At 56.2% G+C, this 57671-nt stretch carries 49 protein-coding genes (1 of these 49 running past the window's edge); 25 read left to right on the top strand and 24 right to left on the bottom strand.

The features are described 5' to 3' along the window. Together glgA and glgP are read left to right on the top strand one after the other, a co-directional pair. Nucleotides 1-905: the 3' portion of a glycogen synthase GlgA gene (gene glgA, locus AC2FAK_RS18180; RefSeq protein ID WP_013099109.1), read on the top strand. The gene continues 529 nt to the left of window position 1, outside the view; 905 of the gene's 1434 nt are visible here — the last part of the coding sequence; its start codon lies off the left edge, out of view; the stop codon is at nucleotides 903-905. 18 nt (nucleotides 906-923) lie between these two features. Next, a complete protein-coding gene (gene glgP / locus AC2FAK_RS18175) occupies nucleotides 924-3371 on the top strand; it encodes a glycogen phosphorylase (protein ID WP_095455463.1) in 2448 nt (815 codons plus the stop codon). A gap of 87 nt (nucleotides 3372-3458) precedes the next feature. Here glgP and glpD read toward each other — a convergent pair whose 3' ends face one another. After that, nucleotides 3459-4967, bottom strand: a complete 1509-nt coding sequence (gene glpD, locus AC2FAK_RS18170) for a glycerol-3-phosphate dehydrogenase (RefSeq protein WP_095455464.1) — start codon at nucleotides 4965-4967, stop codon at nucleotides 3459-3461. Between the two features lie 306 nt (nucleotides 4968-5273). On the opposite strand from glpD, the gene glpE reads away from it, so the two are divergent. From glpE to AC2FAK_RS18155, 3 genes are read left to right on the top strand one after another with little or no spacing between them, the layout of a single operon-like run. Further along, on the top strand, nucleotides 5274-5606 hold the full coding sequence (gene glpE / locus AC2FAK_RS18165) for a thiosulfate sulfurtransferase GlpE (protein WP_014833569.1): 333 nt from the start codon (nucleotides 5274-5276) through the stop codon (nucleotides 5604-5606). A gap of 47 nt (nucleotides 5607-5653) precedes the next feature. Further along, nucleotides 5654-6484: a rhomboid family intramembrane serine protease GlpG gene (gene glpG / locus AC2FAK_RS18160; protein ID WP_013099104.1), complete on the top strand. Its 831-nt coding sequence runs from the start codon at nucleotides 5654-5656 to the stop codon at nucleotides 6482-6484. 16 nt (nucleotides 6485-6500) lie between these two features. Next, entirely contained in the window at nucleotides 6501-7259 is a 759-nt protein-coding gene (locus AC2FAK_RS18155; RefSeq protein ID WP_057072379.1) for a DeoR/GlpR family transcriptional regulator, read from the top strand. Nucleotides 7260-7356: 97 nt separating this feature from the next. Here AC2FAK_RS18155 and malT read toward each other — a convergent pair whose 3' ends face one another. Further along, entirely contained in the window at nucleotides 7357-10062 is a 2706-nt protein-coding gene (gene malT / locus AC2FAK_RS18150; RefSeq protein ID WP_038420753.1) for an HTH-type transcriptional regulator MalT, read from the bottom strand. A gap of 585 nt (nucleotides 10063-10647) precedes the next feature. Between malT and malP the strand changes: the two genes are divergently transcribed. Both malP and malQ read left to right on the top strand, forming a co-directional pair. Then, a complete protein-coding gene (gene malP, locus AC2FAK_RS18145) occupies nucleotides 10648-13041 on the top strand; it encodes a maltodextrin phosphorylase (RefSeq protein ID WP_095455465.1) in 2394 nt (797 codons plus the stop codon). A gap of 9 nt (nucleotides 13042-13050) precedes the next feature. Beyond that, nucleotides 13051-15129, top strand: coding sequence for a 4-alpha-glucanotransferase (gene malQ, locus AC2FAK_RS18140; protein ID WP_023619865.1), 2079 nt, complete (start codon nucleotides 13051-13053; stop codon nucleotides 15127-15129). A gap of 111 nt (nucleotides 15130-15240) precedes the next feature. Here malQ and gntT read toward each other — a convergent pair whose 3' ends face one another. The 3 genes from gntT to gntX all read right to left on the bottom strand — a co-directional run bounded on the left by gntT (nucleotide 15241) and on the right by gntX (nucleotide 18266). Then, nucleotides 15241-16557, bottom strand: coding sequence for a gluconate transporter (gene gntT, locus AC2FAK_RS18135; RefSeq protein ID WP_013099097.1), 1317 nt, complete (start codon nucleotides 16555-16557; stop codon nucleotides 15241-15243). Between the two features lie 388 nt (nucleotides 16558-16945). Then, nucleotides 16946-17521: a Fe-S biogenesis protein NfuA gene (gene nfuA / locus AC2FAK_RS18130; protein WP_013099096.1), complete on the bottom strand. Its 576-nt coding sequence runs from the start codon at nucleotides 17519-17521 to the stop codon at nucleotides 16946-16948. A gap of 61 nt (nucleotides 17522-17582) precedes the next feature. After that, complete coding sequence (gene gntX, locus AC2FAK_RS18125; RefSeq protein ID WP_095455466.1) at nucleotides 17583-18266, bottom strand: DNA utilization protein GntX; 684 nt, start codon at nucleotides 18264-18266, stop codon at nucleotides 17583-17585. Nucleotides 18267-18302: 36 nt separating this feature from the next. On the opposite strand from gntX, the gene bioH reads away from it, so the two are divergent. Beyond that, nucleotides 18303-19085 carry a pimeloyl-ACP methyl ester esterase BioH gene (bioH, locus tag AC2FAK_RS18120; RefSeq protein WP_095455467.1) on the top strand — a complete coding sequence of 261 codons (783 nt, stop codon included), beginning with the start codon at nucleotides 18303-18305 and terminating at the stop codon, nucleotides 19083-19085. On the opposite strand, the gene feoC is transcribed toward bioH, so the two are convergent. From feoC to greB, 5 genes are all read right to left on the bottom strand, one after another. Then, the gene (feoC, locus tag AC2FAK_RS18115) at nucleotides 19057-19296 is read right to left on the bottom strand and encodes a [Fe-S]-dependent transcriptional repressor FeoC (RefSeq protein ID WP_013099093.1); all 240 of its coding nucleotides are present in this window, start codon (nucleotides 19294-19296) and stop codon (nucleotides 19057-19059) included. The genes bioH and feoC overlap by 29 nt on opposite strands. A gap of 8 nt (nucleotides 19297-19304) precedes the next feature. Continuing rightward, nucleotides 19305-21623, bottom strand: a complete 2319-nt coding sequence (feoB, locus tag AC2FAK_RS18110; RefSeq protein ID WP_095455468.1) for a Fe(2+) transporter permease subunit FeoB — start codon at nucleotides 21621-21623, stop codon at nucleotides 19305-19307. Between the two features lie 30 nt (nucleotides 21624-21653). Then, nucleotides 21654-21881 (bottom strand): ferrous iron transporter A, encoded by a 228-nt coding sequence (feoA, locus tag AC2FAK_RS18105; RefSeq protein WP_010436417.1) that lies wholly within the window; start codon nucleotides 21879-21881, stop codon nucleotides 21654-21656. Nucleotides 21882-22215: 334 nt separating this feature from the next. Next, complete coding sequence (locus AC2FAK_RS18100) at nucleotides 22216-24546, bottom strand: Tex family protein (protein WP_095455469.1); 2331 nt, start codon at nucleotides 24544-24546, stop codon at nucleotides 22216-22218. 86 nt (nucleotides 24547-24632) lie between these two features. Continuing rightward, entirely contained in the window at nucleotides 24633-25106 is a 474-nt protein-coding gene (greB, locus tag AC2FAK_RS18095) for a transcription elongation factor GreB (protein WP_013099090.1), read from the bottom strand. A gap of 232 nt (nucleotides 25107-25338) precedes the next feature. On the opposite strand from greB, the gene ompR reads away from it, so the two are divergent. Beyond that, nucleotides 25339-26058: an osmolarity response regulator transcription factor OmpR gene (gene ompR / locus AC2FAK_RS18090; protein WP_006177890.1), complete on the top strand. Its 720-nt coding sequence runs from the start codon at nucleotides 25339-25341 to the stop codon at nucleotides 26056-26058. Beyond that, entirely contained in the window at nucleotides 26055-27401 is a 1347-nt protein-coding gene (gene envZ, locus AC2FAK_RS18085) for a two-component system sensor histidine kinase EnvZ (RefSeq protein WP_029882169.1), read from the top strand. Before ompR ends, envZ begins: the two co-directional genes overlap by 4 nt. Nucleotides 27402-27497: 96 nt before the next feature. Here envZ and pckA read toward each other — a convergent pair whose 3' ends face one another. After that, nucleotides 27498-29117 (bottom strand): phosphoenolpyruvate carboxykinase (ATP), encoded by a 1620-nt coding sequence (gene pckA / locus AC2FAK_RS18080; protein ID WP_014833557.1) that lies wholly within the window; start codon nucleotides 29115-29117, stop codon nucleotides 27498-27500. A 335-nt stretch (nucleotides 29118-29452) separates the two neighbouring features. Here pckA and AC2FAK_RS18075 point away from each other — a divergent pair, with 335 nt between their 5' ends. After that, nucleotides 29453-31201 carry a DUF4153 domain-containing protein gene (locus AC2FAK_RS18075; protein ID WP_095455470.1) on the top strand — a complete coding sequence of 583 codons (1749 nt, stop codon included), beginning with the start codon at nucleotides 29453-29455 and terminating at the stop codon, nucleotides 31199-31201. A gap of 34 nt (nucleotides 31202-31235) precedes the next feature. On the opposite strand, the gene hslO is transcribed toward AC2FAK_RS18075, so the two are convergent. The 4 genes from hslO to AC2FAK_RS18055 all read right to left on the bottom strand — a co-directional run bounded on the left by hslO (nucleotide 31236) and on the right by AC2FAK_RS18055 (nucleotide 35421). Next, nucleotides 31236-32114: an Hsp33 family molecular chaperone HslO gene (hslO, locus tag AC2FAK_RS18070; RefSeq protein WP_013099084.1), complete on the bottom strand. Its 879-nt coding sequence runs from the start codon at nucleotides 32112-32114 to the stop codon at nucleotides 31236-31238. Between the two features lie 24 nt (nucleotides 32115-32138). After that, nucleotides 32139-32540 (bottom strand): ribosome-associated heat shock protein Hsp15, encoded by a 402-nt coding sequence (gene hslR / locus AC2FAK_RS18065; protein WP_013099083.1) that lies wholly within the window; start codon nucleotides 32538-32540, stop codon nucleotides 32139-32141. After that, nucleotides 32537-33220 carry a GMP/IMP nucleotidase gene (gene yrfG, locus AC2FAK_RS18060; RefSeq protein ID WP_095455471.1) on the bottom strand — a complete coding sequence of 228 codons (684 nt, stop codon included), beginning with the start codon at nucleotides 33218-33220 and terminating at the stop codon, nucleotides 32537-32539. Before yrfG ends, hslR begins: the two co-directional genes overlap by 4 nt. A gap of 62 nt (nucleotides 33221-33282) precedes the next feature. Next, a complete protein-coding gene (locus tag AC2FAK_RS18055) occupies nucleotides 33283-35421 on the bottom strand; it encodes an intracellular growth attenuator family protein (protein ID WP_013099081.1) in 2139 nt (712 codons plus the stop codon). Between the two features lie 325 nt (nucleotides 35422-35746). Here AC2FAK_RS18055 and nudE point away from each other — a divergent pair, with 325 nt between their 5' ends. After that, complete coding sequence (gene nudE, locus AC2FAK_RS18050; RefSeq protein WP_029882167.1) at nucleotides 35747-36307, top strand: ADP compounds hydrolase NudE; 561 nt, start codon at nucleotides 35747-35749, stop codon at nucleotides 36305-36307. A gap of 82 nt (nucleotides 36308-36389) precedes the next feature. Here the strand turns inward: nudE and mrcA are convergent, their stop codons facing one another. Continuing rightward, a complete protein-coding gene (gene mrcA, locus AC2FAK_RS18045; protein ID WP_013099079.1) occupies nucleotides 36390-38942 on the bottom strand; it encodes a peptidoglycan glycosyltransferase/peptidoglycan DD-transpeptidase MrcA in 2553 nt (850 codons plus the stop codon). 120 nt (nucleotides 38943-39062) lie between these two features. On the opposite strand from mrcA, the gene AC2FAK_RS18040 reads away from it, so the two are divergent. The 12 genes from AC2FAK_RS18040 (at nucleotide 39063) to trpS (ending at nucleotide 49019) form a co-directional block, all read left to right on the top strand. Beyond that, nucleotides 39063-39839 carry a type IV pilus biogenesis protein PilM gene (locus AC2FAK_RS18040; protein ID WP_095455472.1) on the top strand — a complete coding sequence of 259 codons (777 nt, stop codon included), beginning with the start codon at nucleotides 39063-39065 and terminating at the stop codon, nucleotides 39837-39839. Then, complete coding sequence (locus AC2FAK_RS18035; RefSeq protein ID WP_095455473.1) at nucleotides 39836-40324, top strand: PilN domain-containing protein; 489 nt, start codon at nucleotides 39836-39838, stop codon at nucleotides 40322-40324. Before AC2FAK_RS18040 ends, AC2FAK_RS18035 begins: the two co-directional genes overlap by 4 nt. Nucleotides 40325-40327: 3 nt before the next feature. Next, the gene (locus AC2FAK_RS18030) at nucleotides 40328-40789 is read left to right on the top strand and encodes a HofO family protein (RefSeq protein ID WP_047024184.1); all 462 of its coding nucleotides are present in this window, start codon (nucleotides 40328-40330) and stop codon (nucleotides 40787-40789) included. Further along, on the top strand, nucleotides 40779-41171 hold the full coding sequence (locus AC2FAK_RS18025) for a HofP DNA utilization family protein (protein WP_058660986.1): 393 nt from the start codon (nucleotides 40779-40781) through the stop codon (nucleotides 41169-41171). The genes AC2FAK_RS18030 and AC2FAK_RS18025 overlap by 11 nt, the downstream gene beginning before the upstream one ends. Further along, a complete protein-coding gene (gene hofQ, locus AC2FAK_RS18020; protein ID WP_095455474.1) occupies nucleotides 41086-42321 on the top strand; it encodes a DNA uptake porin HofQ in 1236 nt (411 codons plus the stop codon). The genes AC2FAK_RS18025 and hofQ overlap by 86 nt, the downstream gene beginning before the upstream one ends. A 286-nt stretch (nucleotides 42322-42607) precedes the next feature. Continuing rightward, nucleotides 42608-43129, top strand: coding sequence for a shikimate kinase AroK (gene aroK, locus AC2FAK_RS18015; RefSeq protein ID WP_003861630.1), 522 nt, complete (start codon nucleotides 42608-42610; stop codon nucleotides 43127-43129). A gap of 57 nt (nucleotides 43130-43186) precedes the next feature. Beyond that, nucleotides 43187-44275, top strand: a complete 1089-nt coding sequence (aroB, locus tag AC2FAK_RS18010; RefSeq protein ID WP_320736879.1) for a 3-dehydroquinate synthase — start codon at nucleotides 43187-43189, stop codon at nucleotides 44273-44275. Nucleotides 44276-44367: 92 nt separating this feature from the next. Next, nucleotides 44368-45669: a cell division protein DamX gene (damX, locus tag AC2FAK_RS18005; RefSeq protein ID WP_095455476.1), complete on the top strand. Its 1302-nt coding sequence runs from the start codon at nucleotides 44368-44370 to the stop codon at nucleotides 45667-45669. A 67-nt stretch (nucleotides 45670-45736) separates the two neighbouring features. Next, nucleotides 45737-46549 carry an adenine-specific DNA-methyltransferase gene (gene dam / locus AC2FAK_RS18000; RefSeq protein ID WP_095455477.1) on the top strand — a complete coding sequence of 271 codons (813 nt, stop codon included), beginning with the start codon at nucleotides 45737-45739 and terminating at the stop codon, nucleotides 46547-46549. Between the two features lie 41 nt (nucleotides 46550-46590). Further along, complete coding sequence (rpe, locus tag AC2FAK_RS17995) at nucleotides 46591-47268, top strand: ribulose-phosphate 3-epimerase (protein ID WP_008503032.1); 678 nt, start codon at nucleotides 46591-46593, stop codon at nucleotides 47266-47268. Further along, entirely contained in the window at nucleotides 47261-48022 is a 762-nt protein-coding gene (gph, locus tag AC2FAK_RS17990) for a phosphoglycolate phosphatase (RefSeq protein WP_095455478.1), read from the top strand. Before rpe ends, gph begins: the two co-directional genes overlap by 8 nt. Continuing rightward, entirely contained in the window at nucleotides 48015-49019 is a 1005-nt protein-coding gene (gene trpS, locus AC2FAK_RS17985; RefSeq protein ID WP_020687783.1) for a tryptophan--tRNA ligase, read from the top strand. The genes gph and trpS overlap by 8 nt, the downstream gene beginning before the upstream one ends. 145 nt (nucleotides 49020-49164) lie before the next feature. Here trpS and AC2FAK_RS17980 read toward each other — a convergent pair whose 3' ends face one another. The 4 genes from AC2FAK_RS17980 to nirB form a co-directional block, all read right to left on the bottom strand. Next, nucleotides 49165-49335 carry a YhfL family protein gene (locus AC2FAK_RS17980; RefSeq protein WP_008503029.1) on the bottom strand — a complete coding sequence of 57 codons (171 nt, stop codon included), beginning with the start codon at nucleotides 49333-49335 and terminating at the stop codon, nucleotides 49165-49167. A gap of 145 nt (nucleotides 49336-49480) precedes the next feature. Further along, nucleotides 49481-50854: a siroheme synthase CysG gene (cysG, locus tag AC2FAK_RS17975; protein WP_095455479.1), complete on the bottom strand. Its 1374-nt coding sequence runs from the start codon at nucleotides 50852-50854 to the stop codon at nucleotides 49481-49483. A 135-nt stretch (nucleotides 50855-50989) separates the two neighbouring features. After that, nucleotides 50990-51316, bottom strand: coding sequence for a nitrite reductase small subunit NirD (nirD, locus tag AC2FAK_RS17970; protein WP_013099065.1), 327 nt, complete (start codon nucleotides 51314-51316; stop codon nucleotides 50990-50992). After that, nucleotides 51313-53856, bottom strand: a complete 2544-nt coding sequence (nirB, locus tag AC2FAK_RS17965) for a nitrite reductase large subunit NirB (protein WP_045902141.1) — start codon at nucleotides 53854-53856, stop codon at nucleotides 51313-51315. The genes nirD and nirB overlap by 4 nt, the downstream gene beginning before the upstream one ends. A gap of 241 nt (nucleotides 53857-54097) precedes the next feature. Here nirB and AC2FAK_RS17960 point away from each other — a divergent pair, with 241 nt between their 5' ends. Continuing rightward, nucleotides 54098-55399 (top strand): cytosine deaminase, encoded by a 1302-nt coding sequence (locus tag AC2FAK_RS17960; protein ID WP_029882157.1) that lies wholly within the window; start codon nucleotides 54098-54100, stop codon nucleotides 55397-55399. Between the two features lie 18 nt (nucleotides 55400-55417). Here the strand turns inward: AC2FAK_RS17960 and AC2FAK_RS17955 are convergent, their stop codons facing one another. From AC2FAK_RS17955 to AC2FAK_RS17940, 4 genes are all read right to left on the bottom strand, one after another. Next, complete coding sequence (locus AC2FAK_RS17955; protein WP_095455480.1) at nucleotides 55418-55582, bottom strand: RHS domain-containing protein; 165 nt, start codon at nucleotides 55580-55582, stop codon at nucleotides 55418-55420. Then, on the bottom strand, nucleotides 55579-55935 hold the full coding sequence (locus tag AC2FAK_RS17950) for a hypothetical protein (protein WP_095455481.1): 357 nt from the start codon (nucleotides 55933-55935) through the stop codon (nucleotides 55579-55581). The genes AC2FAK_RS17955 and AC2FAK_RS17950 overlap by 4 nt, the downstream gene beginning before the upstream one ends. Nucleotides 55936-55975: 40 nt before the next feature. Continuing rightward, nucleotides 55976-56245 (bottom strand): hypothetical protein, encoded by a 270-nt coding sequence (locus AC2FAK_RS17945; RefSeq protein WP_095455482.1) that lies wholly within the window; start codon nucleotides 56243-56245, stop codon nucleotides 55976-55978. A gap of 1 nt (nucleotide 56246) precedes the next feature. Continuing rightward, a partial coding sequence (locus tag AC2FAK_RS17940) for an RHS repeat-associated core domain-containing protein (RefSeq protein WP_485453322.1) occupies nucleotides 56247-57671 on the bottom strand: 1425 nt, incomplete at its 5' end.

The raw sequence follows: 57671 nt of genomic DNA, 5'->3' as shown, positions 1-57671 counted from the left end.
TCGATCTGCCATGGTCGTTCTATAACATGCACGGGCTGGAGTTTAACGGGCAGATCTCGTTCCTGAAGGCCGGGCTTTACTATGCCGACCACATCACGGCCGTGAGCCCGACCTACGCCCGTGAAATTACGCAGCCGGAGTTCGGCTACGGCCTGGAAGGGTTGCTCCGTCAGCGCCATCGTGAAGGGCGTTTGTCGGGGATCCTTAACGGTGTCGATGAACAGATCTGGAACCCGGAGACCGACCTGCTGCTCGCGGCCCGCTATGGCCGTGATTCCGTGGAAGACAAAGCGGAAAACAAACGCCAGTTACAAATTGCGATGGGGCTGAAGGTCAACGACAAAGTGCCGCTGTTTGCGGTGGTGAGCCGTCTGACCAGCCAGAAAGGGCTGGACCTGGTGCTGGAGGCCCTGCCGGGTCTGCTGGAGCAGGGCGGACAGCTGGCGCTGCTCGGCGCGGGCGACCCGGTATTGCAGGAAGGATTCCTGGCGGCAGCGGCGGAACACCCGGGGCAGGTGGGCGTGCAGATTGGCTATCACGAAGCGTTCTCGCACCGGATCATGGGCGGCGCGGACGTCATTCTGGTGCCGAGCCGTTTCGAACCTTGCGGCCTGACGCAGCTCTACGGCCTGAAGTACGGCACCCTGCCGCTGGTGCGACGCACGGGCGGGCTGGCGGATACGGTATCTGACAGCTCACTGGAAAACCTGGCGGACGGTATCGCCAGCGGGTTTGTCTTTGAGGACAGTAATGCCTGGTCGCTGCTTCGGGCGATTCGGCGTGCTTTCGTCTTGTGGTCCCGTCCGTCGCTGTGGCGTTACGTTCAACGTCAGGCGATGTCCATGGACTTTAGCTGGCACGTTGCGGCGCAGTCATACCGCGATCTCTATCAACGCTTGATGTAACGAGGCGAAGTTACTGATATGAACGCTCCTTTTAGCTACTCTTCCCCCACGCTCAGCGTTGAGGCGTTGAAGCACTCTATCGCCTATAAGCTGATGTTTACCATCGGGAAAGATCCGGTCATCGCCAACAAACACGAGTGGCTCAACGCCACCCTGTTTGCGGTGCGTGACCGCATGGTTGAACGCTGGCTGCGCTCCAACCGCGCCCAGCTGTCGCAGGAAACACGTCAGGTTTACTACCTGTCGATGGAATTTTTGATTGGCCGCACCCTCTCTAACGCGCTGTTATCGCTCGGTATTTACGATGACGTTAAAACCGCGCTGGAAGAGATGGGGCTGGACTTAGAAGAGCTGATTGACGAAGAGAACGACCCGGGGCTCGGTAACGGTGGCCTGGGGCGACTTGCCGCCTGCTTCCTCGATTCGCTGGCGACGCTGGCCCTGCCGGGGCGTGGCTACGGCATTCGCTACGACTACGGGATGTTCAAGCAGAACATCGTGGACGGACGTCAGAAAGAGTCCCCGGACTACTGGCTGGAATACGGCAACCCGTGGGAGTTTAAACGACACAATACACGCTATAAGGTGCGGTTTGGCGGACGTATTCAGCAGGAAGGGAAAAAGTCCCGCTGGGTGGAAACCGAAGAGATCCTTGCCGTCGCCTATGACCAGATTGTCCCGGGCTACGACACCGATGCGACCAATACGCTGCGTCTGTGGAACGCGCAGGCCAGTAGCGAGATTAACCTGGGTAAATTTAACCAGGGCGACTACTTCGCGGCGGTGGAAGATAAAAACCACTCCGAGAACGTCTCCCGCGTGCTCTACCCGGACGACTCGACCTATTCCGGGCGCGAGCTGCGCCTGCGTCAGGAGTATTTCCTCGTCTCCGCGACGATTCAGGATATCCTCAGCCGTCACTATCAGCTGCACAAGACCTACGCCAATCTGGCGGAAAAAACCGCCATTCACCTCAACGATACCCATCCGGTGCTGTCGATCCCGGAGCTGATGCGTCTGCTTATCGACGAGCATAAGTTCAGCTGGGACGATGCGTTTGAGGTGACCTGTCAGGTCTTCTCTTACACTAACCACACGTTGATGAGCGAAGCGCTGGAAACCTGGCCGGTGGATATGCTCGGCAAAATTTTGCCGCGCCACCTGCAGATCATCTTTGAAATTAATGACTACTTCCTCAAGACGCTGCAGGAGCAGTATCCGAACGATACCGGCCTGCTGAGCCGCGCTTCTATCATTGATGAATCGAACGGTCGTCGCGTACGCATGGCCTGGCTGGCGGTGGTGATCAGCCACAAGGTGAACGGGGTTTCAGAGCTGCACTCGAACCTGATGGTCCAGTCGCTGTTTGCGGACTTTGCGAAGATCTTCCCGACGCGTTTCTGCAACGTGACCAATGGCGTCACGCCGCGTCGCTGGCTGGCGCTGGCAAACCAGCCGCTTTCTGAGGTGCTGGATGAGCACATTGGCCGCACCTGGCGAACCGATCTCAGCCAGCTGAGCGAGCTTGAACAGCACATTGATTTTCCGGCGGTGAACAAAGCCGTACGAGAAGCCAAGCTGCTGAACAAGAAACGTCTGTCAGTCTGGCTGGCGTTACATCTGAACGTGGTGGCGAACCCGAAAGCGCTGTTCGACGTACAGATCAAGCGTATTCATGAGTACAAGCGCCAGCTGATGAACGTGCTGCATGTGATCACCCACTATAACCGCATCAAGGCCGATCCGACGGCGGAGTGGGTGCCGCGTGTGAAGATCTTTGCCGGTAAGGCGGCGTCCGCTTACTACATGGCGAAGCACATCATTCACCTCATCAATGATGTGGCGAAGGTGGTCAACAACGATCCGGATATCGGCGACAAGCTGAAGGTGGTCTTTTTTCCTAACTACAGCGTCAGCCTGGCGCAGCTGATCATTCCGGCGGCCGATCTCTCTGAGCAGATCTCCACCGCCGGGACGGAAGCGTCCGGCACCAGTAACATGAAGTTTGCCCTTAACGGCGCGCTGACCATCGGCACGCTGGACGGGGCCAATGTCGAAATGCTGGAGCACGTGGGGGCGGAAAATATCTTTATCTTCGGGAATACCACGGAAGAGGTGGAGGCGCTGCGCAAGAAAGGCTACTCGCCGCGTGAGTATTACGAAGAGGATGAGGAGTTACGTCAGGTGCTGACGCAAATCGCCACCGGGGTGTTTAGCCCAGACGAGCCAGGGCGCTATCGGGACCTGGTGGATTCGCTGATTAACTTTGGCGACCACTATCAGGTGCTGGCGGATTACCGCAGCTACGTGGATTGTCAGGACAGGGTGGACGAGCTTTATCGTCAGCAGGAGAAGTGGACCTGCGTCGCGATGCATAACATCGCCAATATGGGGTATTTCTCGTCCGACAGGACCATTAAGGAGTATGCCGAGAATATCTGGCATATTGATCCGGTGCGGTTGTAAAAACAAAGCCCGGTGGCGCTGCGCTTACCGATCCCTACGGGATCGAGTAGGCCGGGTAAAGCGGAGCCGCCACCCGGCTTTTTTACATCACGACGCCAACGACAGCTCACGCTTCCCCGCATGCTGCAGCAACCACTGCGCCACACGCGACTGCTGTTCGGCATTCAGCCACATACCCTCTTTGGTACGACGCCAGATGGCATCATCCAGACGGCGAACCCACTCATGTTCCACCAGATAGCGCAGTTCGGCTTCGTACAGCTCGTGGCCAAAATGTTCGCCCAGGTCGGCAATCTCTTTCGCGTCGCCCAGGATCAATTCCGTGTTGCTGCCGTAGGTACGGGCATAGTGACGTGCCATGCCTTCCGTGATGAACGGATAGCGACGACGCAGCTTCGCGGCGTAATCATCGCGGTTGTCGCCGATATCACCGCCAGGCAGTACCGCGCCTTTGGTCCATGCCGGGCCAATGCCTTTGTAGTACGGCGCCAGTTTTTCCAGCGCGTGCTCGGCCAGCTTACGGTAGGTGGTGAGCTTGCCGCCAAACACGGAGAGCAGCGGTGCCTGACCGTCCACGTCGTGAATATCGAGCGTATAGTCACGGGTAATCGCCTGCGGTGAGTCAGATTCGTCATCGCACAGCGGACGCACGCCGGAGTAAGTCCAGACCACGTCATCACGGGACAGCTGTTTCTTGAAGTGCGCGTTATACACCTTCAGCAGGTAGTTCACTTCGCTCTCGTCGATCTCGACGTTTTTCGGATCGCCTTTGTACTCCACGTCGGTGGTGCCGATGATGGAGAATTCGTCCATCCACGGGATCACAAACACAATGCGCTTGTCTTCGTTCTGCAGAATGTAGGCCTGCTTCTGGGTGTGCACGCGTGGTACCACAATGTGGCTGCCTTTGATCAGGCGGATACCGTACGGAGATGGCAGATGCATCCCCTCGTCGAAGAACTGTTTCACCCATGGGCCGGTGGCGTTCACCAGACCGCGCGCTTTCCAGCTGAACTTCTCGCCGGTATCTACGTCTTCCGCTTCGACGAGCCACAGGCCGTTTTCACGGCGCGCAGCGGTGGCGCGGGTGCGGGTTTTCACTTCGCCGCCTTTCTTCTCAACCATCTGTGCGTTAGCCAGCACCAGACGCGCATCGTCCACCCAGCAGTCGGAATATTCGAAACCGCGCACGATTTCAGGCTTAAGGACCGATTCTGAGCCAAAACGCAAACCGTTTGAACCCGGCAGGCTGGTGCGTTTACCCAGATGATCGTACATAAACAGACCGATTCGAATCATCCACGCCGGACGCAGATGCGGGCGATGGGGCAGGCGGAAGCGCATCGGGATGGCCAGGTGCGGTGCCATCTTCAGCAGCACTTCACGTTCGGCCAGCGCTTCACTGACCAGACGGAATTCATAGTGTTCCAGGTAGCGCAGGCCACCGTGAATCAGTTTGGAGCTGGCGGACGACGTCGCGCAGGCGAGGTCGTTAGCTTCCAGCATCAGTACGGATAATCCGCGTCCTGCGGCGTCTGCCGCAATACCGGCACCGTTGATGCCACCGCCTATCACAATCAGATCTTTGGTTTCCATAACACCCTCACGCACTTTCGTTAAAGCTCAGAAATGTTCGATATCGCTCATAATAGCAAAGGAACGCGCTTTTGGTAACATCAAAAAAACAATTTAGAGTGATATGGATAACATAATGGCGTTTACCCGCCGCCAGGACGTACACTACGGGGTAAAATAGTGCGACTAACTTTTCTCCGTCACCCCTCACCCTAACCCTCTCCCCGGAGGGGCGAGGGAATGGTTTGCTCCCTCTCCCTTTCAGGGAGAGGGCTGGGGTGAGGGTCAGCAAGCCGCATAAAATCTGAATAATCGAAAGAGAACACCATGGATCAGTTTGAATGTATTAACGTAGAAGAAGCCCACCAGAAGATGCACCAGGGAACGGCGGTGCTGGTGGATATCCGCGATCCGCAGAGTTTTGCGATGGGCCACACCCCGGGTGCGTTCCACCTCACCAACGATACGCTGGGCGCGTTTATGCGCGATAACGACTTCGATACGCCGGTGATGGTGATGTGCTATCACGGCAACAGCAGCAAAGGTGCGGCGCAATACCTTATTCAGCAGGGCTATGATGCGGTCTACAGCGTCGATGGCGGTTTCGATGCATGGCATCGTCATTTCCCGGCAGAAGTGGAATACGCTTTTGAGCGCTGATCCCGCTATACTGTCCCCTTTTGTGTGGAAATAAGCGACCGCCGCCCATGTTGATGATCACCTCTTTTACCAATCCGCGCGTCGCCCAGGCGTTTGTCGACTATATGGCAACCCAGGGCATCATCCTGACCGTTCAGCAGCACACGAAAACCGATGTCTGGCTGGCGGATGAAAGCCAGGCCGATCGCGTGAATGCGGAACTGGCCCGCTTTCTTGAGAATCCCGGGGACCCTCGCTATCTGGCCGCGAGCTGGCAGTCGGGGCAGACGGGGAGCGGACTGCACTATCGGCGCTTCCCCTTCCTTGCCACCATTCGCGAGCGCGCAGGTCCGTTTACGCTGCTGCTGATGGCGGCCTGCATTATCGTCTTCATCATTATGAACGTGGTGGGTGACCAGAGCGTGATGATCGCGCTTGCGTGGCCGTACGACCCGTCTCTCGATTTTGACGTCTGGCGCTATTTCACCCACGCGCTGATGCACTTCTCGGTGATGCATATTCTCTTTAACCTGCTGTGGTGGTGGTATCTCGGTGGCGCGGTGGAGAAGCGTCTGGGCAGCGGCAAGCTGATTGTTATCACCCTTATCAGCGCCCTGCTGAGCGGCTATGTGCAGCATAAATTCAGCGGCCCGTGGTTCGGTGGTTTATCCGGCGTGGTGTATGCCCTGATGGGCTATGTCTGGCTCAGGGGGGAGCGCGACCCCGAAAGTGGCATCTATCTGCAGCGCGGATTGATAACCTTTGCGTTAATATGGCTAATTGCCGGATGGTTTGATCTGTTTGGTATGTCTATCGCCAATGGTGCGCACGTCACCGGGCTGGCCGTCGGGCTGGCAATGGCGTTTGCCGACACGCTCCATGCGCGAAAACGAACATAATTCCCAGGGATATTTCATGAAACAAACACAACGTCATGACGCCATTATCGAACTGGTAAAAAAACAGGGATACGTCAGCACCGAAGAGCTGGTGGAACAGTTTGCCGTCAGCCCACAAACCATCCGCCGCGACCTGAACGATCTTGCCGATCAAAACCGTATTTTGCGCCATCACGGCGGGGCGGCGCTGCCGTCCAGTTCGGTTAACACCTCGTGGCATGACCGCAAAGCCACGCAGACGGCAGAGAAAGAGCGCATTGCCCGTAAAGTGGCGAGCCAAATCCCCAACGGGGCGACGCTGTTTATTGATATCGGCACCACGCCTGAAGCGGTCGCCCATGCGCTGCTGGATCACGAAAACCTGCGCATCGTGACCAACAACCTGAACGTGGCCAATACCCTGATGCAGAAAGATGATTTCCGCATCATCCTCGCCGGGGGCGAACTGCGCAGCCGCGACGGCGGCATCATTGGTGAAGCGACGCTCGATTTTATCTCTCAGTTCCGTCTCGACTTCGGCATTCTGGGGATCAGCGGCATCGACAGCGACGGCTCACTGCTGGAATTTGATTATCACGAGGTGCGCACCAAGCGCGCGATCATTGAAAACTCACGTCACGTGATGCTGGTGGTGGACCACTCCAAATTTGGCCGTAACGCGATGGTCAACATGGGCAGCATCAGCATGGTAAATGCGGTTTATACCGATGTGATGCCACCGGCGGGCGTGATGCAGGTGATTAAAGATAATAATTTGCAGCTGGAACTGTGCTAACGGTTGTGTCGGGTGGCGCTGCGCTTACCCGACCTACAAATTGTTCTCCCTCTCCCCGTGGGAGAGGGCCGGGGTGAGGGCATCAGCCCGCACAAACCTACACCCCGTACCCCATCATCTTCAACAGCTGCTGCGCATGCTGCACCGCATCCTGACGGTGCGCCACGCCCAGCTTCTGATACAGATTGCGGATATGCGTTTTGATGGTGGTTGCCGCCACCGCCAGCTCACCGGCAATCTGCTCATTGCTGTAGCCTGAATAGATAAGCCCCAGCACCTGCCATTCGCGCTGCGTCAGCGGGCTGGTGCGAATAAGTTCAGGCACTTCCGGATGGTTCAGCAGGCGTTCAACGAAGTTCTCGTCGAAGTGGGCGAACTTGTGGCGATGGTGCTGGTTAATCTCGCGCAGGATACGCTGGGCACGGTGCTGATCCAGCTCCGGCAGCGTGTTGAGCTGAATAAGCTGACGCAGCTGTTGAGCCATCACTTCACCCTCAATCACAAAGTGACTGATAAACCCGGTACGGTTCGCCAGCTGCAACGCCTCCAGCAGCACGCGCTGGGCATCATTTTTACGCCCGGCCTGCCAGTAGAGCTGGTTAAGCAGCAGCAGGTTACGGTTGAGATCGCTCATCAGACGCAGGCTGCGGGCGTTCTCGTTCAGCTCTTCCAGCACAATCTCAGCCGGCTCAAACTCACCGAGCAGGATCTGCGCGCGGGCAATGTTTCGCCACTGACTTTGCAGGAAGTGGTTATTTGCAAATTCAGGTTTTGGCGTCTGGCGCAGCCAGTTGGCGGCGGATTTCTTATCACCCGTCATCTGCCAGTAAATCACCCGCACCTTATCGGCGTTCGAAACCCAGTCGCTGTGATACTGACCATTGCCGAGCAGGTTCTCCAGACGGTTCAGGTGGTTGCGGGCATTATCCAGATCCCCGCGCGCCAGCGAGCATTGCACCAGCAGGGCCAGGCACTGCAGTTGCTGCTGCGGCTGGAAGCCGGAAAGCACCTCTACGCCCTGGCGGGCACAGCTCTCTGCTTCATCCAGGCGCGACCACGCCCACAGAAGCTGGGCGCGAATACGCAACAGGAACTCGTGCATTGGCAGCTGTTCAAGATGCTGTTCGCGAATAAGCTGGAACGCCTTTTCCTGATTCTCCCAGGCCGCCTGCAGGAACCCCTGAGCAAATAAAATTTCGCTTTGCTGGATCAGGCTCCACAGCGCGTAATGCCAGACATCATGACGGCGGGCCATCTGTTCGGTTTGTTGCATCAGCGACAGGGAGCGCGTCAGCTCACCCTTGCAGTGCAGTACCTCGCCGTGTACCGACGTCGCCACAATGCGGCTGTAGAAATTGGCCAGCGGCAGCTCATCCAGCGCGACCATTGCCAGCCGCTCTGCTTCTTCCGGATCGCCATCGTTGATTGCTACCTGGGCCCGCAAGGCGTTAAATTCGCCGTGCAGGGTGGTATCCATATCGCTTTCCATCTCCTGCTCGGCACGCGCCAGCAGGGTATTCACTTCGCTGTAGCGGTGCTGGCTCTGCATCAGCCAGGCCTGCAGCAGCACCAGACGCGGGTTCTCCAGCAGGCTCTCCCACGGCAACGCTTTCAGCGACTCTTCCAGCAGCGTCAGTTCGCTGTGGTTAAACAACCCCCACGCGTGGTTGAGGAGGATATCGCGCAGCATGCCGGCATCACCGGCGGCGAGCGCATGATGGATAGCCTCGCTCGGGAAGCCTTGCGCCATCCAGCTCTCAGCGGCAGCCCGGTGGATGTCCGGCAATTCAGTCGCCAGCTCCCACTGGCAACGCTGGCGCAGGAAACTGCCAAACAGCGGGTGATAGCTGAACCATTCGCCGGGATCGTCCATCCGCGTCAGGAACAGCCCCTGGCGTTCAATCTCTTCAAGCTGCAGCTGACCGTTTTCGCAGCCGGTCACGCGCACAATCAACGCATCGTTCATGGAACGCAGCAGGGAGCTCTTCAGCAGGAAATGACGGGTCGAAGGATCGACGCTGTTCAGCACCTCATCCACCAGGTAATCGGAAAGATGGCTGGCGTTGATCCCCGCCAGGCGACGCGCGGACTGATGCGTCGGGCTGTTATTTTGCCGGGCGGAGAGGGCAATCAGCTGCAGCGCTGTCGCCCAACCGGCGACATCGTCGCACAGGCGGCTGCTTTCAGCGGCCTCAATCGGTGAGTTCAGGCGGCAGTCAAAGAACTGTTTGGCTTCCTGATGGGTAAAGGCCAGCTGTTGGCTACCCACTTCCAACAGTTGATCGCGCACGCGCAGGTTGGCAATGCCCAGCTGCGGCAGGTTACGCGACAGCACCACCAGGGTCAGGTTTTCCGGCTGATGGCGCAGGAAGAAGCGCATGGACTCATGGATCACCGGGTTAGTGATCAGATGATAATCATCAATGACCACGTAAAGCGGGCGATGCCACTCGGCCAGTTCAATAAACAGCTGAGAGAAAAGGGAGGACAGGCTGGCGTACTGGCGCTTTTGCACCATCACTTCGCTGGCCACGCAGTGCCCGTTGGTGGCCTGCTGAATGGCGGCAATCAGATAGCTGGCAAAACGTTCTTGCTGGTTATCGCCCTCATCAAGGGAGTACCAGCCAAGATCGCTTTTACCTGCGGCCCATTGCGAAATGAGCGTTGTTTTTCCATAACCTGCAGGGCTCGTAACCAGCGCCAGTCGGAAATTATGCGCGCCGGAAAGTTTAGCCAACAGACGCTCGCGGACCACTGTATGGTCAAGACGAACCGGGCGACTTAATTTAGACGGAATCAACATAGGTTTCACTTCACTGTGGGGAACGAGAGAATTTATTTTTTTTGCGCTTCGTAATTAATAGATATAAGGTCGGCCAGAAAGAGAACTATTGCAAGTTATGTCTGGTTTTGGTGGCTCTGAATTTGCACTCTGTCACAAAACATTCAGACAGATGATGGAACTTTCTGGAAAGGGCTGTGATGCCGCGTCAATGCTGGCTTGTATGGCTGTGCTGCGGCTGCGCTGAAACTGGTTTCAGAAAGGTATAGTGACGTCAAATTTAATAAACGCGGGGTAAAGTTTAGTGAAATTAATAATCTTCTTCGTTCTGACCCGGTTGCAGAAATATTATTCTACGTAAGTAATCATTTCAGCGCGTTTTAATTTCACCCGAAACTGCATTTCATTTTCCTGACACGCTTCCCGGTTATCTTTTTATCTTCCTGACACACTCCGACTATGCTCTCAGAGTGGCCTCGATCACACTTTTATGCTCATCCCCGCTACTCCTCCCTGCCTAATCCCCTGCGGGAGGAGGAAGAGGAGAAATGAGCCAGGCACACTAGCGCCAACTTGTGTTTTCTTTCTAAAGGATGCCGATCCCCTATGTCACAGCCTACCTTCAACAAAGCTCAATTCCAGGCTGCCCTGACGCGTCAGTGGCAGCGTTTTGGCCTTCATGCTGCAAACGAGATGACGCCTCACCAGTGGTGGCAGGCGGTGAGCGGTGCGCTCGCAGAGCAGCTGGATGCTCAACCTCTGGCAAAACCGGTAAAAGGTCAGCGCCACGTCAACTATATCTCGATGGAATTCCTGATCGGTCGTCTGACCGGCAACAACCTGCTGAACCTCGGCTGGTATCAGGAGGTTGGGGATGTGCTGAAAGAACACGACATTAACCTGACCGACCTGCTGGAAGAAGAGATTGACCCGGCGCTGGGCAACGGTGGTCTGGGACGTCTGGCGGCCTGTTTCCTCGATTCGATGGCAACGGTTGGGCAGTCGGCCATTGGTTACGGCCTGAACTATCAATACGGTCTGTTCCGTCAGTCATTTGCAGACGGGCATCAGATGGAAGCGCCGGACGACTGGCACCGTAACACCTACCCGTGGTTCCGCCACAACGCGCAGCTGGATGTGCAGGTGAACATTGGCGGCAAAGTATCAAAACAGGGTCTCTGGGAACCGGCATTTACGTTTATCGGCGAAGCCTGGGACCTGCCGGTGCTGGGTTACCGTAACGGCGTGGCGCAACCGCTGCGTCTGTGGCAGGCGAAGCATGCGCATCCGTTTAACCTGACCAAATTCAATGACGGCGATTTCCTGCGTGCTGAACAGCAGGGCATCGACGCCGAGAAGCTGACCAAAGTGCTCTACCCGAACGACAACCATCTGGCGGGCAAGAAACTGCGTCTGATGCAGCAGTACTTCCAGTGCGCCTGCTCCGTGGCGGATATTCTGCGTCGTCACCACCTGGCGGGCCGCAAGCTGGCACAGCTGCCTGACTTTGAAGTGATTCAACTTAACGACACGCACCCGACCATCGCTATTCCTGAACTGCTGCGTGTGCTGATCGACGAGCACCAGCTGAGCTGGGATGATGCCTGGGCGATCACCAGCCGCACCTTTGCTTACACCAACCACACCCTGATGCCAGAAGCGCTGGAGTGCTGGGACGAGAAGCTGGTGAAAACGCTGCTGCCGCGCCATATGCAGATCATCAACAAGATCAATGACCAGTTTAAAACGCTGGTGGATAAAACCTGGCCGGGCAACAAAGCGGTCTGGGCGAAGCTGGCCGTGGTGCATGACAAACAGGTGCGCATGGCAAATATGTGCGTGGTGAGCGGCTTTGCGGTGAACGGTGTGGCGGCGCTGCACTCGGATCTGGTGGTGAAAGACCTGTTCCCGGAATATCACCAGCTGTGGCCGACCAAATTCCATAACGTGACCAACGGCATCACGCCGCGTCGCTGGATCAAACAGTGCAACCCGCTGCTGGCCGGTCTGCTGGACAAAACGCTGAAGAAAGAGTGGGCCAACGATCTGGACCAGCTGATCAACCTGGAAAAATACGCGGACGACGCGAAGTTCCGCGAACAATACCGCGCCATCAAGCGGGATAACAAAGTGCGTCTGGCGGCGTTTGTGAAAGCGCGTACCGGGATCGAGATTAACCCGAACGCCATTTTCGACATCCAGATTAAGCGTCTGCACGAATATAAACGTCAGCACCTGAACCTGCTGCATATCCTCGCGCTGTACAAAGAGATCCGCGAGAACCCGCACGCTGACCGCGTGCCGCGCGTGTTCCTGTTCGGCGCGAAGGCGGCACCAGGCTACTACCTGGCGAAAAACATTATCCTCGCCATCAATAAAGTGGCGGCGGCTATCAACAACGATCCGAAAGTGGGCGACAAGCTGAAAGTGGTGTTCCTGCCGGACTACTGCGTCTCTGCCGCAGAGATGCTAATCCCGGCGGCGGATATCTCCGAGCAGATCTCGACCGCGGGTAAAGAAGCGTCCGGTACCGGCAACATGAAGCTGGCGCTGAACGGTGCACTGACTGTTGGTACGCTCGACGGTGCGAACGTAGAGATTGCCGAGAAGGTTGGAGAAGAGAACATCTTTATCTTTGGTCATACGGTTGAAGAAGTGAAAGCCCTCAAGGCCAAAGGCTACGATCCGGTGAAATGGCGTAAGAAGGACAAAGTGCTGGATGCGGTGCTGAAAGAGCTGGAAAGCGGTAAATACAGCGATGGCGATAAGCATGCGTTTGACCAGATGCTGCACAGCATGGGCAAACACGGCGGCGACCCGTATCTGGTGATGGCAGACTTCACGGCCTACCTGGAAGCGCAAAAACAGGTCGACGTGTTGTACCGTGACCAGGAAGCGTGGACCCGGGCGTGCATTCTGAACACCGCCCGCTGCGGAATGTTCAGCTCTGACCGTTCAATCCGTGATTATCAGACTCGTATCTGGCAGGCAAAACGCTAAGGAAGCGCGATGGAGAGTAAACGTCTGGACAGTGCCGCGCAGGCGGCGGGGATCAGCCTCAGTTACATTAATGCTCACGGCAAACCACAGTCTATTGGCGCCGACACCAAAAGACGTTTGCTGGATGCCATGCACAAAACCGACGCGAAAGCGTCGGCCACGCCGGTACCGAACGTTAAAGTCTTCACCGCGGGCAAAAAGATGTCGCTGGCGGTGGAAGGACGCGGCGAGTTTACCTGGCTGCTGACCACCGAAGAGGGACATCAGCACAAAGGCCACGCCACCGGCGGCAAAGCACTCACCCTTCCGGCGAAGCTACCGGAGGGTTACCACACCCTAACGCTCACCCAGGACGAGCTGCGCTTTCACTGCCGGTTGATCGTGGCGCCAAAACGTTGTTATGAGCCGCAGGCGTTGCTCGAAGGCAAAAAGCTGTGGGGGGCCTGCGTGCAACTCTACACCCTGCGCTCTGACAGCAACTGGGGCATCGGCGATTTTGGTGACCTGAAAAAGATGCTGGCATCGGTGGGGGAGCGCGGCGGCGCGTTTATCGGCCTCAACCCGATCCACGCCCTCTATCCGGCTAACCCGGAGAGTGCCAGCCCGTACAGCCCGTCGTCCCGTCGCTGGCTGAACGTGATTTACATCGACGTGAATGCGTTAGACGATTTCAAAAACAGCCCGGAAGCGCAGGCGTGGTGGGCACTTAGCACCACTCAGCAGGCGCTGAAGCAGGCGCGCGAAGCAGACTGGGTGGACTATTCCACCGTGACGGCGCTGAAGATGGCTGCCCTGCGTCTGGCGTGGAAAGGCTTTTCTCAGCGTGATGACGAGGAGATGGCCGCCTTCCGTCAGTTTGTGGCGCAGGAGGGCGAGAGCCTCTACTGGCAGGCGGCGTTCGATGCGCTGCATGCGTATCAGGTGAAAGAGGACGAAATGCGCTGGGGCTGGCCGGTCTGGCCGGAGGCGTATCAATCCGTCGACACGCCTGAAGTCAAAGCGTTCTGTAAAAAATACGCCGATGAAGTGGACTTCTACCTGTGGCTGCAGTGGCTGGCGTACAGCCAGTTTGCCGACTGCTGGCAGGTGAGCCAGGGCTATAAGATGCCGATCGGTCTGTATCGCGACCTGGCCGTTGGCGTGGCAGAAGGCGGGGCGGAAACCTGGTGTGACCGTGAGCTGTACTGCCTGAAGGCCTCCGTAGGCGCACCACCGGATATTCTGGGCCCGCTCGGCCAGAACTGGGGCCTGCCGCCGATGGATCCGCACGTGATGGCGGCGCGTGCCTACGAGCCGTTTATCGACCTGCTGCGCGCCAACATGCAGAACTGCGGCGCGCTGCGTATCGACCACGTGATGTCCGTGCTGCGCCTGTGGTGGATCCCCTACGGTGAGACGGCCGATCACGGGGCGTATGTTCAGTATCCGGTTGACGATCTGCTGTCGATCCTGGCGCTGGAAAGCAAGCGCCATCAGTGTATGGTGATCGGCGAAGATCTCGGTACCGTGCCGGTAGAAATCGTCAGTAAGCTTCGCGACAGCGGCGTTTACTCCTATAAAGTGCTCTATTTTGAAAACGACCATGAGAAAACCTTCCGCGCGCCGCAAGCGTACCCTGAACAGTCAATGGCAGTCGCGACGACGCATGACCTTCCTACGCTTCGTGGCTATTGGGAAAGCGGCGATCTGACGCTCGGTAAAACCCTGGGTCTCTATCCGGATGAAGATGTCCTTCGCGGCCTGTATCAGGATCGCGAGCTGGCGAAGCAGGGTCTGCTGGATGCACTGCATAAGCACGGCTGTCTGCCGAAACGCGCCGGGCATAAAGCGTCGCTGATGTCGATGACGCCGACGCTCAACCGCGGATTGCAGCGCTACATTGCCGACAGCAACAGCGCCCTGCTGGGCCTGCAGCCGGAAGACTGGATTGATATGGCGGAGCCGGTGAACATCCCGGGCACCAGCTATCAGTACAAGAACTGGCGCCGCAAGTTATCCACCACGCTTGAGACGATGTTTGCTGATGACGGGGTGAACAGGCTGATTAAGGATTTGGATAAGCGGCGAAAAGCAGTCGCGAAGAAGTGATAAAAAAACCCGCCAGTGGCGGGTTTTTTATTGCCCTGTGGCGCTACGCTTACCGGGCCTACATGGAGCGAGTAGGTCGGGTAAGGCGAAGCCGCCACCCGACTTATGGCATCAGACCACCATATTCAACAGCAGCACCCCGACCAGACCGCACACCGAAATAATGGTTTCCAGCGCGGACCAGGACTTGATGGTTTCACCGATAGTCAGGTTGAAGTACTCCTTGAACAGCCAGAAGCCCGGATCGTTCACGTGTGAGAAAATCACGCTACCGGAACCGACGGCAATAACCATCAGCTCAGGGCTGACGCCCGTGGTGGCAATCAGCGGCGCAACGATACCGCCCGCGGTGATTGCCGCAACGGTTGCAGAACCCAGCGCGATACGCAGAACTGCGGCGATAGACCAGGCCATCAGAAGCGGCGACACGTTGGTTTCATGCATCATGGCCGCGATGTATTTATCCACACCGCTATCGACCAGAACCTGCTTGAACGCACCGCCACCGCCGATGATCAACAGCATCATGGCAATGATTTTGATGGAAGAGGTCAGCGTGTCGTTGATCTGATCCATGGAACGACCGCGGTTCAGGCCGAAGGTGAACATCGCGATCAACACCGCAATCAGCGTGGCCATCACCGGGTCGCCGAGGAACTCAGCAACGGACAGGAACGCGTGACCTTTCGGCAGAACCATCTCAGCCACGGCGCGCATCGCCATCAGGATCACCGGGACCAGAGAGGTCCAGACGCTGACGCCAAAGCCAGGCATTTCTTCTTCGGTGAAGGTTTTCGCGCTGTACAGACCTTCCGGAATCGGCTTATCAATGCCTTTCAGGAAGCGGGCATAAACAGGGCCTGCCAGAATCACGGTTGGGATGGCCAGAATCGTACCGAACAGCAGGGTTTTACCCATATCGGCGTGGAAAATGGTGGCGATAGCGGTTGGGCCCGGGTGCGGTGGCAGGAAGCCGTGCGTCACGGACAGCGCTGCTGCCATTGGCACACCGACATACAGCAGCGGAATGCTCGCCGCCGCCGCAATGGTGAAGACCAGCGGCAGCATCAGCACGAAGCCCACTTCATAGAACAGTGCGAAACCGACGGTAAAACCGGTTAACACAACTGCCCACTGGATGTTCTTCTTACCAAATTTGTCGATAAGCGTGGTGGCAATACGCTGTGCACCACCGCAGTCCGCCAGCATTTTGCCGAGCATGGCGCCAAAGCCCATGATCAACGCCAGGCTGCCGAGCGTACCGCCGACACCCGCTTTAATGGAGCTAATAACTTTGACCAGCGGCATCCCTTGCATCAGACCGACTGCAAGTGCCACCAGAACCAGAGCGATAAACCCGTTCATTTTGAAACGGATCATCAAGAGCAGTAATAACACAACACCGATAGCAACGATGACTAATGGCATGATTTACCTGGCCTTTGAATTGTTATGGGTAACGTCATTGTTTCAACGACACGTTCCGGTTGTCCCAACTGGGAACAGAGTGGTTAACGGCACTAATACTGATACCTTGGAAACTATTTAGTTTAGTCGGCTGTTATGAGTGTGTTTAGTGCCCATGAGAATGATACGGGTAACATGACGTGATTGAGAATCACCCTGGAGGGCAAAATTTAAATTATGAGACGCAGGTCAACATATGGAGGTAAACGCAAAACGGTAACCGCAAGGTTACCGTTTTTAATGTTTTCACCCTCTCCCGTGGGAGAGGGCGGGGTGAGGGCATCAGACCGCACTATTTTTGTAGGCCCGGTAAGCGCAGCGCCACCGGGCAATACAGACGGGCAATGAATCAGTAGTAAGAGTGCTCGCCGCGCTGGTGTTCGGTCAGGTCACGCACGCCTTTCAGTTCCGGGAACTCGTTCAGCAGTTGCTTCTCGATCCCTTCTTTCAGGGTCACATCGACCATGGAACAACCGTTACAGCCGCCGCCAAACTGCAGAATTGCGTAGCCTTCGTCGGTGATTTCCATCAGGGAAACGCGACCACCGTGGCCGGCCAGTTGCGGGTTGATCTGGGATTGCAGCAGATACTCTACGCGCTCCATCAGCGGGGCATCGTCAGATACTTTACGCATTTTGGCGTTTGGCGCTTTCAGCGTCAGCTGCGAGCCCAGCTGGTCGGTGACGAAGTCGATCTCCGCATCTTCAAGATACGGCGCGCTCAGCTCATCAACATATGCCGTGAGCTGGTCAAATTTAAGGGCAGTGTCAGTTGCTTCCACCGCGTCTGGCGGACAATAGGAGACACCACATTCTGCATTCGGAGTGCCTGGATTGATCACAAACACGCGGATCTGCGTCCCTTCTTCCTGATTTGCCAGCAGTTTGGCAAAGTGCGCTTGTGCAGAATCGGAAATACGGATCATAGCTTTGGCCTAATAGTTGACTAAATTACCTGGGTATAATCATACGCCCATTGGAGAAGGGCTACAAGGTACGGCACAGACACCATACCTGAACCGACGCGGCGCCGCTTTGCAAAAGCAGTCGGGAAAGTTCAGCAACGGTACTGCCTGTGGTGACGACATCATCCACAATCGCGATATGGAGCCCTTTGACGGCGAATTCAAGGCGAAAGGCGTTTTTGAGGTTCCTTTTGCGCAGCCGGGCGCTCAGCTGATGCTGAATGGCGGTGGCATGGCGGCGCGTCAGCGCAGCGGCTGGGTACTGACAGCCGAGCCACCGGGCGAGCGGGCGACAGAGCAGGTCGCTCTGGTTGTAGCCGCGTCGCCAGTAACGGCGCCGGTATAAGGGCACATTCAGCACCATATCCACTTTCGGCAGCGCGCGCGTGCGCCGTGCCTGCAACACCGCTAGCAATAACAGGCGGGCGAGAGGGCGAGCCAGCGCAATCTGGCCGGAAAACTTCAGCGCGTGGATAAGCCTGCTTAACGGTGGAACGTAATCATCGACCGCCACCAGGGCGCTCCACGGTGGTGGCTTTTTCAGGCAGCGACCGCAGGGAAACTGTGGACTGTACGCCGGTAAACCGCACTGCGGGCAGGTCGTGATGCGGCTTGCCAGCGAACGCGTGCAGACGGAACAGACTCCCCACGCGCTCAGCGCAAGTGGCATTCGACATAGCCAGCACAAGCCGGGCACTGTTAGCATAGACAACCTCCATGTAAAAAAAGAGAACAGTAACTGATGAAGACGCTGTGGTGGCAGACCGTAGGGACGGGAAATCGCCATCTTGTGCTGCTGCACGGATGGGGATTGAATGCGGAAGTATGGCATTGCGTAAATGAGGAACTTGCCTCGCATTTCACGCTGCATCTGGTGGATTTACCCGGTTTTGGCCGCAGCCGCGGCTATGGGGCGATGTCGCTTGAAGAGATGGCGCAGCAGGTTCTGGCCGCCGCACCGCAACAGGCCATCTGGCTCGGCTGGAGTCTGGGCGGGCTGGTGGCAAGTGAGATTGCATTAACGAACCCTGAACGCGTGCAGGCGCTGGTAACGGTGGCCTCGTCGCCGAACTTCAGTGCGCAGGAGGAGTGGCCGGGTATTAAGCCGGACGTACTGAGCAACTTCCAGCGGCAGTTGAGCGAAGATTACCAGCGAACGGTAGAACGCTTCCTGGCCCTGCAGACGATGGGGACAGAGAGCGCCCGTAAGGATGCCCGTCTGCTGAAGCAGACCGTGCTGTCGCTGCCGATGCCGGATGTGGAGGTGCTGAACGGGGGACTCGAATTACTGAAAACGGTCGACCTGCGTGAGCCGCTGACCGCGCTGGCGGTGCCGCACCTGCGCATTTATGGTTATCTGGATGGGCTGGTTCCACGTAAAGTGGTACCACTGCTGGATGAACTGTGGCCAGCGAGTCAATCGCTGACAATCGCCAAAGCGGCCCATGCGCCGTTTATCTCGCATCCTGCCGAGTTTTGTTCAGCGTTGATCGCCTTCAGTCACGAAGTGCCCACCACTCCCTAAGACAGGCTTTCCCTTCCGGGCAATGTTTACAACTGCCGGACAGACAACCGTCCGGCTCTTCCTGAATACGTATGGCTTTCCCCATCGCTTCCAGTCTTTCCAGCATGGCATCGATCATCGGCTGCGGCGTATGCAGGCTGAGGCTTAGCTGTTTTGCCTCCATACGCCCCTGCAACGCCAGTAAATCACGAACCTGAATCAACGATGCCATGGCTCCACCTAATGACAGTCGCCCGCCGGGCTGTTGCAGCAGGTCGCGGCGGTTTTACGGTTTGCCAGCAGGTTGATATCGACGCAGCTGCGTGCCCGGCGTAGCAGACCGAGAACGAGCACGTTAAACAGCACAACCGCCAGGATGCAGACCAGGCTGTAGCGCGGATGCTGGCTGAAGTTAACGGTCTGGTAAAAGAGCGTCGCCAGCGAGTAGGCGATGTTTAAGCCCCACAGGATGGAGAACCCCATCCAGCCGCGGCTGGACTCACGGGCTATCGCCCCCATCACCGAGATGCACGGAATATAGAGCAGGACAAAGATGAGGTAGCTGTAGGCCGCTGACGCGCTGCCAAATTTCTCGCTCATCACGCCCATGGCACCGGTGGCCATTTCGCCGTCGCCTTTGCTGGCTTCAATCGGGTTCGCCAGTACGCTCAGGCTGAAGGTGTCTTTCAGGCTCTGCCAGGTCTCTTCCACCGCGCCGAGCAGTTCATCACCGAGGTGGAACGCTGCCGGGTTAAACTCTTCTTCCTGGATATTCTCAGCGGTGTAAAGCGTGTTCAGGGTGCCGACCACCACCTCTTTTGCCATCGCGCCGGTGAACAGGCCAACGGTCGCCTGCCAGTTGTCTTCATGCACGCCAATCGGTTTAAACACCGGGGTAATGACGCGGCTCACGGAGGCGAGGGCGGAGTCGTTGATGTTATCCGCCGCCTGCCCGCTCAGGGTGAAACTGTTCAGCGCGCTCAGGAAGATGCTGACGATAACAATCACTTTACCGGCGCGCAGCACAAAACCTTTCAGGCGCTGCCAGGTCTGGATCGCCAGGCTTTTCAGATGCGGTACGTGATACACCGGCAGTTCCATCACAAACGGCGACGCTTCCCCGCGCATGATGGTGTGTTTAAGCATGAGCCCGGTCAGGATCGCCATCACGATGCCCAGCACATACAGCGAGAAGACCGCCAGCGCCCCTTCCTGCCCAAAGAAGGCCGCGGCGAAGACCGCAAAGATAGCCAGTCGCGCCCCGCAGGACATAAATGGCGCCATCATGATGGTCATCAGACGTTCGCGGGGGGCATCAAGCGTGCGCGCACCCATTACCGACGGCACGTTACAGCCGAAGCCGACAATCAGCGGGACGAAGGATTTACCCGGCAGACCCAGGGCCTGCATCAGACGATCCATCACGAAAGCCGCACGCGCCATGTAACCGGAGTCCTCAAGGAACGAGAGGAACAGGTACATCATGCCGATTTGCGGTACCAGCGGCAGAACGGTGTTGATACCACCACCGATCCCCTGGGCGAGGAAAATGGTCAGCCATTCCGGGAAGTGCAGGGTGTAGCCCAGCCACTGAATACCGTGGACAAATATCGCCACAGAACCAGCATCGAAAATAGGCTGTAGCGCGCCACCGATGTTAATGGCGAGCAGGAACATCAGGTACATGACTAGTAAAAAGATTGGCAAACCGAGGAAGCGGTTAAGCACAATCTTGTCCACGGCGGCCGTAAAGCGGCTTGGCTCAGCCGTCAGGGCATTGCTGACCACGTCGCAAATGGCGGCGATGGCCTGATAGCGCGCGTCGGCGATGTGCAGGGCCGGGTCATCGAGCTCATCGCTCAGACGCGCCAGCGCCACGTCCAGTTTGTCTGCAGCATGGCCCGCATAGGCGCGGCTGTAGATATCGCCTTCCAGCATCTGCAGGCCGAGCCACAGGCGCTGTCTGGCGGGCATGCTGTTGTCCATCTCCTGCGCCAGCAGACCGGCTTCGCGCAGAAGCGGTTGCGCATAGTGCACCAGCTCAACGTCGGCGTTGCCCGCGTGGCGGTCAATGGCCAACTTCAGTGCGTCAATTCCGCGGGCACGGGTAGAAACCAGCGGAACGACCGGGCAGCCCAGACGCGCGGAGAGGGCGTCGACGTCGATACGCAGCTTTTGTTTCTCTGCGATGTCGAGCATGTTGAGCGCCACAATGCAGGGGATCCCCAGCTCAAGCAACTGCAGCGTCAGATAGAGGTTACGCTCCAGGTTAGATGCATCGACCACGTTGATTAACAGGTCCGCATCGCCACTCAGAATATAGTGACAGGCAATCTGCTCATCGAGCGAGGTTTGTGACGAAATGGTGGTTAAGGAGTAGGTGCCGGGCAGATCCACCAGGGTGACCTGATTGTCTGTCGTGGTGAACTGGCCTTCTTTACGTTCAACCGTTACGCCCGCCCAGTTACCCACACGCTGGCGTGCACCGGTGAGCTGGTTAAATAACGTTGTCTTGCCGGAATTAGGATTGCCAATTAAGCCAATAGTTAATTTTTTCATTGTTTTCGACTCACTGAAACCGCTGGCTTGTTATTGGGATAAGGCTTCGACTTCAATTAATGCGAGGTCTTTTTTACGCAGTACCAGATTCACGCGCCGGGTTTCAATATGAACGGGATCACCTAACGGGGCCACGCGCACCACCTGGAATGACGAGCCGGGGAGCATGCCCAGCGACAGCAGCTTTTGCCGATAGGCCGGGCTAATTTCGCGGGTAAAACCGGTAATTTTCCATGCACTGTCTGGAGTGAATTGCATAATGCCTGATTCCACGGAAGGTTAAATTATCTACTATGGGATGATAATGAGAATAGTTTTTATCAGCAATATGAAAACTGTGACGGAATGTTGTTAAGCGTATTAATTTACGGCCTGTTTGACCTTGCTCAATATTTGCTGAAATGACGGGAAAACGAAAAGGGGATTATTTGTTAACGGGGTGATAAATGGTGGTTTAAATATGGATATGCAATCGGTTTCATCTCTTGCGATATAATTTGTCCCCTCACCCCGGCCCTCTCCCCAAGGGAGAGGGTGTTCAAGTTCCCTCTCCCCTTTGGGGAGAGGGTTAGGGTGAGGGGCATTTACAACCTTAGCGTTTCTTACCCATCGCGGCCGCCAGCGCATCCATCATTGCGCTGTTACCCGCTGGCTGCGCATCACGCCCGCGCGGCTTCGCGCCTTTAGCAGCAGGGCGCTGCTGCTCACGGCCACCGCCGTTACTGCCGCGGCGCGCGTTGGTTTCACCTGGCTGCTCGTCCAGACGCATGGTCAGGGCGATTCGCTTGCGCTGCAGGTCCACTTCCAGCACTTTCACCTTCACGATATCGCCCGCTTTGACCACCGTATGTGGATCTTCAACGAACTTATCGGCGAGCGATGAGATATGCACCAGGCCATCCTGATGCACGCCGATATCGACAAAAGCGCCAAAGTTAGTGACGTTGGTGACGGCGCCTTCCAGCACCATGCCCGGCAGCAGGTCGTTCATGGTCTCGATGCCGTCGGCAAAGGTCGCGGTTTTGAACTCAGGACGCGGATCGCGGCCCGGTTTTTCCAGCTCTTTGATGATGTCGGTTACGGTCGGCACGCCGAACTGCTCGTCGGTGAAATCGACCGCTTTCAGGTTGCGCAGCGCGTTGCTGTCGCCCATCAGGTCTTTGAGTGCCTGCTGGGTCGCTGCCAGAATGCGCTCAACCACCGGGTAGGCTTCCGGGTGAACGGTTGACGCATCCAGCGGGTTATCGCCGTGGTTGATGCGCAGGAAGCCCGCACACTGCTCAAACGCTTTCGGCCCCAGACGGCTTACCTTCAGCAACTGCTGGCGGTTCTGGAACTGACCGTTCTCATCACGCCAGGCAACGATGTTCTGCGCCATCATGCGGGTTAAGCCTGCCACGCGGGTCAGCAGAGGAACGGAGGCGGTGTTCAGGTCCACGCCCACGGCGTTTACGCAATCTTCCACCACCGCATCCAGCTTACGCGCCAGCTGCGTCTGGCTCACGTCGTGCTGATACTGGCCCACACCGATGGATTTCGGGTCGATCTTCACCAGTTCCGCCAGCGGATCCTGCAGACGACGGGCGATAGAGACCGCACCGCGCAGGGAGACGTCCAGGTCCGGGAACTCCTGGGCCGCCAGCTCTGACGCAGAATAGACGGACGCCCCGGCCTCGCTGACGATCACTTTCTGCGCCGTCACTTTCGGGAACTGTTTCTGCACGTCGAGGTAGAAACGTTCGGTTTCGCGGGAGGCCGTACCGTTGCCGATAGCCACCAGCTCAACGTTATATTTCTCGCACAGCGCGGCCACCACTACAGCGGCCTTCGCCGCCTGACCGGTATGCGGGTAAATGGTGTCGGTTGCCACCAGCTTGCCGGTACCGTCAACCACCGCCACTTTTACGCCGGTACGCAGACCCGGATCGAGACCCATGGTCGCACGCAGGCCAGCAGGTGCGGCCATCAGCAGATCATGCAGGTTACGGGCAAAGACGTTGATTGCTTCGTCTTCCGCACGCTCGCGCACGGTGCCCATCAGTTCGGTTTCGAGGTGCATCAGCACCTTAATGCGCCATGTCCAGCTCACCACGCCTTTACGCCAGCTGTCTGCCGGGGCGTTATTCAGGCGCAGGCCGAGGTGATCGGTGATGATCTGCTCGCAGTGGCTCTCTTTTGGCGGCTCATCAAACTGCGGGTCGGCGTTGAGAGAGAGCTGCAGCACGCCTTCATTACGGCCGCGGAACATAGCCAGCGCACGGTGAGAAGGCGCGGTTGAAATCGGTTCGTGGTGATCGAAGTAGTCGCGGAATTTCGCGCCTTCCTCTTCTTTGCCTGCCACCACGGTAGAGACGATGTGGGCGTTCTTCCACAGATAATCACGCACACGGGAGAGCAGGGCGGCATCCTCGGAGAAGCGCTCCATCAGAATGTAGCGTGCGCCATCAAGGGCCGCTTTGGTGTCTGCCACGCCTTTGTCAGCGTCGATAAATTTGGCCGCTTCGGTTTCCGGGTCGTGTGACGGTTCGTTCCACAGCAGCTCGGCCAGCGGCTCCAGACCTGCTTCAATTGCAATCTGCCCGCGCGTACGGCGCTTCGGTTTGTAGGGCAGATAGAGGTCTTCGAGTTCAGTTTTGCTCAGGGTGCCGTTAATGGCCTTTTCCAGATCGCTGGTCAGTTTGCCCTGTTCGCCGATGGATTTGAGGATTGCCTGACGGCGGTCTTCCAGTTCACGGAGGTAGCCCAGACGGGTCTCCAGGTTACGCAGCTGCGTGTCATCCAGACCGCCGGTGACTTCCTTACGATAACGTGCAATAAACGGCACGGTGTTCCCTTCATCAAGCAGGCGAACGGCAGCTTCTACCTGTTCGGCTCTGGCCTGAAGTTCACCCGCAATAATGCGGCAGAGCGAATCTTTCATCATGGCTTTATCATCTTGTGGGTCAAAAATCAGGGGATAGTTATACGGGCTGACACGGTAAAATGCCAGCCGTGGAGGGCGCTCTCGGACTATTTTACGTAGGTGATCTCATTGACGTACCAGCTCGCTTCTCCGGCAGGCGTCTGGACAACGGCTAAATCACCCACCTCCTTTTTCAGCAGCGCGCGGGCCATCGGCGAGTCGATGGAGATATAATCCTTACGGCCAAAAATTTCGTCGTACCCGACAATGCGAAAGCGCAGGGTATTGCCATCATCATTCTCGATCTCAACCCACGCGCCGAAGAAGACTTTGCCCTCCTGCTGCGGTGAATAATCGACAATTTTAAGATTCTCGAGACATTTGGTCAGATAGCGTACCCGACGGTCGATCTCACGCAGCCGCTTCTTGTTGTACTGGTAGTCAGCATTTTCGCTGCGGTCGCCCAGGCTTGCCGCCCAGGTAACTTTTTTGGTCACTTCCGGACGCTCTTCGCGCCACAGGTAATCCATCTCTTTTTTGAGTTTTTCGTACCCTTCGCGGGTGATCAGGGGCGTTTTCATACTGTGACCTTCAGACTCGACTTCATTGCAAACATTGCGCACATTACGTATCACGTAGTCTATCAGACAGCGTTAATAATCATTTATGTGATGAATTGTGCAGATAAGCTGCTGTTAAATATGCTTTGTAACAATTTCGACTAGAATTTATACCAGAATTCGCTGGTCGAACCCGTGCACTTTTTTAGAATACGCTGTTATTAGACTATCCGAACCTTTGGGAGTACACACAATGCAAGAGAACTACAAAATTCTGGTCGTGGATGACGACATGCGCCTGCGTGCGCTGCTGGAACGTTATCTGACCGAGCAGGGCTTCCAGGTTCGTAGCGTCGCGAACGCTGAGCAGATGGACCGCCTGCTGACCCGTGAATCCTTTCATCTGATGGTCCTCGACCTGATGCTGCCGGGCGAAGACGGGCTCTCTATCTGTCGCCGTCTGCGCAGCCAGAGCAACCCCATGCCAATCATTATGGTGACGGCGAAAGGGGAAGAGGTTGACCGTATCGTGGGCCTCGAAATTGGCGCTGACGACTACATTCCTAAACCGTTTAACCCGCGTGAACTGCTGGCGCGTATTCGGGCCGTGCTGCGCCGTCAGGCGAACGAACTGCCAGGCGCACCGTCGCAGGAAGAAGCGGTGATTGCGTTCGGGAAGTTCAAGCTGAACCTCGGTACGCGTGAGATGTTCCGTGAAGACGAGCCAATGCCGCTCACCAGCGGTGAGTTCGCGGTACTGAAAGCGCTGGTCAGCCACCCGCGTGAGCCGCTCTCCCGTGACAAGCTGATGAACCTGGCGCGCGGCCGTGAATACTCGGCAATGGAACGTTCCATCGACGTGCAGATCTCTCGTCTGCGCCGCATGGTGGAAGAAGATCCGGCGCATCCTCGTTATATTCAGACCGTGTGGGGTCTGGGCTACGTGTTCGTCCCGGACGGCGCTAAAGCATGAGGCGAATGCGCTTCTCACCGCGAAGCTCGTTTGCCCGTACCCTGCTTTTGATTGTCACCTTGCTGTTTGTCAGCCTGGTGACAACCTACCTGGTGGTGCTGAACTTTGCGATCCTGCCGAGCCTTCAGCAGTTTAATAAGGTCCTGGCGTACGAAGTACGTATGCTGATGACCGATAAACTGCAGCTGGAGGACGGCACGCAGTTAGTGGTTCCTCCGGCGTTTCGCCGTGAAATCTACCGTGAACTGGGCATTTCGCTCTATTCGAATGAAGCGGCGGAAGACGCAGGTCTGCGCTGGGCACAGCACTATGAATTCCTCAGCCAGCAGATGGCGCAGCAGCTGGGGGGCCCGACGGAGGTGCGTGTTGAGGTCAACAAAAGCTCGCCGGTCGTCTGGCTGAAAACCTGGCTGTCGCCCAATATCTGGGTGCGCGTTCCGCTGACCGAAATCCACCAGGGCGACTTCTCGCCGCTGTTCCGCTACACCCTCGCCATCATGCTGTTAGCGATAGGCGGCGCGTGGCTGTTTATCCGTATACAGAACCGACCGCTGGTCGACCTGGAACACGCTGCGCTCCAGGTCGGTAAAGGGATCATTCCGCCGCCGCTGCGTGAATATGGCGCATCGGAGGTGCGTTCGGTGACGCGCGCGTTTAATCATATGGCGGCTGGCGTCAAACAGCTGGCGGATGACCGTACGCTGCTGATGGCGGGCGTCAGCCATGATCTGCGTACGCCACTCACGCGTATCCGACTGGCGACGGAGATGATGGGCGAAGAGGACGGTTATCTCGCCGAGTCCATCAACAAGGATATCGAAGAGTGTAACGCCATCATTGAGCAGTTTATTGACTACCTGCGTACCGGGCAGGAGATGCCGATGGAGATGGCTGACCTGAACGCGGTGCTGGGCGAAGTGGTGGCGGCTGAAAGCGGCTACGAGCGTGAGATTGATACCGACCTTCAGGCCGGTGAAATTCAGGTTCGCATGCACCCGCTCTCCATCAAGCGCGCGGTGGCAAACATGGTGGTGAATGCGGCCCGCTACGGTAATGGCTGGATTAAAGTCAGCAGCGGATCGGAACTCAACCGCGCCTGGTTCCAGGTGGAAGATGACGGTCCGGGTATCAAGCCCGAGCAGCGTAAGCATCTGTTCCAGCCGTTTGTGCGCGGCGACAGCGCGCGCAGCACCAGCGGAACCGGTTTAGGCCTGGCGATTGTGCAGCGTATTGTTGATAACCATAACGGGTTGCTGGAGATTGGTACCAGCGAGCGGGGTGGGTTGAGCATTCGCGCCTGGTTGCCGGTGCCGGTGACGCGGGGGCAAGTGAAAGAGGGGTAATCGGGGTGCGGCCTGATGCCCTCACCCCGGCCCTCTCCCACGGGGAGAGGGAGAAACCATTAAAAAAGGCAACTTTCGTTGCCTTTTTGCTTTTACCTACAGCTTCGGTCCCGCACTCACCAGTGCTTCACCCGCCGGGGTATCGGTATACTTCTCGAAGTTCTCAATAAACAGCTTCGCCAGCGTTTCCGCTTTCTCACGCCACTGTTCCGGGGATCCATAGGTGTTACGCGGGTCAAGGATATGCGTATCCACGCCCGGCAGCGCCGTTGGAATAGCCAGATCAAACATCGGCAGGGTGAAGGTTTCAGCGTTATCCAGAGAACCATCCAGAATGGCGTCGATAATGGCGCGGGTATCTTTGATGGAGATACGCTTGCCGGTACCGTTCCAGCCGGTGTTAACCAGGTACGCCTGCGCCCCGGAGGCCTGCATGCGTTTTACCAGCACTTCTGCGTACTGCGTCGGGTGCAGCGACAGGAAGGCCGCGCCGAAGCAGGCGGAGAACGTTGGGGTTGGCTCCGTCACGCCCCGCTCGGTGCCCGCCAGTTTGGCGGTAAAACCGGAGAGGAAGTGATACTGCGTCTGGCTGGCGGTCAGGCGGGAAACCGGCGGCAGCACGCCGAACGCATCCGCCGTCAGGAAAATCACCTTCGTCGCATGACCCGCTTTCGACACCGGCTTCACAATGTTGTCGATGTGGTAGATCGGGTAGGAAACGCGGGTGTTTTCGGTTTTGGATGCGTCGTCGAAGTCGATAGAGCCGTCGGCACGTACGGTGACGTTTTCCAGCAGCGCATCGCGGCGGATGGCATGGAAGATATCTGGCTCAGCTTCTTCAGACAGACGAATGGTCTTCGCGTAGCAACCGCCTTCGAAGTTAAACACGCCGTCGTCATCCCAGCCGTGCTCGTCATCCCCAATCAGACGACGTTTTGGATCGGTAGACAGGGTGGTTTTACCGGTGCCAGACAGGCCGAAGAACACCGCCACATCCCCTTTTTCACCGACGTTCGCTGAGCAGTGCATAGAGGCGATACCGCGCAGCGGCAGCAGGTAGTTCATGACCGAGAACATGCCTTTCTTCATCTCGCCGCCGTACCAGGTACCGCCAATCAGCTGGATACGCTCGGTCAGGTTAAAGGCGATAAAGTTCTCGGAGTTCAGGCCCTGCTCTTGCCACTGTGGGTTGGTGCATTTGGCACCGTTCATCACGATGAAATCGGGTTTGAACGTCTGCAGCTCTTCGTCGGTTGGACGAATAAACATGTTTTTCACGAAATGTGCCTGCCAGGCCACTTCGGTGATAAAACGCACGGAAAGACGGGTGTCGGCGTTAGCGCCGCAGAAAGCGTCGACAATGAACAGACGCTTGCCGGAAAGTTGTTGGGTGACGAGCCCTTTCAGATGCTGCCAGGTTTCCGGGGAGAGCGGTTTGTTATCGTTCTTCCCTTTGCCCTTGTCAGCCCACCACAGCGTGTCGCGGGTGGTTTCGTCTCGGACGATATACTTATCTTTCGGCGAACGACCGGTAAAGATACCGGTATCGACGGCGATAGCACCAAGGTTAGTCAACACACCTCGCTCGTATCCTTCCAGTGCTGGATTGAGCTCTTCCTGATACAGCGTATCGTAATCGGGGTTGTAGACGATTTCCTGGACGTCGTGAATACCATAAGCCTTGAGATCTTGCGGGGTTAAACCAGTAACACGCATATCACTGCTCCTTAGCCAATATGTACTGCCTGAAATTGTAGGGTTTTTCTGAGGTTGTTAACCGCGACGGGGCTCATAGATTTACGTATCTGGTCAAAACCCTTACTAACGGAAAACGCTGCGACTCCAGTCACAGGGCAGGCGGATTATCGCAGGAATCGCTTTTTTGTTGGGGAAAATGTTCCGAAAAGGTTAATGGCTGGTGATTTTATCGGAAAGAATGTGAATGTAATCGCATACACGTAAGAAAATTACGTAAGGGTTACAGTATGAAAACGATTCATGTCGTCCGCGGATTGATGAAACAATACGCTTTTCTGGAAAAGGGATGAGAGATGGAAAACAGTGAAACGTTATCCCCTTCAACGCGCCTGGCCATCGTGCTGGTGGGCGCTTTACAGGGGCTGATTTGCTACGGGATCAGCGAGTACATTGCGTATGCGAAATTGCCATCCGATACGGTGTGGTCTTTGTGCGTGATGCCTGCAACGGTGGCGATGACCGCCACTGTCGCGCTTTCCGTGACGTCATTCAGAAAACCGTTACTCTGGCTGGCGCTCGCGATCGTTGGCGCTGTTGTCGCCGGTATGGGGGCCTGGCTTAAGTGGAGCGTGTCCGGGCTTGAACACTGGGAAATTAAAGAGGCCGTGCTTGTCTGGGGCTTTCATCTTCTGTTGATGATGCTATTGATGTTGCCATGGCTGCAAAGGCGTCTGTCGCCTGCGACGACGGCCTCGTTCTACAGTGATTTTTACGATAAGCACTGGCACAACGCGCTGACTATACTCACTATTTTTATCTCCAACGGCCTCTTCTGGCTGGTGCTTTTCCTCTGGGCTGAACTCTTCAAACTCATTGGCATTCAGTTTTTTGATCGCCTTTTCTTCCAGTCTGACTGGTTTATTTCAGTGGCGATTGGCGTGGTTTCTGCCAGTGTCGCCGTGCTGGCGCGTATGCAGGTGCGCTTGATGCGCGCATTACAAAATCTGCTTACCCTGATCGCCACCGGCCTGTTGCCTCTGATGGCGGCCTTAGCCCTGCTGTTTATTGGCGCATTGCCCGTGATGGGCTTTGAGGCCATTTCCGCACGGATATCCGCGGCGGGCCTGCTGACCGCCTTAGCGCTACTGCTCCTTTTTCTGGTGACGATTGTCTGGCATCCGCAGCGTCAGACGCTACCTTACTATGCGCTTCTCAACGGGATGGTTCGTCTCGCCATCGCTATCGTTCCCGCCTATCCGGTGTTAGCAGGGTGGGCGTTATGGCTGCGCATTTCGCAATATGGCTGGTCGCCAGAGCGTCTGTATGGCGTGCTCATTACGCTGGTGGCGCTGGTCTGGGCGGTAGGATTTTGCATAAGCGTTGTCTTCTGTCGCCGCGAAGCACAAAAGCTGCAGGCGTCCGTTATCCCGCTAACGGGGTTAGTTGCGCTTATTCTCCTGATCCTGATTCATACGCCGGTGCTTGATCCGTGGCGTATCAGCGTTGAAAGCCATATGGCGCGCTACCACGACGGACGCATCAACGCGGATCAGGTCAGCCTGTATATGCTCAGCAACAGCGGGCGTAAGGGACGCGAGGCCATGCAGACGCTGCAATACGATCGGCAGTTTATGGCTGAGCCAAAGCGCCAGCGTGAGCTGTACGGCCTTCTCAGCGGAAACCGGGACGGAGCAGGGAAGATGACAGCCGGGATGCTTGAGAAGCAGTTCACACTCGCACCGGGTACGTCTCGCCCCGACAAGGGGTTATGGCAGGCGATGCTGAATAACCAGTACCGATTTGATTCCTGCAGCCGCGAGCGGAAAACCTGTTTACTGATGTCACTGGATCTGAACGGCGACGGCAAGCCTGAAGCGGTGATTTATCAGTTTAGCGACCGCACGATTGTGGTGTACACGCAAACCGGTACCGGCTGGAAGCTGGCAGGCGATACCTGGAAAATGCCTGATGGTTTATCACGGGAAGAGCTGGAACGCGCAGTGCAGCAGGGGAAGGTGAAACCCGTTGTGAAGCCGTGGGCGGATATTGAGATCTTCGGTGAACGCGTAGAGATAAACTACGATAATGCACTGGTGCGTTAACAAAACGGCTCCTTGTGGAGCCGTTGCTTTATGATCAGTGAACCTGCGGATCCGCCGGAGAGGCGTTGTTGCGGATCTCAGCGATATCCATCGAGTTGAACACATAGTGCGTACCGCAGTAGTCACAGTGCATATCGATTTCACCGTCTTCAGCCATAATGCTGTCGATCTCTTCATCCGGCAGGGTTTTCAGTGCGCCAGCGCAGCGTTCACGTGAACAGGTGCACTTAAACTCCACGGCTTGTGGATCGTAAACCGTCACCTCTTCTTCATGATACAGGCGCCACAGCACATCGGTCGCCGACAGGTTGAACAGCTCTTCCGCCTTGATAGTTTCGGTCAGCGTCGCCAGGTGCTCAAAATCATTGGTCTGCGCATCCTGTGCGGGCAGAACCTGCAGCAGCATACCGCCTGCAGCAGGTTGGCCGTCTACTTCACCGGTACGGATAAACAGGCGAGTTGGCAGCTGTTCTGAACGCATGAAGTAATCTTCCAGGCAGGCGGCCAGGGTATCGCCTTCCAGACCGACCACGCCCTGATAGCGTTCACCTTCTTCCGGGGAGATGGTGATCACCAGGTAGCCATTGCCCACCAGCGTTTTCAGGTCGGCATTTTCAGGAACGTCGCCCTGAACGCGCGCGACGCCGCGCATCTGCTGCTGATTGTTACCGTTGATCACGGCCAGCGACATCGGGCCATCACCCTGCAGCTGCACGGTGATATCACCGGCAAACTTCAGCGTGGCGGTCAGCAGGCTGGTGGCAACCAGCAGTTCGCCCAACAGGGTTTTCACCGGCAGCGGGTAGTTGTGGTTTTCCAGAATCTGTTTCCAGGTTTCGGATACGGTGACCAGCTCGCCACGCACGGCGAATTGTTCAAACAGATAGCGGTGTAATTGGTCGTGTTGGGCCATAATAGTCTCTCGTGCAGGTGAGGGTTACTCGGTCTCACCGTGTTTAAATTTCATCAGATCGCGGCGCTCTTTTTTATCCGGTCGCCGGTCCGGGTGGGGCATGGTCAGCGCATTCATTTTGCGCGCCAGCGCGGTCTTCTCGCGCTTTTCAATGCTCTCAGCCGTCTCTTCATAAAGCTGTACGGCTTCAGATGCGGGCCGTCGTTGTTCGGTAATGGCTTTAATCACCACCGTTCGTTCATCGTTGCCCTGACGCAGCGTTAAGGTGGCATTCAGTTCAACCAGCTTACTCGGCTTGCTACGCTGGCCGTTGTAATGCACCTTTCCGCCGTCGATCATCTCGCGGGCAAGGGCGCGCGTTTTATAAAAACGGGCTGCCCACAGCCATTTATCCAGTCTTACCCCATCTGAGGGTTTTTCTTTCATGGCGTCTCCTTCACGGTCAGTGAGGGGATCATCTGACGATAGTCACCCAGCCCCGGATGCCGCAGATAGCTTTTGTCCGCCAGGCCGGAGTCAGGATTGGTCACGCCCAGGCAGTAGCGAATGCCAAACGCCGCGGCGGAATCCAGAATGGGCTCGCTGTCATCAATGAACAGCGTGCGTTCCGGCTGTAAACCGGTCTCTTCCTTCACCGCATGCCACAACCGCTGATCCTCTTTCGGATAACCAAATGTGTGGGTGGAAAGTAATAAATCAAGGTGTGACGCAAGACCCGTATGTTCCAGCTTCACGGCCAGATTATGCGGATGGGCGTTGGTCAGCAAAATACGGCGCTTGCCGCTTGCTTTCAGCGCATCCAGGAAGGGCACGGTGTCCTCACGCAGTACGGCGCGCGGGCCCTGGGCGGTGGTCATGGCACAAATATCCAAACCGAGTCGTTCGCTCCAGTAGTCCAGACAGTACCAGTTTAGCGTATGTTGCACCGCGCTATATTGCGAACGAATGAATTCCTGCGCTTCTGCCGGGGAGATACCCTGCTGTACGCCATAGGTCTCCGGGACCAGCTTTTGCCAGAAGTAATTATCAAAGGCGAGATCGAGCAGCGTGCCGTCCATATCCAGCAGGACGGTATCAACCTCCTGCCAGGCGATATCAAGATGCATAGGGGAACTCCAGCCAGAAGAAACGTGCGCGACAGGGTAGCACAACTTGTCGCGCAGCGATGTTATCCGATCAGGCTCTCAGAGGAGGGGACCAGCTTAGGATTAAGGCAATTTTCGTAGTATTGCTGGATCTCAGCAAGCCGGGTGCGCGAACGCTGGTAACGGCGCAGGGCCATAATGCCGTTCCAGAAAATAGACACCAGCATGGCGATCATCAGCAGCGATGTACCGATATAACGCCATAAACCCGCGCTGTCAGGCATCCGGTGCAGGCCGATATGGCGCGTACCGTTGGCATCGGTAAAGATACTGGTCACAATCCCTTCGGCACTGAATGGCGTTTGCATCAGCATCTGCGCCAGGCGCTGGAACTGCCCCCATTGTTCCTGAGCCGGGTAGTCGTACAGGGCAATTTGCGGATAAGGCTGATCGACCAGGTCGCTGCCTTCATCGCTGACAATCACAAAGCCGCCAGGCGCCGGGCTATTCAGCGCCTGGGCCGCACGGGTGGTTTCACGCATCACAAACGGCGCGGTAGAGGTCGCCACCAGGTTATCCAGCGATTCGGCACTCACCGGGCGCAGTAGCACGTTCACGCCGTCCAGACGACCCGCTTCGGCGCGCTTCACCAGCGAGTCCCAGTCTTTGCTGTTACCCAGGTTCACGAGCGCATTTTTAAGGCGAACGCACTCATCCTGTGCTGAACATAAATCCTGCGTTTTCAATACGATTTCGCCAAAGTCATCCAGCAGTACCATTCCGGATTTCTGAATGGCAGAACGCAGGGCAGGGCTGACGCGTGAATCATCATCAGTTTTCGGGTGCAGCTGGCGGTTGAGCGTCTGGGTGAGCGCAGTGGCTTTATTGACGACATCTGACTCCGGCAGCGGCAACGGCGGCGCATCGTTCCAGACGATTTGCGAGCAGTCGAACGGCATGAACGGCGAGTTCTGACGGGTATTCCAGGCCCCTGGGGTGTGGATGTTACACATCCCGGTCCCCTTCAGACGGAGCGTATCACCCACCCGCACGCCAGCGTCATCCAGTTGCTTAACGCTGGTGGCTTCTACGGTTTGTGCCCCTTTGATCCACGACAGGGTGAATTTGATGGGCATATCCAGCGGCACGAACAGCAGCAACAGAGCAAAGACCAGCGCTGCGCCCCCGGCGATAACCGTACTGCGTAGCCAGTGCTGAAGCGGGAAGTTTTTCACTTCATCGTGCAGGGAGAGGAAGCGCCCCTGACGCACAACATGGCGGTCAAGGTAGATATCAATATCGGTTTTATGCCCCAAATCCTGTGCAATCCATGGCTGCCAGTGGCGCGGATAGATAAGGTCAATAATCCCGAGGGAGATATTGTTGATATGTTCCTGATCGTTCTCACCGAACAGGCCCCAGCGCTTAGGGGTGCCGCGCAGGCAGTGAATTTCACGCAAAGAGGTTTTGGCCGGAGGCGCAAACAGCCCCCACAGCCCGGCGGCCAACAGCAGCAGCGCACCGCCCGCGAGCCACGGGACAAACACATCCGGCGTCAGCAGACAGAAGAAAAAGAGCAGGAAGGCGGCCACAATCAGGACCGCCTCGCGAATGCCATCCGGACGACTCAGGGCGTGCTCTTCATGAGTCTCCTGACGAATGTTCAGCAGTTCAATTTGCTCGGTCTCTTCACCGCGAATGGAGGCCTGCTTTGAACTCGCGCGTTCCAGCGCAAAGCGCGGTGCTTCATGAATGTATTCATTCAGCGTATGGCCGTTTAGGGAGATGACCAGCGGCAGCGAATCGGTATGGATAAGCTCAACGCTGTTTTCATCATTAATGTACTGCTCCCAGGAGGGAGGCAGATGCACTTCAACGGAGTCGAGGTAGTAGCGCCATTTATTGGGATCGTCAGTCGTGATGCCATAACGGGTGATGGAGCGCGTCACGCAGAGCACGGTGTCGCTTTGTGCGTTCAGATTGAGGGTGACAGGCGCAGCCGTAGCCCCCGTTGGCCCGGGCGTTAACTGGGAACGGTTGAGGGTTTCGAGATAGTTCTCAACAGCATCGCGCTCTTCTTGCGTGAGTTTACGCGTTGTGGCACCGGCAAAGGCCGTTAAAAAGGGCAGCCTGAAACGACGCTGTACGCGACGCCTGTATACCCACCCTGCAACTAAAGCGCCGGCCAGCATAGCAGCGAGAACGATCAAAATGGTGCTCATGCTTTCCCCATCTTACTTTATCTTCTTACAGGTGTAGTCAGTGCACCTTTAACAATGAATGAGAGTCTGTGGTTGGCTATCGGCAAGCATGGAGTCGAACTTGAGCATTCTGCAGCGCATCCCAGTGACCGATGATGATAGCAAAGCCTGTCATGGCGCGATATCAGCAAATTCCTGGAAACATTTCAACCTCTTGACATTTGTTTTGATTTGAGGATTGATTCCTGTCAGGTTGCACAAATGTAAATAAAGAACAATTGACATTGCCGAAACCGTGCGGCGTATCGCACAATAAAGTCAGTTCACACTTCAAAGACCCGTCAAGATGAGCAAACCACTACAAAAACCCACCATTCTGAGTGTTGAAACTGTCGCGAAATCCCGGCTGTTTAATGTCGAAAGTGTGGACCTGGAGTTCAGCAACGGCGTGCGTCGCGTTTATGAACGTATGCGCCCCTCATCGCGTGAAGCGGTGATGATCATCCCCATTGTTGATGACCATCTGATTTTGATCCGCGAGTATGCAGTGGGCACGGAATCTTATGAACTGGGTTTCTCGAAAGGGCTTATTGATCCGGGTGAAACGGTCTTTGAAGCAGCAAACCGCGAGCTGAAAGAAGAGGTTGGGTTTGGCGCGAAAGAGCTATCGTTCCTGAAAAAGCTGAGCATGGCTCCCTCCTATTTTTCCAGCAAAATGAACATTGTGGTGGCTGAAGATCTTTACCCTGAATCGCTGGAAGGTGACGAGCCGGAGCCGCTGCCCCAGGTTCGCTGGCCACTGGCGCACCTGATGGATTTGCTGGAAGATCCTGACTTCAATGAGGCGCGTAACGTGAGCGCGCTGTTCCTGGTGCGGGAATGGCTGAAGGGGCAGGGGCGGCTGTAGTGGCCTGATGCCCCAACCCTCTCCCACGGGAGAGGGAACAAACACAAAAACGGCAACCCGAGGTTGCCGTTTTGCTTTGTTGTCAGAACAGCTCGTGCGTCTCGCCGTTATCAATAATCTCTGTACCCACCTCATGTACCGCCTGCGTGGTTGGCTGCGTACCTTCGATGAAATACTCCTCACGGCTATTGCCACCGTTGGCTAACTGCCCGGTGCTGCGGTCGATATTGACCGTGACCACGCCCGGCGGTGGCGTCAGCGGCTGCTCCGGCACGCCCTCAAGAACGGATTTCATATAGGCATCCCAGGCTGGTTGCGCACTTTTGGCCCCGCCTTCGTAGCCGGAAATCTGATCTTTGATCGCGCCAGACGCCGTGGTGCGGCCTAAATCGCGGCGGTGATCGTCAAAACCGATCCAGACCGAAGTCACCACGCCCGGACCGTAGCCGGAGAACCAGGCATCTTTCGAGCTGTTGGTGGTCCCGGTTTTACCGCCGATATCGTGGCGCTGTAAATCACGCCCGGCACGCCAGCCGGTACCCTGCCAGCCCGGTTCACCGAAGATGTTGGTATTCAACGCGCTCTTGATCAGGAATGACAGCGGGGTGTTGATCACATGCGGGGCATACTCCTGCGCACCGCTCTGCGCCACCAGCGCCTGGTTTGCCTGTTCCAGCTGTGGCTGCGGCACCACGCCGTTCGGCTGCTCCTGCGACACGGCGACATCTTCCATGTCCTTGTTTTCAAGCACGTCAGACTTCGGCGTATTGCCGTAAATCACCGGGATATCGCACTCCGCACAGGCAATTTTCGGTTTCGCTTCGAACAGCACACCGCCCTGGTCGTTTTCGATTTTACTGATGAAGTACGGGTCGATCAGGAAGCCGCCGTTGGCCATGACCGAATACCCCCGCGCCACCTGCAGCGGCGTGAACGATGCCGAGCCTAACGCCAGCGATTCGGTGCGCACGATGTTCTGTGCCGGGAAGCCAAAACGTTGCAGATACTCTGCCGCGTAATCGACGCCCATCGCACGCATTGCACGCACCATCACCACGTTTTTCGACTGACCCAGCCCCTGACGAAGGCGAATAGGACCTGCGTATTCCGCCGGCGAGTTCTTCGGCTGCCAGTCGGAACCGGCACCGGCATCCCAGCGAGAGATCGGCACGTCATTGAGGATACTGGCAAGCGTTAAGCCTTTATCCATCGCCGCCGTGTAGAGGAACGGTTTGATATTCGAACCGACCTGACGCAGCGCCTGCGTCGCGCGGTTGAATTTGCTCTGGTTGAAATCAAACCCACCCACCAGCGCCAGCACGGCACCGTTTTGCGGGTTAATGGAGACCAGCGCGGAGTTGACGTCTGGCACCTGCGCCAGCCACCAGGCATCGCCCACCTGACGGACCCAGATTTGTTGTCCGGTTTGTACGACATCGGTCACTTTACGTGGTGTTGGTCCCTGTAAGGTGTCAGAGCGGTACGGACGCGCCCAGCGGATCCCGTCCATACGCAAGGAGACTGAGGTGCCATCCGCAAGCGTTGCAACGGCTTCCTGAGGCGTGGCCTGCGTCACCACCGCAGGCAGCAGCGGGCCGTAGGTAGGCAGCGCTTTCAGCGTACTGGTGATTTTTTTACTGTCCCAGGCGCTTTCGCCCACCTTCCACAGCACGTTGGACGGGCCGCGATAGCCGTGACGCATATCGTAGTCCATCACGTTATTTCTCACCGCATCCTGTGCTGCCTGCTGCCCTTTACGGGTAACCGTGGTGTATACGCGATAACCATCTTCATAGGCCTTATCCCCATAACGGCTGACCATTTCCTGGCGAACCATTTCGGTCAGATACGGGGCAGAAAAGGCGATCTCCGGCGCATGGTAGTTGGCGTCGATGACATCGTTGCGTGCCTGCTCATATTCACTCTGGCTGATGTAGCCTTCGCTCAGCATACGTGACAGAACGACATTGCGACGTGCGGTGGCGCGATCGAGCGAGTAGAGCGGGTTAAACGTGGACGGGGCCTTAGGCAGGCCGGCAATGGTCGCCATTTCGCTTAAGGTCAGTTGCTCCACGGGCTTGCCGAAGTACACCTGTGCCGCAGCACCCACGCCATAGGCGCGATAACCGAGATAGATCTTGTTGAGGTAAAGCTCAAGGATTTCGTCTTTACTCAGCAACTGCTCAATGCGGATCGCGAGGAACACCTCTTTTATCTTACGGATCAGCGTCTTTTCAGGGCTGAGGAAGAAGTTACGCGCCAGCTGCTGCGTAATGGTACTTGCCCCCTGAGAGGCATGCCCGGAGAACAGCGCAACGCTTGCGGCACGGAAAATCCCCACCGGGTCAACGCCGTGGTGCTCGTAAAAACGGCTGTCCTCTGTGGCGATGAAGGCCTTCACCATCACAGGGGGAATTTGGTTTAAGGTCAGCGGGATACGGCGTTTTTCGCCGTACTGCGCCATCAGCTCGCCGTCGGCGCTGTAGACCTGCATTGGGATCTGGAGCCGCACATCACGAAGCGTAGCGACATCAGGTAGCTGCGGCTCAATATATTTGTACAAACCATAAATCGAGCCTGCCCCCAGCAGAATGCAACACACTGCAAGGATTAATAAATACTTTACGAACTTCACCGGAGATTTCCCATCTGGTTTCACTTGGGCAGTTTCTAAACAATCGCGCGGTAGTATAAAGGCAAGCCTGATTCATTGATATAGCCGTCACGGCGACGGGCGATAAGGAGATCGTGAAGCATGGCTTTCAAAACATGGCAAACGGGCGTTCATATTCAACAAGATAGGGTGCTGATTGTCGCGCTGGTTCGTGAGCGTCTCAGCTGGTGTCTGCGCCGCTGGTGGGCGATACCGCTGACGGAAGGCATCATCCTCGACGGGAAAATTTCTCAGCCAGAACAATTGCTTGACGCATTACGTGGCTGGCGGCGTACGTTGCCGCATCAGCACCGGGTGTTTCTCTCATTTCCGGCGGCGCGTACCCTGCAAAGATCGTTACCCCGCCCGGCTATCACCCTGCGCGACAGCGAACAGCTCTCCTGGCTAGGGGCTGCGCTCTCGCGTGAGCTGGAGATGTCCCCTGATGCGTTGTGCTTCGATTACACACAGGACACGTTCAGCAACACATTTCATGTCACCGCTGCGCAAAACAAAGAGGTTGAAACACTATTGACGCTCGCGAAAACGCTGCATTTACGGCTGGTGACGATTACTCCGGATGCCAGCGCACTGGCAAATTTTCTTCCTGCGGTGGCACCGGCGCAGTGTGTCGCGTGGCGAGACGAACATCAGTGGTTGTGGGCAATGCGCCACCAGTGGGGGCGCCGCTTCGCTACCGAGGCCAAAAGCGTGGCTGAACTGGCGGCACTGCTGGCTCTCGCGCCGGACGATATCGCGCTGTTTGATAGCCAGCGCGACCCGTGGGAGATCGTCTCTCGCTGTCAGCCCCCGCTGCCGGAGTGCGGTGCCGATTATGCCGTCGCGCTGGCGCTGGCCATGAGCGAGGTGCCTGAATGAGCATGACCAATCTTCTTCCGTGGCGACAGCAACGACGCGCGCGCCGCCTGCGGTTCTGGGGTGGGCTGTCTGCGGCCACCTGTATTCTGACGCTGGCAACGGTCTTCAGTCTGAGCATGCACGCCCACCTGAAACTGCACGCCCTGCAGGCTGAACTGGCGGGCATGCAGACCGTGCAGCGCGCGCTGTCTTCTCGTCTACCTCTTGCCACACCCGCTCCCACGCGCCAGCCACAGCGTATGGCGTGGCACCCGGTACTGGCGTCACTCTCCGATGCCATTCCGGCGCAGGCCTGGTTCACTGAGCTTCGTTACCAACCGCCCTCTTTGATGATTAACGGCTATGCCTCAGCACTGCCCGCCCTGTCGGTAATGGGTGATGCTCTGCGACAAATAGCCGGTTTTACCCCAGGGTCAGCAGGGGAGATACGGCAGGATAATCACGGGCGCTGGATGTTCACTTTTCAGCTCACAGGCCAGGGGTAACGTGTGAACAGAATATTTGAACGCTGGTGTGAGAGCCGTCGCCGGTACCGGCTCCTGTGCGGTGGGCTGGGCGTTGCCTTGTTGTGGGGAACCGCATGGGGCCTGTTCCTGAGGCCGCTTAATTCACAGCTTGCTGCGCTTCAGAAGCAAATGGCCGACGCCGTACAGCGCCATGCGACGCTCTGGCCTGTCGCCAGCAACGCGCCGCGCCGAACACCTGAGCCTGACGCACGCCCGGTGGTGCGCTTTTCCCCGCTGGATTTTCAGGCTGATGGCGCAACGCTGGTGCACTGGAAACCCCTTCCGGGCGGTGGAGAGCTGGCGCTGGATGCCGAGTGGCCAGCAATCCTGACGGCTTTCGCCCGGCTGGCGCAGCAAGATGTCCGGATTGCCGCCTTTACGCTTGCGCCTCAGGGCGCGGCGTTACGTCTGCGAGTGCAGCTGGAGCAAGACCATGCGAAATAGCCTGCGCTACCTGCTGCTCTGCTCAGTGCTGTTACTCACCGGGATGCGCGATCCGTTTCGTCCGCCTGACGATCCCTGTGCCGTTGGCGAGCTGACGCAGTGGCACTATCGCGGCATGGTCGGCGGGGTTGCCCTGTTGCAGGACGGGAAACAGCGCTGGTATCGCCTGCACTTAGAGGAACGTTTACCGGCGGGCTGGCGGGTCAGCGCAATGAATGAGACGCAACTCGTCATAAACGTGGGTGAAACCTGTGAGCCAGCGCAATGGACATGGCAACGAGAAGGAACGAAAAAATATGAATTTAAGGATAACGCTGCTGTTACTGACGATCGTCACTCCGCTGGCCGCCGCACCGAAGCCGGTCACGCTGGTGGTGGATGACGTTCCTGCGGTTCAGGTCCTGCAGGCGCTGGTGGCGCAGGAGAATCGTAATCTGGTGGTGTCACCCGACGTAAGCGGCACTTTATCGCTCAGTCTGACGCATGTTCCGTGGCGACAGGCATTACAGACGGTGATCGCCAGCGCAGGGCTGGTTATGCGCGAGGAGGGCGGCATTTTCTATGTCCATACGGCGGCCTGGCAGCGCGAACAGCAGGAGCGTAAAGCACAGGACCGGGCCCGCAGGCAGCTTGAGGCTCCGCTGCTCTCGCAAAGCATTTCGTTTTCATACGCAGATGCCGGGGAGCTACAAAACGCAGCGGAAAAACTGCTCAGTCCGAAGGGCAGTCTGTCTCTTGATAAACGCACCAACCGGCTGCTGGTCAGGGATAATAAAGCCGTACTGGAGACGCTACAGCGCTGGGCAACACAGATGGATATTCCCGTCGAGCAGGTCGAACTGGCGGCGCATATCGTCACCATCAACGAAAAAAGTCTGCGGGAGCTGGGGGTGAAATGGAATCTTGCCGAGGCCACTGAAGTGGGCAAGGTTGGGCAAATGTCAACCCTTGGCAGTGATTTGTCTGTGGCCAGCGCCACCAGCCATGTGGGGTTTAACATCGGGCGTATTAACGGCAGGCTGCTGGATCTGGAGCTGTCAGCACTGGAGCAAAAACAGCAGGTCGATATCATCGCCAGCCCGCGACTGCTGGCCTCACACATGCAGCCAGCCAGTATCAAACAGGGCAGTGAGATCCCATACCAGGTCTCCAGCGGGGAGAGTGGGGCCACCTCTGTGGAGTTCAAAGAGGCGGTATTAGGTATGGAGGTCACCCCAGTGGTGCTACCGGGCGGGCGCGTGCGCCTGAAATTACATATCAGTGAAAATATGCCTGGGCAGGTGTTGCAACAGGCCGATGGCGAAACGCTGGCTATCGACAAACAAGAAATAGAGACTCAGGTGGAGGTAAAAAGTGGAGAAACGCTGGCGCTGGGCGGTATTTTCTCGCAAAAGAATAAAACCGGAAGTGATAGCGTACCCGGGCTCGGTAAAATCCCCTGGCTTGGGCAGCTTTTTCGTCATGACGGTAAAGACAACGAACGGCGTGAATTAGTGGTGTTTATAACACCACGTCTGGTGGCTATTCACTGACGGGTAACGATCCCCGCAATGATTTTGCATTCAGTTTGTTGCAGATGTTTGACGTGGGGCATGAATTAGCATACAAGGAGTACCGATTTGAGTTGGACTGACGTCTTGTTGTCTTATGCGTCTGGTGCGGTGATTTAATCAGTTGCCAAACAAGCCGGAGTATTGAGATAATTTTTAGTCTGACTCTCGCTCTATTGCATATGAGGTTTCAGTTCATGTCCTGCTACGCCGGGTGTCTGCGAAGCGGGGATTACCATTAACGAATAGTCTTAGTAGTACCGAAAAAATGGCAGAGAAACGCAATATCTTTCTGGTTGGGCCTATGGGTGCCGGCAAAAGCACTATTGGGCGTCAGTTAGCTCAACAACTCAATATGGAATTTTACGATTCTGATCAAGAGATTGAGAAACGAACCGGAGCTGATGTGGGCTGGGTCTTCGATGTAGAAGGCGAAGAAGGTTTCCGTGACCGAGAAGAAAAAGTGATCAACGAACTCACGGAAAAACAGGGCATCGTGCTGGCGACCGGCGGCGGTTCTGTAAAATCTCGCGAAACCCGCAACCGTCTCTCCGCCCGTGGCGTAGTGGTCTATCTTGAGACGACCATTGAAAAACAGCTGGCACGTACGCAGCGCGATAAAAAGCGCCCGCTGCTGCAGGTTGAAACGCCACCACGCGAAGTTCTGGAAGCGTTGGCCGATGAACGCAATCCTCTGTACGAAGAGATTGCTGATGTGACCATTCGTACTGATGATCAGAGCGCTAAAGTGGTTGCAAACCAGATTATTCATATGCTGGAAAGCAACTGATTCTGGCTTTATATACACTCGCCTGCGGGTAAAAGCATTAAAGGTGGATGTCGCGTCATGGAGAGGATTACAGTTACTCTCGGGGAACGTAGTTACCCTATCACCATCTCGGCTGGTTTGTTTAACGACCCAGCTTCCTTTTTACCACTGAAAGCGGGTGATCAGGCGATGCTGGTCACCAATGAGACGCTGGCTCCGCTTTATCTTGACCGCGTTCGCCACCTGCTTGAGCAGGCAGGCGTGAAGGTCGACAGTGTAATTCTGCCCGATGGCGAGCAGTATAAAAGCCTGACGGTACTGGATACCGTCTTTACCGCATTGCTGCAAAAACCCCATGGTCGCGATACGACACTGCTTGCTCTTGGCGGCGGTGTTGTGGGCGATCTGACGGGCTTTGCGGCAGCAAGCTATCAACGTGGTGTCCGTTTTATTCAGATTCCGACCACCTTACTGTCTCAGGTCGACTCTTCCGTTGGCGGCAAAACCGCGGTCAACCATCCGCTCGGCAAAAACATGATTGGCGCGTTCTACCAGCCTGCTTCGGTGGTGGTGGATCTCGACTGTCTGAAAACCCTGCCAGCACGCGAACTGGCCTCTGGCCTGGCTGAAGTGATCAAATACGGCATTATTCTCGACGGCGAGTTCTTTAAGTGGCTGGAAGAGAATATGGATGCGCTGCTGCGCCTGGATGAGGCTAAACTGGCATACTGCATTCGCCGTTGTTGTGAGCTGAAAGCAGAAGTTGTTGCAGCAGACGAGCGTGAAACGGGCTTACGTGCTTTACTGAATCTTGGGCATACGTTTGGCCACGCGATTGAAGCCGAAATGGGTTACGGAAACTGGCTCCACGGTGAAGCTGTCGCTGCTGGCATGGTGATGGCTGCCCGTACCTCCGAACGTCTGGGTCAGTTCAAACCAGAAGAGACGGCACGTATCATCGCACTGCTGGAACGTGCTGGCTTGCCGGTAACCGGGCCGCAGGAGATGTTGGCGCAAGCGTATTTACCCCACATGATGCGCGATAAAAAAGTATTGGCAGGTGAGATGCGTCTTGTACTCCCGCTTGCAATAGGGAAGAGTGAAGTGCGCGGCGGAGTGCCGCACGATGTCGTTCTTGGCGCTATCGCTGATTGTCAGCAGGCGTAACAACTAGAAAGGTCAAGCCACTGTTACCGGTGGTCGTTTAGCTTCAGGCGAAATGCAAAGTCGTTGGCATAAGCCTTTGAGTGGGGTGTTAAATGGATGAATTCAAACCAGAAGACGAGCTGAAACCCGATCCCAGCGATCGTCGTACTGGTCGTTCTCGTCAATCTTCAGAACGTGATAACGAGCCGCAGATCAACTTTGACGATGTTGATCTGGATGCAGACGATCGTCGCCCTTCACGTAGCCGCAATGCGCGTGATGAGCGAGAAGAAGAGGATTATGAGTCCGAAGAAGATTCAATGGACGAAGAGCCAGTAGAGCGTCGCCCGCGTAAACGTAAAAAAGCGGCCGCGCAGAAACCGGCCTCCCGCCAGTACATCATGATGGGACTGGGCGTTCTGGTGCTTGTGCTGCTGATTGTCGGCATTGGCTCCGCGCTGAAAGCGCCTTCCACGAATTCTGGCGAGCAAACGGCTTCCACTGAGAAGAGCATCAACCTCTCCGGTAACGATGCGGCAAATCAGGCAAATGGTGCACAGCCAGCGCCGGGGACCACCTCCGCAGAGCAGACCGCCAGTAACACAACGACGCCGCAGGATGTTTCCCTGCCGCCAGTCTCTTCTACCCCCGCTCAGAATCAGGCACCTGCCACGCCAGAAGGCCAGCAGCGTGTAGAAGTTCAGGGCGATCTGAACAATGCGCTGATGCAGCCGCAAAACCAGCAGCAGGTGGATAACGTCGTGGTGAACTCTACGCTGCCAACTGAACCTGCAACCGTTGCGCCTGTTCGCGGTGGCAACGCTCAGCCACAAACCGCAGCAACGGAAAGCAAGCCGCGTCAGACTCAGACTGCACCACGTCAGGAACGTAAGCAGGCGGTCATTGAACCTAAGCGTGAAACAAAACCTCAGGCTGTGGTAAAAGCACCAGAAGTCAAAGCAACCCCGGTGCAGCCGAAACGGACTGAAACCGCTGCGGCAAGCGAGCCTGCAAAAGCGCCAGTGACGCAGACTGCACCGAAAGCCACGGCCACCACCACTGCACCTGCGGCGACAACGGCTCCAGCTGCAACCGCCACAGCATCGGCTGGCACAACCGGTAAAACGACGGGTAACGTCGGTTCACTGAAATCTGCGCCATCCAGTAACTACACGCTGCAGCTGAGCAGTTCGTCCAACTATGACAACCTCAACGGTTGGGCGAAGAAATCGAATCTGAAAAACTACGTGGTTTATCAGACGACCCGTAACGGGCAGCCGTGGTATGTGCTGGTGAGCGGTGTGTATGCTTCTAAAGATGAAGCGAAACGTGCCGTGGCGACACTGCCAGCAGACGTTCAGGCGAAAAACCCGTGGGCGAAGCCCATTCATCAGGTTCAGGCCGATCTTAAGTAATGTTTAAAGCGCAGGATGCTGTCGGAGCTTTCTCCACAGCCGGAGAAGGTGTAATCAGTTAGTCAGCATGAAAAAAAATCGCGCTTTTCTGAAATGGGCAGGGGGGAAATACCCCCTGCTTGATGATATTAAAAAGCACCTGCCTAAAGGCGAGTGTCTTATCGAGCCCTTTGTGGGTGCAGGATCGGTGTTCCTGAACACCGATTTTTCTCGTTATATCCTGGCGGATATCAACAGCGATCTCATCAGCCTCTATAACATCGTCAAACTGCGTACCAATGAGTATGTGGAAGAGGCGCGCAAGCTGTTTACGCCCGAGAACAATCATCCGGATGTTTACTACCAGCTGCGCACTGAGTTTAACCAGAGCCAGGATCCGTTCCGTCGGGCACTGTTGTTCCTTTATCTCAACCGCCATGGTTACAACGGCCTGTGCCGGTATAATCTGCGTGGGGAATTCAACGTGCCGTTTGGCCGCTATAAGCGCCCTTACTTCCCGCAGGACGAGCTGTATCACTTTGCTGAAAAAGCGCAGAATGCAGAATTCCACTGCCTCTCATATGAAGAGTGTATGGAACTGGCGGGCGTAGACTCGGTGGTTTACTGCGATCCGCCTTACGCCCCGCTGTCTGCGACGGCGAATTTTACCGCCTATCACACCAACAGCTTCAGTCCGGCCGAGCAGGCCCGTCTGGCGGAGATGGCGGAAAAGCTGGTCAGCAAAAGAATTCCGGTGTTAATTTCGAATCACGATACCCCTGATACGCGCGAATGGTACAAAGCCGCGAAGCATTTTCAGGTCAAAGTGCGGCGTAGCATTAGCAGCAACGGCGGCACACGTAAAAAGGTGGACGAACTCCTGGCTCTTTATCGCCCCTGAGCCGTTTTGCCCGCCGGTAAACACATTTCAAGGAGATGCGGATGAAACAGTTTTTGATTGCTCCCTCAATTCTGTCGGCCGATTTTGCCCGCCTGGGTGAGGACACTGCTAACGCGCTCGCCGCGGGTGCGGATGTCGTCCATTTCGACGTTATGGATAACCACTACGTTCCTAATCTGACCATTGGCCCCATGGTGCTCAAGGCGCTGCGTAACTACGGTATTACCGCGCCCATTGACGTCCATCTGATGGTGAAACCGGTTGACCGCATCGTGCCTGATTTTGCCGCGGCGGGCGCCAGTATCATTACTTTCCACCCGGAAGCGTCTGAACACGTTGACCGCACGCTGCAGCTGATTAAAGAAAACGGCTGTAAAGCGGGCCTGGTCTTTAACCCGGCAACGCCGCTGAGCTATCTCGACTATGTGATGGATAAGCTGGACGTTATCTTGCTGATGTCCGTTAACCCTGGATTTGGCGGGCAGTCATTCATTCCTCACACGCTCGATAAACTGCGTGAAGTGCGCCGTCGTATTGATGAGTCCGGCTATGACATCCGTCTGGAAGTGGATGGTGGCGTGAAGGTGAATAACATTGGTGAAATTGCGGCTGCGGGCGCGGATATGTTCGTTGCAGGTTCGGCAATTTTCGACCAACCGGATTACAAAAAAGTTATAGATGAAATGCGCCGCGAGCTGGCGAAGGTAAGTCATGGATAAATTGCAGGCAACCCGGGGTATTGCATTTGACCTCGATGGCACGCTGGTCGACAGCGCGCCGGGCTTAACGAGCGCCGTCGACCAGGCGCTGTACGCCCTTGAACTGCCCGTCGCGGGCGAAGATCGCGTTGTGACGTGGATTGGTAATGGCGCAGATGTCCTGATGGAGCGCGCCCTGACGTGGGCTCGCCAGGAGCGTGCGTCACAACGTTCCGCACAGGGCAAACCGAGCGTTGATCACGCGGATATCCCGCAGGAAGAACAACTGCGGATTCTGCGCAAACTGTTTGACCGTTTCTACGCAGAAACCGTTGAAGAAGGCAGCTTCCTTTTCCCGGACGTGAAGGAAACGCTGAGCGAGCTGCATGCGAAAGGCATTCCGTTGGGGCTGGTTACCAACAAGCCGACGCCGTTTGTTGCGCCATTGCTGGACGCGCTGGATATCGCGAAATACTTCACCGTGATTGTGGGCGGTGATGACGTACAGAATAAAAAGCCGCACCCGGAACCGCTGTTGCTGGTGGCAGGAAAATTATCCTTAACACCTGCTGAGCTGCTCTTTGTCGGTGATTCACGCAATGATATTCTGGCTGCCAGAGCGGCGGGTTGTCCCTCCGTGGGGTTAACCTATGGCTACAACTACGGTGAGGCCATTACCCTGAGTGAGCCGGACGTCGTGTTCGATCGCTTCAAAGATTTGTTGCCCGCACTCGGGCTTTCATACAGTGAACATCAGGAATTGAAAAATGACTAAGCCCATCGTTTTTAGTGGCGCCCAGCCGTCAGGTGAATTGACCATTGGTAACTATATGGGTGCGTTACGTCAGTGGGTTAGCATGCAGGATGACTACCATTGCATTTACTGCATTGTGGATCTGCATGCTATTACCGCCCGTCAGGATCCTGAGAAGCTGCGTAAAGCCACGCTGGACACCCTGGCGCTCTATCTGGCCTGCGGGATCGATCCTGAAAAGAGCACCATCTTCGTTCAGTCTCACGTGCCGGAGCATGCACAGCTTGGCTGGGCGCTGAACTGCTACACCTACTTTGGTGAACTGAGCCGTATGACGCAGTTCAAGGATAAATCCGCGCGCTATTCCGAGAACATTAACGCCGGTCTGTTTGACTATCCGGTGCTGATGGCGGCTGACATTCTGCTGTATCAGACTAACCAGGTGCCGGTGGGTGAAGACCAGAAGCAACATCTTGAGCTGAGCCGTGATATCGCCCAGCGCTTTAACGCCCTGTATGGCGAAGTGTTCAAAGTGCCAGAGCCATTTATTCCAAAATCCGGTGCACGCGTGATGTCGCTGCTGGAGCCGACCAAAAAGATGTCCAAGTCTGACGATAACCGAAACAACGTTATCGGCCTGCTGGAAGATCCGAAATCGGTGGTTAAAAAGCTCAAGCGTGCCGTGACCGACTCCGACGAGCCGCCTGTTGTGCGCTACGATGTACAGAACAAAGCGGGGGTCTCCAACCTGCTGGATATCCTCTCCGGTGTGACCGGCCAGAGCATTCCTGAGCTGGAGCAGCACTTTGAAGGCAAGATGTACGGCCACCTGAAAGGCGAAGTGGCGGATGCCGTTTCCGGTATGCTGACCGAGCTGCAGGAGCGTTATCATCGCTACCGTAACGATGAAGCCTTCCTGCAGAAGGTGATGAAAGAGGGCGCTGAAAAAGCCAGCGCGCGCGCGTCAGAAACCCTGAAAGCGGTGTATGAAGCGATTGGGTTTGTTGCGAAGCCGTAGGTAAAAGCAAAACGGTAACGGCGTTACCGTTTTTAGGGTTTGTACCCTCTCCCTGTGGGAGAGGGCCAGGGTGAGGGCATCACGCCGCACTTTTCTAAACAAAAAAACCGGGGAATCCCCGGTTTTTTTACACCTGTAAAACAGCTTACTGCTGTGCCGCCGGGCCACAACCCCCGATGATCTTCGAAATGGAGATCGCCGGGTGCAGCAGGTAATCATAGCTGCAGTTATTTTTGGTGTTTTGCACGTGGCCAGTGCAGGCCGTCAGAGTCGATAACAGGCCTACCAGAACGGCAGCTTTAGCCAGTTTGAACATACGCATTCCTTGTCTTAAAAAAACTAAATTGGATGTAACACGAGGGAATAAATGGAAAAGTTCCATTTCGCGGGAGGTATGTTATCGACAGCAGTAACAGGGGAGTAGTCCGGTTAAGGACTACTCGAAGAAGGGAGAATATGCGCTAGTGATTTGAGAACCAGTTGAGTTTATCGCGCAGTTCGACCACGCGGCCGACTATTATCAGCGCCGGGCTTTCAACCTGCTGCGACAGCTCACCCAACTGCGTCAGCACCCCATTTACCACGCGCTGCTTAATGGAGGTGCCGTTTTCCACCAGCGCGACGGGCATATCCGCTTCCATGCCGTGTTCCAGTAATTTCGCCTGGATCGTAGCGGCCTGATTCAGCCCCATATAGAAGACCAGCGTCTGCTTTTCGGCGACCAGGTTGTGCCAGTCCAGTTCGCTGCCGGTTTTCAGGTGCCCCGTTATCAGACGCACGCTCTGCGCGTAATCACGATGGGTCAATGGAATACCGGAGTATGCCGAACAGCCGGATGCCGCCGTAATGCCAGGCACCACAGAGAACGGAATACCTGCGTTGCAGAGGGTTTCCAGTTCCTCGCCGCCGCGACCAAAGATAAACGGATCCCCGCCCTTCAGGCGCACCACACGTTTTCCTTTTTGCGCTTCCCGCAGCAGGATCTGGTTAATCTCTTCCTGCGGCACGCAGTGATAACCCGCACGTTTACCCACAAACACCCGGTCCGCATCGCGACGTACCAGATTCATGATCTCATCGGAGACCAGACGGTCATACACAACGGTATCGGCCTGCTGGATCTGCTGGAGTCCTTTCAGCGTCAGTAATCCCGCATCGCCGGGGCCTGCGCCTACCAGCACAACCTCGCCACGATGATCCAGCGGTTCAGAGAGTAACTGCTCGGTCGTCTCTTCAACCGCCTTCACGTCCTGATTGGCCAGCGACTGGGCCAGCCGGTCATTGACGAAGAATTTTTCCCAGAAGCGACGGCGCTCGCCCACGGTCGCGAAGGTTTGCTTCACTCGTGAACGCAGTTGCCCTGCATAATGGGCAATTTGCCCAAGATGTTGCGGCAGCAGTGCTTCCAGTTTTTCCCGCAGCAGGCGGGCGAGAACCGGCGAGCGGCCACCTGACGACACCGCAATCATCAGCGGTGAACGGTCGATTATCGACGGCATGATAAAGCTGGCTTCTTTCGGCGCATCCACCACGTTGCAGAATATACGGCGCGCTTCGCAGGCATCGCTGACGCGCTGATTCACTTTATCGTCATCCGTCGCGGCAATAGTCAGCCAGCAGGTATCCAGCAGGGACTCGTTAAACTCCCCCTGATTCAGCGTGAGCATCCCTTCCTTCGCCCAGGCTTCAAACTGTGGTGCGAAGGCGAGGGCGTTAACCGTAAGACGGGCACCTGCCTCTAACAGCAAGCGGGCTTTGCGTTCAGCCACATCGCCGCCACCCACAAGCAGGCAGTCGCGATGGCGTAATTGACAGAAAATCGGCAGGTGGTCCACGACATTACCTCACAGCATTCATGGAGGGGGTAAGAATTGACGTCAGAATAACAGCAGGAATCGCCGGAAACATACGGTTTTTCCTGCCGTTACCCATAAGGGGTCATAAGCCTTTCCTATAGGAAAGGCGGGGGGTTAGGCTTTTAACTGCACCTGGCCGTCCTTCACGCGAACGTCGTAGTGCTTCACCGAGTAGCTTTCATCTTCCATGCACAGTCCGTCGCTTAAACGGAAACGCTGTTTTTTCAGCGGACTGGCGACCCACAGCTCACCCTGATGCTCGGCAATCAGCCCGCGGGAGAGGACGCTGGCCTCAAAAAACGGGTCGATATTGCTGATGGCAAAAACCTGTTCGTCGTGGCGAGGGCGGAAAATCGCGACCTGCTCGTTTCCCAGCAGCGCACAGACGCCGGTTGCCGGCAGAATGTCGTTAATGTTGCAGATGTTTACCCACTGGCTCATGCGTTTTCCTCCACCAGCGTCACCGGAATACGTTCATAAGGTGTCGCCGGACGATGCTGTTCGCGCTCTGCTACTACCTGCACGTTCGGGTCGCGCTGGGTGCTGTTGATGAAGTGTTTGAAGCGTGTCTGTGCCGCTGGCGTGTTGACGGTTTCCGTCCACTCGCAAATCACCGCCGCGCGCAGGCGCGCCATCTCCGCTTCCAGATGTTCGTTCAGGCCCAGCTTATCGTCGATGATGACCGACTTCAGGTAGTCGATGCCACCCTCCAGATTATCCAGCCAGGAAGCGGTACGGGTCAGTTTGTCGGCGGTACGGATGTAGAACATCATGAAGCGGTCGAGATACTGAATCAGCGTGTCGTGGTCAAGATCGGCCGCCAGCAGGTCAGCGTGGCGTGGTTTCATCCCGCCGTTACCGCAGACGTACAGGTTCCAGCCTTTCTCGGTGGCGATGATCCCCACGTCTTTCCCCTGCGCTTCGGCACATTCACGGGTACAGCCGGAGACGCCGAACTTCATTTTGTGCGGGGTACGAATGCCTTTGTAGCGGTTTTCCAGCTCGACGCCGAAGCCCACACTGTCGCCCACGCCGTAGCGGCACCAGGTGCTGCCCACGCAGGTTTTCGCCATGCGCAGCGCTTTGGCATACGCGTGACCGGTTTCGAAGCCCGCCTCAATCAGCTGACGCCAGATCTCCGGCAGGTCATCTTTCTGTGCACCAAACAGGCCGATACGCTGGGAACCGGTGATTTTGGTGTAGAGGTTAAATTCACGCGCGATACGGCCCACGGCCACCAGCCCTTCCGGGGTGATTTCACCGCCCGCAGAGCGTGGGATAACGGAGTAAGTCCCGTCTTTCTGGATATTTGCCAGGAAGTTGTCGTTGGTGTCCTGCAGCGGCGTATGTTCTGGTTTGAGGATGTACTCATTCCAGCAAGAGGCCAGCAGGGAGCCGACGGTCGGTTTACACACTTCGCAGCCATAGCCCTGGCCGTGCTTGGCCAGCAGTTCGTCGAAGGATTTAATGCCTTCCACGCGGATCAGGTGATACAGCTCCTGGCGAGAGTACGTGAAGTGCTCGCACAGGTTGTTGTTCACTTCGATGCCCTGTTTCGCCAGTTCGGCGTTAAGCACCTGAGTGACCAGAGGGATACAGCCGCCGCAGCCGGTCCCGGCTTTGGTTTCCGCTTTCAGTGCCGCTACGGTGTGACAGCCTTTGTTGATGGCGGAGATCAACATGCCTTTGGTGACGTCGAAGCAGGAGCAGATCTGCGCGCTGTCCGGCAGTTTATCGACGCCGATAGACGGCTTGCCGCTGGAAGCGTGCGCCGGGAGGATCAGCGCGTCCGGATTCTCCGGCAGTTCGATGGCGTTCAGCACCAGTTGCAGCAGGTTGCCGTAGTCGCTGGTGTCGCCCACCAGCACCGCACCGAGCAGGGTTTTGTTGTCCTGGCTGACGATCAGGCGTTTATAGATCTCTTTGCTCTCGTCGAGATAAACGTAGCTGCGCGCGCCCGGCGTGCGGCCATGCGCATCGCCGATGCCGCCCACGTCCACGCCCAGCAGCTTCAGCTTGGCGCTCAAGTCCGCGCCTTCGAAGGCGTTTTCGTTTCCGAGGATATGGTCAACCGCGACCTGCGCCATTTTGTAGCCCGGCGCCACCAGACCGTACACGCGGTTATTCCAGCTGGCACATTCGCCGATAGCATAGATATCCGGGTCGGAGGTCTGGCAGGTATCGTTCACCATGATCCCGCCGCGCTGGGCAACCGCCAGACCGCACTGGGTGGCCAGCTTGTCGCGTGGACGAATACCGGTGGAGAAGACGATAAAGTCAACTTCGAGCTCGCTGCCGTCGGCAAAGCGCATGGTTTTACGCGCTTCGGTGCCTTCCTGCACAATCTCTTTGGTGTTTTTGCTGGTGTGGACTTTCACGCCCATGCTTTCAATCTTACGGCGCAGCTGATCGCCACCCATGTGGTCCAGCTGTTCGGCCATCAGCATCGGGGCAAATTCGATGACGTGCGTTTCAACGCCGAGGTTTTTCAACGCTCCGGCTGCCTCCAGACCCAGCAGGCCGCCCCCGACCACTGCGCCGCGTTTACTGCGACGTGCGCAGGATTCGATGGCGTTGAGATCTTCAATGGTACGGTAAACGAAGCAATCCTGCGTTTCCGAACCTTTGATAGGCGGGATCCATGGATATGAGCCAGTCGCCATGATCAGCTTGTCGTAAAAAACCGTACGGCCAGCGCTGGAGTGGATCACTTTCTCCTGACGGTTGATGGTGATAGCGCGTTCGCCCACCAGCACTTTTACGCCATGCTTCTCATAGAAACCTTCACGCACCAGAGAGAGCTCTTCGGCGGTATGATGGGAGAAGTAGGAAGACAAGTGCACACGGTCGTACGCCTTGCGGGGTTCTTCACAGAACACGGTAATATCGAACTGCTCAGCGCTGGCTTTATCGAGAAGATCCTCAATAAAGCGGTGGCCGACCATGCCGTTACCGATGATAGCGAGTCTGACTTTGCTCATTTTTGCCTCGATTTCTTTTCTATTACTGCCTACCTTAACGATTCAGCAGGGGCACTTATTGATGCAAATCAAATACGCCTTCGCCTACTCCCTAGGGGGTAGATGTATGATTTGTCAGGATTTTTCTAAGTTATGGAAATCGCTGGCTTTTCGTTGTCGTCGATTTTATGTACAAAAAGAGTGGCTATTTTGGGAAAAACAGGTACTCCTTAATTTCAGCCGCGTTTTTCAGGGGAAAGGTATGTCTACAACACCGCTTTGGCTTGTGCAGAATGTTCGTTTACCGGATCGCGAAGGGCTGTGGCAGATCGCCATCGAGAACGGTCGGTTTGGTGCTATCACGCCCATGGACGAGACCCACAGCGAAAGCTATGAGGTCTTGAATGCCCGCGGCGGACTTGCCATTCCACCGTTTATTGAGCCGCATATTCACCTGGATACCACGCAGACGGCGGGCGAGCCACACTGGAACCAGTCCGGCACGCTGTTTGAAGGGATTGAACGCTGGGCGGAGCGTAAGGCGCTGCTCAGCCATGAAGATGTCAAAGCGCGCGCATGGAAAACGCTGAAGTGGCAAATTGCCAACGGGATCCAGTTTGTCCGCACCCACGTAGATGTCTCCGACCCGACGCTTACCGCCCTGAAGGCGATGCTGGAGGTTAAACAGGAGGTCGCCCCGTGGGTGACGCTGCAAATCGTGGCATTCCCGCAGGAAGGCATTCTCTCTTACCCGAACGGCGCGGCGCTGCTGGAAGAGGCATTAACGCTGGGCGCGGATGTGGTGGGTGCCATCCCGCACTTCGAATTCACCCGGGAATACGGCGTGCAGTCCCTGCATATCGCCTTTGACCTGGCGAAGAAATACGACCGTCCGCTGGATATTCATTGTGATGAAATCGACGATGAGCAGTCCCGCTTTGTGGAGACGGTCGCCACGCTGGCCTATGAAGCTGGCATTGGCGCGCGGGTCACGGCCAGCCACACTACCGCCATGCATTCCTACAACGGCGCGTATACCTCGCGGCTGTTCCGCCTGCTGAAGATGTCGGGCATTAACTTTGTGGCGAATCCGCTGGTGAATATCCACCTGCAGGGGCGTTTTGACGACTATCCGAAGCGTCGGGGCATTACCCGCGTGAAGGAGCTGCAGGCGGCGGGCATTAACGTCTGCTTTGGTCATGATGATGTGTTTGATCCATGGTATCCGCTCGGTACCGGCAATATGCTGCAGGTGCTGCATATGGGGCTGCACGTCTGTCAGATGATGGGCTACCCGCAAATTGACAGCGGCCTGAACCTGATCACCCATAACAGCGCCCGCACCTTTGGCCTGAGCGATTACGGTATTGAGACGGGGAACCCGGCGAACCTGGTGATTTTGCCTGCAGAGAGTGGGTTTGAGGCGGTACGCTGTCAGGTGCCGGTGCGCTGGTCCATTCGGCAGGGGCGGATTATTGCCACCACGCAGCTGGCGCAGACCTGGATCCAGATGGATAGCGGGGGAGAAGAGATAAGTTTTGCCAGAAACAGCCCCTCTGCGTAGCGCAGAGGGGCGCAGGGATTAGTGCGACGCCGCTGCAGCGTTATGCTGGCGGTGGCGGATAAGCTGCGCCTGTCCGTCCGGGTTATTCTCCCGCAGCACGTTACCCCATTCATCATACTCCGCCTGCCACGCGACACGCCCGTCATGGCATATCAGCGCCAGCAGCAGTCCATATTTTATCATTGTAAATCAACAGCCATTACTTTACCTTCGGAGTAAGTGAAAAGTACTGTGCCAACATAAGTACCCTCGCCAGATTTCTTGATCACCTCTAGGTCTGCTTGCTTTGCAGCAAGTAATACCTGCTCCTGTGAAGTTGACTTCAGTAATAAAGGAAGTAATTTTTTCAGTTCGGAGGCCTGCCGATTTCGGTAATTAATTTCATCCATTCCGTAAGTTGTCACTACCCCCAAATCAAATACCCGATAAAGTAAAACAGCGTTTATCAAGATAGAGCACAACAGCGCAAGCCTAATTATTCTCTCCATCACAACACCCCCTACGGAATTATTTTTCACCCGCTGTTGCAGTATCATGTGCGAATGTCTTGCAATTATTTCCTATCAGGCTATACATTTACTTATCATTATTGTTTTTTTTATCCTTCTCAAAATTTTTTGCCTTTCGCATTGCCCACTCTCCTATGCCAAATAGCACACCATAAACCAGCCCCTCTTTGATGGAGGAGAAAAAATCCTTGCAATAATCAAATTTAAAAACACCTAATTTTAGTCCTATTAAAGCTGTGATACCAAGTCGCACCATATAAAGTATGAATGTTAACACCACAAAATATCGGATTATAAATAAGACTATACATTTCCACGCAATTCGTTCAGTATTCATTTTATTGCTCATTAAGCTTTTCATTAGCTTTGCTTGTCGCAACTTCAGTCACAACAGCTCCAACACCTGTCGTAACGGTACCATTAGCCACTGTCCCGACCCCCTTTCCGGCCCCAAAGCCAATAAGGGAACCAAAGACAGTTGAGGCAACACCTTCGACTGTCTGAGCAGTTCCTTTAATTATATTACTGATTGAGTACCCGGCGACATTTATACCTGTTGTTGCCAGCGGACCACGGCCTTCTGTCAAAACCCCTGCATTCGTCGCAACGTATGTGTCACTGAAGCTAAAATCTCCACCATTCCATATTTGATTTAAGGCATTAGCTCCTCCTGTTAAAGCACCAGATACAGCCAAAGGTGTGGAGAGGCATGCAACAGCAATCACAGAAGCATAGGAGGCAGAACCATATACCCAGCCTTCGATAAATTGTCTTGCTTGCTTTGGTAAATCTCCTTTCGCCATATGTTTAAATGCGGCAGAAAGATCTTCAGGGGATGCTCCCTGCTCCGCCATTGAGGTGCCTAATGATCCTGCTGCCTGCACATAATTATCAAATCCTGAACCAAATCCAGAGTATGCAGACAGGCCCAAAGGATCAATATATCCAACTGGATTCAACGGGTACTGATATAAATTCCACCCACCTCTTAATCCCACCGGATCCTGCGTGATATACCGCCCCTGCGCCGGGTCATAGTACCGGTGCCGGTTATAACAGAGCCCCGTTTCCGCATCATACTGCTGACCCGGCAGGCGGATAAGCTGTTCCAGACCGTCCGGGTTATACTCCCGCAGCACGCTACCCCATTCATCGTACTCAGCCTGCCACGCGATACGCCCGTCATGGCATACCAGCGCCAGCGGCAGCCCCCGGTGGTCGCAGTGGTACAGGTGCAGTTTGCGCAGCGGCGTGTACACCGGCTCCAGCTGTCGCGCCATCTGCTCCGGTGTCAGTCCGCACTGCGCCAGCCACTGCTGATTTGCTGGACTGATTTCCCCGCGCCGCAGCTCCGCCTCCAGCCCGTCCAGCATCGTCACCAGCGCCGGGGGAAACGTGACATTTGCGTCCTGCTGCAGCTTCTGCGCCAGCGTGCGGTACCCCGCCTGCGCCAGTTCCGTCATTTCCGTTTCGATTCTGAGCAGCGGCGTGAAGCTGCCCGGCAGGTACACCGTCTGGATGCGGTTCACCTCCGTCTGCGTGGTGGTGAGCCGGTCGCCATCGTGGCCGTACCAGGTCACTTCAGGTTCACGGTCCGGGCTGTACCAGACCCGTTTGCCCACCCGGCGGCCCTGCGGGTCATACAGATACCGGCTTTCCCGCAGCGTCTGCCCCTGCTGTGTCAGGCGGTGGTGTACCAGCCGGTGCCGGTGGTCATAGTGATAGTGGTGGCTGTGGCTGCCGCCGTCGCGGATGTTCCGCTC

The sequence above is a fragment of the Enterobacter cloacae complex sp. 394F7 genome, from assembly GCF_057320385.1.
The sequence above is the reverse complement of the archived record's forward strand: the minus strand, read 5'-3'. Positions and strand labels throughout refer to the sequence as shown.

Excerpts from the sequence above, each read along its gene's own strand:
- trpS (WP_020687783.1), top strand. The coding sequence starts at position 48,015 with ATGACTAAGCCCATCGTTTTTAGTGGCGCCCAGCCGTCAGGTGAATTG.
- hslO (WP_013099084.1), bottom strand. The coding sequence starts at position 32,114 with ATGGCCCAACACGACCAATTACACCGCTATCTGTTTGAACAATTCGCC.
- pckA (WP_014833557.1), bottom strand. The coding sequence starts at position 29,117 with ATGCGTGTTACTGGTTTAACCCCGCAAGATCTCAAGGCTTATGGTATT.
- gph (WP_095455478.1), top strand. The coding sequence starts at position 47,261 with ATGGATAAATTGCAGGCAACCCGGGGTATTGCATTTGACCTCGATGGC.
- hofQ (WP_095455474.1), top strand. The coding sequence starts at position 41,086 with ATGAATTTAAGGATAACGCTGCTGTTACTGACGATCGTCACTCCGCTG.
- AC2FAK_RS17950 (WP_095455481.1), bottom strand. The coding sequence starts at position 55,935 with ATGATACTGCAACAGCGGGTGAAAAATAATTCCGTAGGGGGTGTTGTG.
- greB (WP_013099090.1), bottom strand. The coding sequence starts at position 25,106 with ATGAAAACGCCCCTGATCACCCGCGAAGGGTACGAAAAACTCAAAAAA.
- AC2FAK_RS18155 (WP_057072379.1), top strand. The coding sequence starts at position 6,501 with ATGAAACAAACACAACGTCATGACGCCATTATCGAACTGGTAAAAAAA.
- glpD (WP_095455464.1), bottom strand. The coding sequence starts at position 4,967 with ATGGAAACCAAAGATCTGATTGTGATAGGCGGTGGCATCAACGGTGCC.
- AC2FAK_RS18040 (WP_095455472.1), top strand. The coding sequence starts at position 39,063 with ATGGCTTTCAAAACATGGCAAACGGGCGTTCATATTCAACAAGATAGG.
- malT (WP_038420753.1), bottom strand. The coding sequence starts at position 10,062 with ATGTTGATTCCGTCTAAATTAAGTCGCCCGGTTCGTCTTGACCATACA.
- AC2FAK_RS18035 (WP_095455473.1), top strand. The coding sequence starts at position 39,836 with ATGAGCATGACCAATCTTCTTCCGTGGCGACAGCAACGACGCGCGCGC.
- aroB (WP_320736879.1), top strand. The coding sequence starts at position 43,187 with ATGGAGAGGATTACAGTTACTCTCGGGGAACGTAGTTACCCTATCACC.
- hslR (WP_013099083.1), bottom strand. The coding sequence starts at position 32,540 with ATGAAAGAAAAACCCTCAGATGGGGTAAGACTGGATAAATGGCTGTGG.
- bioH (WP_095455467.1), top strand. The coding sequence starts at position 18,303 with ATGAAGACGCTGTGGTGGCAGACCGTAGGGACGGGAAATCGCCATCTT.
- nirD (WP_013099065.1), bottom strand. The coding sequence starts at position 51,316 with ATGAGCCAGTGGGTAAACATCTGCAACATTAACGACATTCTGCCGGCA.
- glpE (WP_014833569.1), top strand. The coding sequence starts at position 5,274 with ATGGATCAGTTTGAATGTATTAACGTAGAAGAAGCCCACCAGAAGATG.
- AC2FAK_RS18025 (WP_058660986.1), top strand. The coding sequence starts at position 40,779 with ATGCGAAATAGCCTGCGCTACCTGCTGCTCTGCTCAGTGCTGTTACTC.
- AC2FAK_RS17955 (WP_095455480.1), bottom strand. The coding sequence starts at position 55,582 with ATGATAAAATATGGACTGCTGCTGGCGCTGATATGCCATGACGGGCGT.
- nudE (WP_029882167.1), top strand. The coding sequence starts at position 35,747 with ATGAGCAAACCACTACAAAAACCCACCATTCTGAGTGTTGAAACTGTC.
- feoC (WP_013099093.1), bottom strand. The coding sequence starts at position 19,296 with ATGGCATCGTTGATTCAGGTTCGTGATTTACTGGCGTTGCAGGGGCGT.
- aroK (WP_003861630.1), top strand. The coding sequence starts at position 42,608 with ATGGCAGAGAAACGCAATATCTTTCTGGTTGGGCCTATGGGTGCCGGC.
- AC2FAK_RS17980 (WP_008503029.1), bottom strand. The coding sequence starts at position 49,335 with ATGTTCAAACTGGCTAAAGCTGCCGTTCTGGTAGGCCTGTTATCGACT.
- AC2FAK_RS18100 (WP_095455469.1), bottom strand. The coding sequence starts at position 24,546 with ATGATGAAAGATTCGCTCTGCCGCATTATTGCGGGTGAACTTCAGGCC.
- AC2FAK_RS18075 (WP_095455470.1), top strand. The coding sequence starts at position 29,453 with ATGGAAAACAGTGAAACGTTATCCCCTTCAACGCGCCTGGCCATCGTG.
- glpG (WP_013099104.1), top strand. The coding sequence starts at position 5,654 with ATGTTGATGATCACCTCTTTTACCAATCCGCGCGTCGCCCAGGCGTTT.
- rpe (WP_008503032.1), top strand. The coding sequence starts at position 46,591 with ATGAAACAGTTTTTGATTGCTCCCTCAATTCTGTCGGCCGATTTTGCC.
- AC2FAK_RS18055 (WP_013099081.1), bottom strand. The coding sequence starts at position 35,421 with ATGAGCACCATTTTGATCGTTCTCGCTGCTATGCTGGCCGGCGCTTTA.
- glgP (WP_095455463.1), top strand. The coding sequence starts at position 924 with ATGAACGCTCCTTTTAGCTACTCTTCCCCCACGCTCAGCGTTGAGGCG.
- malP (WP_095455465.1), top strand. The coding sequence starts at position 10,648 with ATGTCACAGCCTACCTTCAACAAAGCTCAATTCCAGGCTGCCCTGACG.
- envZ (WP_029882169.1), top strand. The coding sequence starts at position 26,055 with ATGAGGCGAATGCGCTTCTCACCGCGAAGCTCGTTTGCCCGTACCCTG.
- malQ (WP_023619865.1), top strand. The coding sequence starts at position 13,051 with ATGGAGAGTAAACGTCTGGACAGTGCCGCGCAGGCGGCGGGGATCAGC.
- feoA (WP_010436417.1), bottom strand. The coding sequence starts at position 21,881 with ATGCAATTCACTCCAGACAGTGCATGGAAAATTACCGGTTTTACCCGC.
- nirB (WP_045902141.1), bottom strand. The coding sequence starts at position 53,856 with ATGAGCAAAGTCAGACTCGCTATCATCGGTAACGGCATGGTCGGCCAC.
- AC2FAK_RS17945 (WP_095455482.1), bottom strand. The coding sequence starts at position 56,245 with ATGAATACTGAACGAATTGCGTGGAAATGTATAGTCTTATTTATAATC.
- gntT (WP_013099097.1), bottom strand. The coding sequence starts at position 16,557 with ATGCCATTAGTCATCGTTGCTATCGGTGTTGTGTTATTACTGCTCTTG.
- feoB (WP_095455468.1), bottom strand. The coding sequence starts at position 21,623 with ATGAAAAAATTAACTATTGGCTTAATTGGCAATCCTAATTCCGGCAAG.
- damX (WP_095455476.1), top strand. The coding sequence starts at position 44,368 with ATGGATGAATTCAAACCAGAAGACGAGCTGAAACCCGATCCCAGCGAT.
- gntX (WP_095455466.1), bottom strand. The coding sequence starts at position 18,266 with ATGCTAACAGTGCCCGGCTTGTGCTGGCTATGTCGAATGCCACTTGCG.
- nfuA (WP_013099096.1), bottom strand. The coding sequence starts at position 17,521 with ATGATCCGTATTTCCGATTCTGCACAAGCGCACTTTGCCAAACTGCTG.
- AC2FAK_RS17960 (WP_029882157.1), top strand. The coding sequence starts at position 54,098 with ATGTCTACAACACCGCTTTGGCTTGTGCAGAATGTTCGTTTACCGGAT.
- yrfG (WP_095455471.1), bottom strand. The coding sequence starts at position 33,220 with ATGCATCTTGATATCGCCTGGCAGGAGGTTGATACCGTCCTGCTGGAT.
- dam (WP_095455477.1), top strand. The coding sequence starts at position 45,737 with ATGAAAAAAAATCGCGCTTTTCTGAAATGGGCAGGGGGGAAATACCCC.
- ompR (WP_006177890.1), top strand. The coding sequence starts at position 25,339 with ATGCAAGAGAACTACAAAATTCTGGTCGTGGATGACGACATGCGCCTG.